The sequence below is a fragment of the Sulfitobacter sp. F26204 genome (assembly GCF_026410305.1).
Lineage (GTDB): Bacteria > Pseudomonadota > Alphaproteobacteria > Rhodobacterales > Rhodobacteraceae > Sulfitobacter.
The window spans coordinates 57,672-115,342 of sequence record NZ_JAPMLQ010000008.1 but is presented as its reverse complement, the minus strand read 5'-3'; the positions used below and the strand labels follow the sequence as shown (position 1 = coordinate 115,342).

General features: G+C 54.4%; 54 protein-coding genes and 2 pseudogenes (1 of these 56 only partly in view). 25 read left to right on the top strand and 31 right to left on the bottom strand.

Annotated elements, in window-relative coordinates; genetic code table 11:
• Positions 1–223: 223 nt before the first annotated feature.
• From OS190_RS17200 to OS190_RS17190, 3 genes are read left to right on the top strand one after another with little or no spacing between them, the layout of a single operon-like run.
• A complete protein-coding gene (locus OS190_RS17200) occupies positions 224–640 on the top strand; it encodes a ribbon-helix-helix domain-containing protein (protein WP_267159960.1) in 417 nt (138 codons plus the stop codon).
• A 29-nt stretch (positions 641–669) separates the two neighbouring features.
• On the top strand, positions 670–1,752 hold the full coding sequence (locus OS190_RS17195) for an extracellular catalytic domain type 1 short-chain-length polyhydroxyalkanoate depolymerase (protein WP_267159959.1): 1,083 nt from the start codon (positions 670–672) through the stop codon (positions 1,750–1,752).
• 1 nt (position 1,753) lies between these two features.
• Positions 1,754–2,899 (top strand): C45 family autoproteolytic acyltransferase/hydrolase, encoded by a 1,146-nt coding sequence (locus OS190_RS17190; protein ID WP_267159958.1) that lies wholly within the window; start codon positions 1,754–1,756, stop codon positions 2,897–2,899.
• Positions 2,900–3,089: 190 nt separating this feature from the next.
• On the opposite strand, the gene OS190_RS17185 is transcribed toward OS190_RS17190, so the two are convergent.
• From OS190_RS17185 to OS190_RS17175, 3 genes are all read right to left on the bottom strand, one after another.
• Positions 3,090–3,650 carry a YaeQ family protein gene (locus OS190_RS17185; RefSeq protein WP_267159957.1) on the bottom strand — a complete coding sequence of 187 codons (561 nt, stop codon included), beginning with the start codon at positions 3,648–3,650 and terminating at the stop codon, positions 3,090–3,092.
• A gap of 248 nt (positions 3,651–3,898) precedes the next feature.
• Complete coding sequence (locus tag OS190_RS17180) at positions 3,899–4,396, bottom strand: cell wall hydrolase (protein ID WP_416237418.1); 498 nt, start codon at positions 4,394–4,396, stop codon at positions 3,899–3,901.
• Positions 4,397–4,454: 58 nt separating this feature from the next.
• A complete protein-coding gene (locus OS190_RS17175; protein WP_267159956.1) occupies positions 4,455–4,604 on the bottom strand; it encodes a hypothetical protein in 150 nt (49 codons plus the stop codon).
• Between the two features lie 56 nt (positions 4,605–4,660).
• Between OS190_RS17175 and OS190_RS17170 the strand changes: the two genes are divergently transcribed.
• From OS190_RS17170 to OS190_RS17160, 3 genes are all read left to right on the top strand, one after another.
• A complete protein-coding gene (locus OS190_RS17170; protein ID WP_267159955.1) occupies positions 4,661–5,251 on the top strand; it encodes a rhodanese-like domain-containing protein in 591 nt (196 codons plus the stop codon).
• A gap of 330 nt (positions 5,252–5,581) precedes the next feature.
• Positions 5,582–7,258 carry a hypothetical protein gene (locus OS190_RS17165; protein WP_267159954.1) on the top strand — a complete coding sequence of 559 codons (1,677 nt, stop codon included), beginning with the start codon at positions 5,582–5,584 and terminating at the stop codon, positions 7,256–7,258.
• Entirely contained in the window at positions 7,255–7,980 is a 726-nt protein-coding gene (locus tag OS190_RS17160; protein ID WP_267159953.1) for a DUF3726 domain-containing protein, read from the top strand. Before OS190_RS17165 ends, OS190_RS17160 begins: the two co-directional genes overlap by 4 nt.
• A gap of 77 nt (positions 7,981–8,057) precedes the next feature.
• Here the strand turns inward: OS190_RS17160 and OS190_RS17155 are convergent, their stop codons facing one another.
• Positions 8,058–9,068 (bottom strand): GDP-mannose 4,6-dehydratase, encoded by a 1,011-nt coding sequence (locus OS190_RS17155; RefSeq protein WP_267159952.1) that lies wholly within the window; start codon positions 9,066–9,068, stop codon positions 8,058–8,060.
• Here OS190_RS17155 and OS190_RS17150 point away from each other — a divergent pair.
• Positions 8,982–9,164, top strand: a complete 183-nt coding sequence (locus OS190_RS17150; RefSeq protein ID WP_267159995.1) for a hypothetical protein — start codon at positions 8,982–8,984, stop codon at positions 9,162–9,164. The genes OS190_RS17155 and OS190_RS17150 overlap by 87 nt on opposite strands.
• Before the next feature lie 302 nt (positions 9,165–9,466).
• Here the strand turns inward: OS190_RS17150 and hemC are convergent, their stop codons facing one another.
• Positions 9,467–10,414 (bottom strand): hydroxymethylbilane synthase, encoded by a 948-nt coding sequence (gene hemC / locus OS190_RS17145; protein WP_267159951.1) that lies wholly within the window; start codon positions 10,412–10,414, stop codon positions 9,467–9,469.
• A gap of 101 nt (positions 10,415–10,515) precedes the next feature.
• Here hemC and hemE point away from each other — a divergent pair, with 101 nt between their 5' ends.
• Positions 10,516–11,550 (top strand): uroporphyrinogen decarboxylase, encoded by a 1,035-nt coding sequence (hemE, locus tag OS190_RS17140; protein ID WP_267159950.1) that lies wholly within the window; start codon positions 10,516–10,518, stop codon positions 11,548–11,550.
• 1,045 nt (positions 11,551–12,595) lie between these two features.
• Here the strand turns inward: hemE and repC are convergent.
• The 9 genes from repC to OS190_RS17095 all read right to left on the bottom strand — a co-directional run bounded on the left by repC (position 12,596) and on the right by OS190_RS17095 (position 23,624).
• Positions 12,596–13,690: a plasmid replication protein RepC gene (gene repC, locus OS190_RS17135; RefSeq protein ID WP_267159949.1), complete on the bottom strand. Its 1,095-nt coding sequence runs from the start codon at positions 13,688–13,690 to the stop codon at positions 12,596–12,598.
• Between the two features lie 226 nt (positions 13,691–13,916).
• The gene (repB, locus tag OS190_RS17130; RefSeq protein WP_267159948.1) at positions 13,917–14,894 is read right to left on the bottom strand and encodes a plasmid partitioning protein RepB; all 978 of its coding nucleotides are present in this window, start codon (positions 14,892–14,894) and stop codon (positions 13,917–13,919) included.
• Positions 14,894–16,096, bottom strand: a complete 1,203-nt coding sequence (gene repA, locus OS190_RS17125; RefSeq protein ID WP_267159947.1) for a plasmid partitioning protein RepA — start codon at positions 16,094–16,096, stop codon at positions 14,894–14,896. The genes repB and repA overlap by 1 nt, the downstream gene beginning before the upstream one ends.
• A 1,459-nt stretch (positions 16,097–17,555) precedes the next feature.
• Positions 17,556–19,181: an ABC transporter substrate-binding protein gene (locus OS190_RS17120; protein WP_267159946.1), complete on the bottom strand. Its 1,626-nt coding sequence runs from the start codon at positions 19,179–19,181 to the stop codon at positions 17,556–17,558.
• Between the two features lie 40 nt (positions 19,182–19,221).
• Positions 19,222–19,680, bottom strand: a complete 459-nt coding sequence (locus OS190_RS17115) for a gamma-glutamylcyclotransferase family protein (RefSeq protein WP_267159945.1) — start codon at positions 19,678–19,680, stop codon at positions 19,222–19,224.
• 60 nt (positions 19,681–19,740) lie between these two features.
• A complete protein-coding gene (locus OS190_RS17110) occupies positions 19,741–20,775 on the bottom strand; it encodes an ABC transporter ATP-binding protein (protein ID WP_267159944.1) in 1,035 nt (344 codons plus the stop codon).
• A 3-nt stretch (positions 20,776–20,778) separates the two neighbouring features.
• Positions 20,779–21,642 (bottom strand): ABC transporter permease, encoded by an 864-nt coding sequence (locus OS190_RS17105; protein ID WP_267159943.1) that lies wholly within the window; start codon positions 21,640–21,642, stop codon positions 20,779–20,781.
• Positions 21,643–21,651: 9 nt separating this feature from the next.
• Positions 21,652–22,623 carry an ABC transporter permease gene (locus OS190_RS17100; RefSeq protein WP_267159942.1) on the bottom strand — a complete coding sequence of 324 codons (972 nt, stop codon included), beginning with the start codon at positions 22,621–22,623 and terminating at the stop codon, positions 21,652–21,654.
• A complete protein-coding gene (locus tag OS190_RS17095) occupies positions 22,620–23,624 on the bottom strand; it encodes an ABC transporter ATP-binding protein (RefSeq protein WP_267159941.1) in 1,005 nt (334 codons plus the stop codon). Before OS190_RS17095 ends, OS190_RS17100 begins: the two co-directional genes overlap by 4 nt.
• A gap of 137 nt (positions 23,625–23,761) precedes the next feature.
• Here OS190_RS17095 and OS190_RS17090 point away from each other — a divergent pair, with 137 nt between their 5' ends.
• Complete coding sequence (locus OS190_RS17090) at positions 23,762–24,679, top strand: LysR substrate-binding domain-containing protein (RefSeq protein WP_267159940.1); 918 nt, start codon at positions 23,762–23,764, stop codon at positions 24,677–24,679.
• A 325-nt stretch (positions 24,680–25,004) separates the two neighbouring features.
• Here the strand turns inward: OS190_RS17090 and OS190_RS17085 are convergent, their stop codons facing one another.
• The 3 genes from OS190_RS17085 to OS190_RS17075 form a co-directional block, all read right to left on the bottom strand.
• Positions 25,005–26,306 carry an NAD(P)/FAD-dependent oxidoreductase gene (locus OS190_RS17085; RefSeq protein ID WP_267159939.1) on the bottom strand — a complete coding sequence of 434 codons (1,302 nt, stop codon included), beginning with the start codon at positions 26,304–26,306 and terminating at the stop codon, positions 25,005–25,007.
• 361 nt (positions 26,307–26,667) lie between these two features.
• A complete protein-coding gene (gene amaB / locus OS190_RS17080) occupies positions 26,668–28,179 on the bottom strand; it encodes an L-piperidine-6-carboxylate dehydrogenase (protein ID WP_267159938.1) in 1,512 nt (503 codons plus the stop codon).
• Between the two features lie 126 nt (positions 28,180–28,305).
• On the bottom strand, positions 28,306–29,247 hold the full coding sequence (locus OS190_RS17075) for a LysR family transcriptional regulator (RefSeq protein WP_267159937.1): 942 nt from the start codon (positions 29,245–29,247) through the stop codon (positions 28,306–28,308).
• A 116-nt stretch (positions 29,248–29,363) separates the two neighbouring features.
• On the opposite strand from OS190_RS17075, the gene OS190_RS17070 reads away from it, so the two are divergent.
• From OS190_RS17070 to OS190_RS17015, 12 genes are all read left to right on the top strand, one after another.
• Complete coding sequence (locus tag OS190_RS17070; RefSeq protein ID WP_267159936.1) at positions 29,364–30,566, top strand: pyridoxal phosphate-dependent aminotransferase; 1,203 nt, start codon at positions 29,364–29,366, stop codon at positions 30,564–30,566.
• Between the two features lie 17 nt (positions 30,567–30,583).
• On the top strand, positions 30,584–32,764 hold the full coding sequence (locus OS190_RS17065) for a thiamine pyrophosphate-dependent enzyme (protein ID WP_267159935.1): 2,181 nt from the start codon (positions 30,584–30,586) through the stop codon (positions 32,762–32,764).
• Entirely contained in the window at positions 32,761–33,795 is a 1,035-nt protein-coding gene (locus OS190_RS17060; RefSeq protein ID WP_267159934.1) for an ACP S-malonyltransferase, read from the top strand. Before OS190_RS17065 ends, OS190_RS17060 begins: the two co-directional genes overlap by 4 nt.
• Positions 33,796–34,005: 210 nt before the next feature.
• Positions 34,006–37,059, top strand: coding sequence for an aminotransferase class III-fold pyridoxal phosphate-dependent enzyme (locus OS190_RS17055; RefSeq protein WP_267159933.1), 3,054 nt, complete (start codon positions 34,006–34,008; stop codon positions 37,057–37,059).
• Between the two features lie 440 nt (positions 37,060–37,499).
• Entirely contained in the window at positions 37,500–39,101 is a 1,602-nt protein-coding gene (locus tag OS190_RS17050; RefSeq protein WP_267159932.1) for an ABC transporter substrate-binding protein, read from the top strand.
• Between the two features lie 141 nt (positions 39,102–39,242).
• On the top strand, positions 39,243–40,172 hold the full coding sequence (locus OS190_RS17045; protein ID WP_267159931.1) for an ABC transporter permease: 930 nt from the start codon (positions 39,243–39,245) through the stop codon (positions 40,170–40,172).
• Complete coding sequence (locus tag OS190_RS17040) at positions 40,169–41,008, top strand: ABC transporter permease (RefSeq protein WP_267159930.1); 840 nt, start codon at positions 40,169–40,171, stop codon at positions 41,006–41,008. Before OS190_RS17045 ends, OS190_RS17040 begins: the two co-directional genes overlap by 4 nt.
• 53 nt (positions 41,009–41,061) lie before the next feature.
• Positions 41,062–42,060 (top strand): ABC transporter ATP-binding protein, encoded by a 999-nt coding sequence (locus OS190_RS17035; protein WP_267159929.1) that lies wholly within the window; start codon positions 41,062–41,064, stop codon positions 42,058–42,060.
• Positions 42,057–43,025 (top strand): ABC transporter ATP-binding protein, encoded by a 969-nt coding sequence (locus OS190_RS17030; protein ID WP_267159928.1) that lies wholly within the window; start codon positions 42,057–42,059, stop codon positions 43,023–43,025. Before OS190_RS17035 ends, OS190_RS17030 begins: the two co-directional genes overlap by 4 nt.
• Positions 43,026–43,125: 100 nt before the next feature.
• Positions 43,126–43,902 carry a pyrroline-5-carboxylate reductase dimerization domain-containing protein gene (locus tag OS190_RS17025; protein WP_267159927.1) on the top strand — a complete coding sequence of 259 codons (777 nt, stop codon included), beginning with the start codon at positions 43,126–43,128 and terminating at the stop codon, positions 43,900–43,902.
• A gap of 37 nt (positions 43,903–43,939) precedes the next feature.
• Positions 43,940–45,727, top strand: a complete 1,788-nt coding sequence (locus tag OS190_RS17020) for a cobalamin-dependent protein (protein WP_267159926.1) — start codon at positions 43,940–43,942, stop codon at positions 45,725–45,727.
• Positions 45,724–46,173 (top strand): gamma-glutamylcyclotransferase family protein, encoded by a 450-nt coding sequence (locus tag OS190_RS17015; RefSeq protein ID WP_267159925.1) that lies wholly within the window; start codon positions 45,724–45,726, stop codon positions 46,171–46,173. Before OS190_RS17020 ends, OS190_RS17015 begins: the two co-directional genes overlap by 4 nt.
• 46 nt (positions 46,174–46,219) lie before the next feature.
• Here OS190_RS17015 and OS190_RS17010 read toward each other — a convergent pair whose 3' ends face one another.
• The 6 genes and pseudogenes from OS190_RS17010 to OS190_RS16985 all read right to left on the bottom strand — a co-directional run bounded on the left by OS190_RS17010 (position 46,220) and on the right by OS190_RS16985 (position 50,410).
• A complete protein-coding gene (locus tag OS190_RS17010) occupies positions 46,220–46,918 on the bottom strand; it encodes a GntR family transcriptional regulator (protein ID WP_267159924.1) in 699 nt (232 codons plus the stop codon).
• A 103-nt stretch (positions 46,919–47,021) separates the two neighbouring features.
• Positions 47,022–47,481, bottom strand: a pseudogene (locus tag OS190_RS17005) (formyltransferase family protein); the annotation flags it as partial.
• Positions 47,482–47,640: 159 nt separating this feature from the next.
• Positions 47,641–48,063: an arsenate reductase (glutaredoxin) gene (gene arsC, locus OS190_RS17000; protein ID WP_267159923.1), complete on the bottom strand. Its 423-nt coding sequence runs from the start codon at positions 48,061–48,063 to the stop codon at positions 47,641–47,643.
• Positions 48,060–49,127, bottom strand: a complete 1,068-nt coding sequence (arsB, locus tag OS190_RS16995; protein ID WP_267159922.1) for an ACR3 family arsenite efflux transporter — start codon at positions 49,125–49,127, stop codon at positions 48,060–48,062. Before arsB ends, arsC begins: the two co-directional genes overlap by 4 nt.
• A 34-nt stretch (positions 49,128–49,161) precedes the next feature.
• Positions 49,162–49,494, bottom strand: coding sequence for an ArsR/SmtB family transcription factor (locus OS190_RS16990; protein WP_267159921.1), 333 nt, complete (start codon positions 49,492–49,494; stop codon positions 49,162–49,164).
• Between the two features lie 292 nt (positions 49,495–49,786).
• Positions 49,787–50,410, bottom strand: coding sequence for a TetR/AcrR family transcriptional regulator (locus OS190_RS16985; RefSeq protein ID WP_267159920.1), 624 nt, complete (start codon positions 50,408–50,410; stop codon positions 49,787–49,789).
• 48 nt (positions 50,411–50,458) lie between these two features.
• Between OS190_RS16985 and OS190_RS16980 the strand changes: the two genes are divergently transcribed.
• Positions 50,459–50,905: a VOC family protein gene (locus tag OS190_RS16980; RefSeq protein ID WP_267159919.1), complete on the top strand. Its 447-nt coding sequence runs from the start codon at positions 50,459–50,461 to the stop codon at positions 50,903–50,905.
• 442 nt (positions 50,906–51,347) lie between these two features.
• On the opposite strand, the gene OS190_RS16975 is transcribed toward OS190_RS16980, so the two are convergent.
• From OS190_RS16975 to OS190_RS16960, 4 genes are all read right to left on the bottom strand, one after another.
• A complete protein-coding gene (locus tag OS190_RS16975; RefSeq protein ID WP_267159918.1) occupies positions 51,348–51,728 on the bottom strand; it encodes a DUF1801 domain-containing protein in 381 nt (126 codons plus the stop codon).
• Positions 51,729–51,779: 51 nt separating this feature from the next.
• Positions 51,780–52,190: an SRPBCC family protein gene (locus OS190_RS16970; RefSeq protein ID WP_267159917.1), complete on the bottom strand. Its 411-nt coding sequence runs from the start codon at positions 52,188–52,190 to the stop codon at positions 51,780–51,782.
• Positions 52,187–52,510 carry an ArsR/SmtB family transcription factor gene (locus tag OS190_RS16965; protein ID WP_267159916.1) on the bottom strand — a complete coding sequence of 108 codons (324 nt, stop codon included), beginning with the start codon at positions 52,508–52,510 and terminating at the stop codon, positions 52,187–52,189. The genes OS190_RS16970 and OS190_RS16965 overlap by 4 nt, the downstream gene beginning before the upstream one ends.
• A 196-nt stretch (positions 52,511–52,706) precedes the next feature.
• A complete protein-coding gene (locus OS190_RS16960) occupies positions 52,707–52,982 on the bottom strand; it encodes a TetR/AcrR family transcriptional regulator C-terminal domain-containing protein (protein ID WP_267159915.1) in 276 nt (91 codons plus the stop codon).
• Between the two features lie 954 nt (positions 52,983–53,936).
• Between OS190_RS16960 and OS190_RS16955 the strand changes: the two genes are divergently transcribed.
• The 3 genes and pseudogenes from OS190_RS16955 to OS190_RS16950 all read left to right on the top strand — a co-directional run.
• Entirely contained in the window at positions 53,937–54,179 is a 243-nt protein-coding gene (locus tag OS190_RS16955; protein WP_267159914.1) for an AbrB/MazE/SpoVT family DNA-binding domain-containing protein, read from the top strand.
• 1 nt (position 54,180) lies between these two features.
• Positions 54,181–54,507 carry an endoribonuclease MazF gene (mazF, locus tag OS190_RS20595; protein WP_416237417.1) on the top strand — a complete coding sequence of 109 codons (327 nt, stop codon included), beginning with the start codon at positions 54,181–54,183 and terminating at the stop codon, positions 54,505–54,507.
• Between the two features lie 75 nt (positions 54,508–54,582).
• Positions 54,583–55,126, top strand: a pseudogene (locus OS190_RS16950) (DDE-type integrase/transposase/recombinase); the annotation flags it as partial.
• A 140-nt stretch (positions 55,127–55,266) separates the two neighbouring features.
• Here the strand turns inward: OS190_RS16950 and OS190_RS20590 are convergent.
• The 4 genes from OS190_RS20590 to OS190_RS16935 form a co-directional block, all read right to left on the bottom strand.
• Positions 55,267–55,419 carry an RSP_7527 family protein gene (locus OS190_RS20590; protein WP_416237420.1) on the bottom strand — a complete coding sequence of 51 codons (153 nt, stop codon included), beginning with the start codon at positions 55,417–55,419 and terminating at the stop codon, positions 55,267–55,269.
• 170 nt (positions 55,420–55,589) lie between these two features.
• Positions 55,590–56,096 (bottom strand): VOC family protein, encoded by a 507-nt coding sequence (locus OS190_RS16945; protein ID WP_267159913.1) that lies wholly within the window; start codon positions 56,094–56,096, stop codon positions 55,590–55,592.
• Positions 56,097–56,155: 59 nt separating this feature from the next.
• Positions 56,156–57,010, bottom strand: coding sequence for a carbon-nitrogen hydrolase family protein (locus OS190_RS16940; protein WP_267159912.1), 855 nt, complete (start codon positions 57,008–57,010; stop codon positions 56,156–56,158).
• Between the two features lie 65 nt (positions 57,011–57,075).
• On the bottom strand, positions 57,076–57,671 hold the 3' portion of the coding sequence (locus tag OS190_RS16935) for a C45 family autoproteolytic acyltransferase/hydrolase (RefSeq protein ID WP_267159911.1). The gene runs 487 nt beyond the window's last position; 596 of the gene's 1,083 nt are visible here — the last part of the coding sequence; its start codon lies off the right edge, out of view; the stop codon is at positions 57,076–57,078.

Genomic DNA, 57,671 nt, shown 5'->3' with positions numbered 1-57,671 from the left:
GAGCATGCACATGGCGCGCGTCTGTTGAGTGTTGCAGCCTGCCCCAATCCAAAAAGGTCTATTGCCAGAACACGCTTTTTACAAGTTGGCTGATCTTGTCATTTAGCAGCTACAGAATTGGTTCAGGCGGCCAAGAATTCGCCAACCCTGGTCAAATTTCATTTTAGGGCCTTGCAGTCCCGTGTCTATCATCCATATACCATCCATACAGATGGAGTTTACAATGACGAACGTAAGACAGCTTCGCGACAAGCAACCTGAGAATGAGAAGATAACGATCAATCTTGGCTTTGTTGATCTGGGCCGTATCGACCTGCTGGTGCAAGAAGGGTTCTACTCAAACCGAAGCGATCTGATCCGAACTGCAATCCGCAACCAGCTTGACACTCACGGAGACATCGTCAGCAAATCGCTGGAACGCTATACAATGGAACTGGGGCTTCGCGATTTTTCTGTCGCTGATCTTGAGGCAGCGCGCGACGCGGGCGAGGCCTTGCACATCAAAGTTGTCGGACTTGCCCGGTTTGATCCCGACATCACACCTGAACTGGCGCTTCAAACCATCGCCTCCATCACTGTGCTGGGGGCTTTGCAAGCCAGCGCAGACCTTAAAAAGGCACTTGCCGACCGCATCAAATAGAATGCGTGCAATTTAAATAGGAAAACCAGATGAAACCTTTCAATGTCGGCGCAATGCGCCCGGCGATCGATGGCGCACGGCTATCGGCTGCCAACGATCTTGTTCACCGCACACTTGCCCAGCACGGGCTCGTTCCACAATCTGGGCCGGCCGGCGCACAGAAAATACCCGTTCCGCCATCACTCAACGGCATGCTGGGTAAGTTGACCGATCCTATCGGAACAGCCAGTGCATTTGACATGGCGATACCAAAGGGTGCGCAATTCAAGCAGGACAGCTTTACCTGCCCTGCGGGTGGCCGCGCGTATCGAACCTACATCCCCGCCTCAGCCTCCAAAGGTATAACGGGCGTCGTCATGATGCTGCATGGTTGCACACAAACGCCCGAAGATTTTGCAACAGGCACCGGAATGAATTTACTGGCCGAAAAGCATCGGTTCCTCGTGGTCTACCCGGCGCAATCACGGGGCAACAATGCCCAATCCTGCTGGAATTGGTTCAGCAAGGGCGATCAGCGCCGCGGCAAAGGTGAACCCGCAATCCTTGCTGGAATCGCATCGAAGGTTACCAATGCGCACGGTATTGGGCGGGACCAAACATTCGTTGCAGGCCTATCCGCAGGTGCCGCGATGGCCGTCATTCTGGGTGAAACTTACGACGATGTCTTTGCAGCAGTCGGCGCACATTCCGGATTGCCCAGAGGCGCAGCAAAAGATGTGCCATCTGCATTTGCCGCCATGGCGGGCAACTCTTTAGATCCAGACACTCAGCCTGGAACGTCGGGTACACCCCGTACAATCGTCTTTCACGGAACGGCGGATACCACGGTGCATCCCTCAAACGGGGCGGCGATTGCCCGGCGGGCGATGGATTCAAATGCGCGCCAAAGCATCGAGACAATGACCAATGGTGACAGTGCAGGTCGCCGATTTACACGCATTGTTTTCAGTGACCTTCAAGGCAAACCCATCGTTGAAAACTGGGTGATTGAAGGGCAAGGCCATGCCTGGTCTGGCGGGCAAGCAGCCGGCACCTACACAGATACCCAAGGACCCGACGCCAGCGCAGAAATGATCCGCTTTTTCTTTGACACAACCGACAAGGACCTTTGAAATGACACCGATGAAATTGACGTTTGACGCCATATCCGAACCGACTCCCGGCCCCAAATGGGCTGCGCGCTGGAACAGATCATGGCCTGATTATGAAGCGTGGTTTATCGCACGCGGCGGGGACCATGGACCTTCTCAAAGCGCTTGCAGGGAAGCATTGGACCGCTACATGCCAGAGTTGATCGCGACTTATGATCGCTTGGTCACCCTCGCCGGCGGATCTCCCCGCGCGGCACGGTTCCTGTCAACATGGTGCCCTCCCCTTTATCTGGGTGGCTGTTCTATCGCTGCTGTCGCCAACAAGAAAGACGTCCGGCTTGTGCGCAACTATGATCTGTCGCCAGAATTGAACGAAGGGCTTCTTTTACGCACCGAATGGTGCGGCCGTGCTGTCATGGGAATGGTCGAGTTTTTGTGGGGGTTGTCCGATGGCATTAATGATGCGGGTCTCAGTGTCGCACTGGCATACGGTGGCCGGTCAGAAGTCGGGCAAGGATTTGGCGTGACAACGATTGTACGATACGTACTGGAAACCTGTGATACCGTGGATGAGGCTTTGTCAGCTTTAAAACGCGTACCGTCACACATGGCTTACAATCTGGTTCTTGCGGATGCTTCTGGCCATACGGCAAGCGTAGAAATATCACCGGGTGGTGGCATAACCGTCATGCCCACAGCCGTGGCAACCAATCATCAAGGCGGCAAGACCGTCGCGGACCGTCCCGCCTTTACGCGGACGTTCGAGCGTCGCGCGCATCTGGAGCAATTGCAGATCAAACCACGCAAGCTGAACCGCCAGTTTCTCAAGCCCCCTTTGTTGCAGGACAGATATTCTCAGGGTTTTGGAACATTGTTTACAGCCGAATACGATCCCCGTGCACTGACGCTCGGCTTGACCTTGATGGGTGAACGCTGGGACCAGAGGCTTCATGATTTTACCGAAGGACAGCGTGTCGTCGATTATTCACTGGATGTTAAACCAGGCGCAACCAACCAGACCGATCATGCTTATTATGGAGGCATTGATTGGTCACAGGCCGCGTCGATCGATTGGAATGAGGTGGCGCAAGACTACGCCAAAGGAAGGGGGCGCGAGATCAGCACTTATTTTTCGTCAAAGGCACCCGGTGGACAAAAAGCAGCTTGAAAAAGTGTATTCTGTAGCCGTCCGGCAAAAGTTGGACGGCTATCGTTGAAAAGGTGACATGAGCAACCCTAGCCTTTCCAGGAATTGCCGGAGAAAGGTGGAAAGATAGGGGCTTACTGAGCCGAAGCCTGCTGATCAGCGACCTAACGGCGTCAAATCCTGCCGATGTTGACGCCAAATAACGTCGCGCTCACATGTCTACGAATTTCGCAGCACTTCTCCATTGATCCGGGGAAACGTAAACGATGCTATCATCAACATTGACCATCACGTCACTGTCTTGAATATTGACCTGCAGCTTCATCGAGCGATCAACCAGTTTGCCCAGTTCACTGGTGGTCTTCTCTGAAAGGTTGACAACCTGAAGGTTATCAAAGCGGGTTGTGCTGTTTTTGATCTTCTCCCACCACACCTCGGCTGGCCTACCACCGTAACAATAAACAATCACCTTGCGGGCTTTGCCACAGGATTGACGCACAACCTTTTCACTCGGAAGCCCTAAAGTCACCCACAACTCCAGCTCGTCACTCAGGCTTTTCTGCCAGATGTCTGGCTCGTCATCCGTAGAAAGTCCCTTGGTCATCTGCAATTGCTCATCAGCATTCAGCGCGTAAGCGAGAAGTCGTATCATTAACCGCTCATCTGTCTCGGACGGATGTTTGGCAACGGTCAGTTTATGGGTCTCATAATAGTGACGATCCATGTCCGACACTGACAGTTCAACTTTGTAGATGGTGGCCTTTTGCGCCATGATTTTTCCTAAAGGTGCGAAGATAGCATTGCCTAGAGCATCTGCTGCGATTGTGAAAGCCGATTAAACAAGCGTCGCTAAATTGACTGCCCATGGGTAAGCTTAACCGCGCAGGGACAGTGGAACTACGTAAACGGCATTGCTCTGCCTTTCCTGACGGATACATTTGCGGTGAAGTGTTGGGGTAACGGTCGATGTTGTACTATCACCGGCAACCTCGTTACCTTTTTCGCAGGTTCCTGACGCCGCTAGCCCGTGATCCCCTCAACCGGTGGAAGCGGAACCGGCGAAGTCACCTTTTCAGGTCGCCGTTTTTCATAAAAGGCATTTCCACCCGCCGTCAGGACATAGTGAATATTGTTAAAATTGGCGTTATACCAAGCGGCGTGAAAAAATCTTGCGCGTCCTACATTCCCATGTCTTTCTCCAGCCAGCACGGCAGTTGCTGAGGCCTCAGCCAATGCTTGAGCCTGCCCGCTCATCGACTTGGTCATCACACCTGGCGCGAATTGGTTCTTCTGGCTGACAACCGCGCATACGGTATTGGGGAATTCCTCAGATTGAACACGATTCATCACGACGCTGCCCACCGCGATCATGCCATCGCGGCTGGAGCGGTTCGATTCAAAATACATCGCCCGCGCCATGCAATTGATATCAGAAGCGGAAGCTGACGTTCTGTCTGATTGCAATTGGCGCGTGCACGCGGCAAGACCGCAAGCTGTCACCAACACAAATGTCAGCATTTTTCCTGATCCAAAGTTCGGCAACCGGTATTCCCCCTGATTATTTGTAACGTTCTGCCTAAGCAGGCTCAAGCAGACAGGCAAAGAGCAAATCGACACCCCACGGCCGCTGCCGTCTGCTGGCACCGGAGATATAGCTCAGGACAACCCAAATCTTGTCCATGACCGTCTTGCCGACCAAAAGCGGGAAATTGTCGTGACGCAGCACCCCTTAAGGCCTAAGCTTTGCTACATAACAACGGTTGAAACCTGGTGGACCATCTTATGAAAACCCTAACGCTGACAATCGTCCTGACCCTGCTCGCAAACGCGGCGATCGCGGAAAACAAAGTTGGCATCACCAAGGACATGCCGTCGGTCACCATTAAATCAAATCAAAAGATGGTGGAAATCAGCAGGATACAGAATACCAAAAATCAATTGGAAGGCGAATGGGCGCTGACATCACGTCCCTGCCCCGACTTTTGCATTCAACCGCACAGCCCTGCGGACGGCGTGACCACGATCGGCGAATTGGAACTTATCGAGATGCTACAGAACGCAGAGGCCCTGGTATTGGACAGCCGTACGCGTGACTGGTTCGAGGGTGGCACGATACCTGGCTCAATTAACATTCCCTACACTTATGTCCTGGACGAACTTGGACAGCTAGGATGTGAGCCGGATTTCGATGGATGGGACTGCGCAGATGCAAAGCCCGTAGCATTATTCTGTAACGGCATTTGGTGTGGCCAATCGCCAACAGCAATCCGAAACATGATCAAGGCCGGTTACCCCGCAAACCGCATTTTTTACTATCGCGGCGGTATGCAAAGCTGGAGAATGCTTGGCCTAACCGTGATTGGCGGCGAATAACACCCCGAACCTCATCCCCTAACGAACAGGCTGTCAACCATCACGACCAGAGAACGATCAACAGCCTTGTCTGTGTTCGGGAACTGGCAATCGGTATGATGGGTTTGATCCTGATCTCGACTAGGAGCAGAGGGTATGGGTGAATTCCTGTGCAGTATCGTGGGCACCACGGGTCTGTATCGCAAATCCCGGTCGCATCGTCTTGGAAGGCATTTTGGACTATGTTGATGCTAGGTCGCGCAACAAAAGTGGTTCTCACCTACAATAAATCGTGTGAAGCAATGAGCACACCACGCCGCTTGTAGAATTGCACTTTCAGAAGGGATTACAATGCCTGTTTCCAAACTGAACAAGACCGCAGAAGTGCGCCGCTTTATGCGCCCGGCATCAGAAGTCATGCGACTTGAGCGAATGGGCAGTAGCCACCCCACCCGACTGTCATTCCTGCGAATCCTATTAAGACGGCTAAAATCGTCAGATTGGCAGATTGACCGCCCGGTTTGGAATGTAGATGCCAAGGGTGTCGGCCACGGTGTATACCGCGTCAGAAGTGATGAACGGATTTACAGCCTTGTCGCTTTTGCCCATGATCTTCCTGATGAAATGCGGTCAGATCGTGTCATTGCAACCGCTTGGGACGCGACATTCACATTGTTCGATGGCGAACCGACGCCTGATGACATTGCACGTCTCGCAAAAAATGTTCCCTTCCAAGAGGCGGGACGGATCAGCCCCAAAGAATTGACTTTGGCCCGCGCCAACCGATCAGTCCGCTTGTTCAAACATGTGGTGGATGCCCTGTCAGAAGGTCGACAACCGGACGCGAGCGAAATGAATGCCGTCGGATATTTGATGCGCACGACAGCCGTTTACGGCTCTGGCAAGTTCGGTGCATCCGACAGAGAAGACATCGCACAGCGGCCCGAACTCTCAGCCCCGTTTCAGGTTGAAATGCTCACGGTCTGGCTGATCCGCGCATTTACGGTTGATATTGTCGAACATATGGCCGCCGCAAAAGGAGGCGCAGGTGCAGTAAAGCTTGACCGTGACACCCGTCGTAGCCTTGGGGTTGGGAATTCCACCGGACTTGGTATGGCACCTTTCATCGTCCGCCATCCCGTCTTGCTGAACAACTGGATGCTGGCGCGCGAAGAAGCTTTGGCACGTGTGCGCGCTCAGACCGTCGCAGAACCCGATGCGGTCTTGGCTTTGAACGATGTGCATGCGTCTGCGATGCAAAATGCAGTCGCTTGGCGTTCAGAACATCCGGTTCAGGTCAAGAAATTGCAGGACTTACGCCGCGATCTGGATTTGATCGCCGACCAGCTTGAGACCTTTGACTGGGCTGTAACACGTCCTTGGAATGAATTGTGGTCATGGGGCGAAAGCACCCTGACCTTTGAAGGGCAGGAAGCGCTCTTGGCATTGATGCTGGAACCACATGGCCCATTGATCGATGATCTCGCCGATCACATGGGCGCTGATGAAGCGGCTTGTTTCCGGATCGACGGTGCAATGTCTGTGGCCGATCTGCGCAGCGTCCTTGAACAAAGCTACGGTTGGGCGCTTGAGATTGATTTTACCACGCCAGAGAATACCGCACGGTTCTGGTATGTCTCAGAGGAAAAACTGGAACCCCGTCTAGGCGAGCGCGCGACCGAGGAGGGTGCCTCGCTTGAACAACCCATGTGTATCGCCCGTCTTGTCGCAGAGCTATATGCCACTGTGCAAGATTATGACCACACCAAACCCGTGGCAGCTTTGCTGCTGGCGCATCCTGAACATCGCTATGCAGTGCGTCGGGTTCAAATCACGAAAAATCACTCCTATGCCGAGGTCCACGATAACTTGATCGCGGCGGATATGCTGCCGATTGATTTGCTACGCTGCAAGCTGGCCTACTTTGGTGCCAGCCAGTTTGACCCAAGGTCGGATCGTTGGGTCCGCATCAATCTATTCGCTGGCGCGCCTTTCCCCGGCGACATCAATGCGGAGAGCACGTTATGAACACGAACCCGGAAGATCAAACACGTGGCGATTCAACGCCGTTCTTTCATGGTGACGAACCCGCACCATTGTCTTGCAACGAAACGGCTTCGCTTTGCATGAAGGCTGCGCGTGGTGCCGGAATGAGTTGGGGCATGGCCGAAGAAGCAGGCTTTGCAAGCGCTTGGCTTGTTGCGCATTGCATTGATGGACCTTCCTGTTTGTACGCCCATCTGGAACGTGCAGATGGCAAGGTTTGGGGCGACCTGTGCCCCACAATAACGCCAACAAGCTGGCGCAACACGGCGGATCACGCCATTTGCCCGATCATTCTGGGTGCCACCATATGCGATTACGCCGATCTGCCGGAAGGGCCCAGACCGGATACGACAATCCAGCTAGGGCGCGTCAGCATGCCCATTCTGCTCGTACCATTCCTGGCGGTATTGGCGCGGAAAAACGCTTTGGGAATTACGTTGAAATGGGCCGACAGTTCAATCTGCATCAATCATGACGAGACCTGGCTGGAGGCTGCCGCACGCCACCTGACAGTTCAACAACTGGATCTCACATTATCGGTCAAAGCTGGGCAGGTCCAAAAAGCCAACAACCAGACGGCACTTAAATCACGCACAACTGCTGGGACGATAGCAGCGCTGAATACACTCGCCATGCGCACGACCGTTCCCGCATCAGATGCCTCGCGCTCAAGCGCCGGATCAACCCTCAGCGACAATGACTAACAAAGCATCATCATGACGGCCCCCGCCCCCGTATGAACCAGGCGGTCATTACCGGAATTTGCACCTTTTCGACAAACCTACTTGGCGTAATAGTCGCGGAACCAGGCTACAAACTGCCGAATACCATCCTTGATATCTGTCTGTGGCTTATACCCCGTGAGGGTCTTTAGCAGTTCCGCATTCGCCCAGGTCGCAGGCACATCGCCCATTTGCATCGGCATGTAGTTGCGGATGGCCTTTTGACCCAGTTCTTCCTCGATCGCTTCCACGAAATCAAGCAGGCGCACTTTGTCAGAATTGCCTATGTTCACGATGCGGTAGGGGGCCACCGGGGAGAGGCTGTCGCCTTCTGGCACCTCGCGGTTGTCAGGGCGAACAGGGGGCGTATCGATCAACAGGCGGATGCCGCGCACCAGATCAGTCACATAGGTAAAATCTCGGTACATGTCGCCGTGGTTGTAGATGTCAATCGGCCGCCCATCGAGGATCGCGTCAACGAATTTGAAAAGTGCCAAATCCGGGCGCCCGTAAGGCCCGTAGACTGTGAAGAAGCGGAACATCGTTGTCGGCAGATCCCACAGATGCGCATAGGAATGCGCCATGGATTCATTCGCCTTCTTCGTCGCGGCATAGAAAGTGAGGGCAGTATCGGCCTTGTCTGTTTCTGCAAACGGCATGTCTTCGTTTGCACCATAAACCGAAGATGTCGACGCCATCAGCAGATGCTCAACCTTCAAGCGTCGCGCGGCTTCCATCACATTGAAAGTGCCTACAAGGTTACTATCAAGATATGCGCGCGGATTCTCCAGTGAATAGCGTACACCTGCCTGCCCGGCGAGGTGGACAATTACATCAGGTTCAAAATCATCAGTGACCTGCGTGATCAGCCTGTCATCCTCAAGCATCCCTTCGGTCATTGAAAAATGCGGGTTCTGCAACAACATCTGATGCCGGCGCTGTTTCAGTTTGACATCGTAGTAGTCCGTCATGCCGTCAAAGCCATGAACCCGGAAGCCGTCGACGAGCAGGAGTTGTGCGAGGTGGAAACCGATGAAGCCAGCGGTACCGGTGATGAAGACTTTTCTCACGATGGGGTCCAGTTCATTCAAATTGATTTTGCTACAAGCGCAAGACAGGCGATGTTTGATGGCGAACTCAATGCGCTGTTCATGCTACCCAAATAGACATTGTATTCGTTTTACTAAATAGTTTTGTCCACAGTTCCAATGCCTGCGCGTTGTTGGGGCCTTGATCACAGAGGGTTTTACGGGCTCTTTGCCTGCCTCCTCTTTAGCCCAAGCGCGGATTCAATCTTCAGGACACCTTTGGTGCAGCCAGTCCAGACAAACTTCAAAACATCGTTTTTTGCGACATTTTCGAGACATGCACCACAATGTCCGTCATCGGGTTTGTATGAACTGGACTTGTACACGCGCTACCTTCTTTCAATGACAGCAGGCGCCCTGCCCCGCATTCCTGATCGACATTATTGTCGCCAGTCAAAAAATCCGTCACCTGCCCGAGCCAACATCTTTTCGGCCATCTCGCGACCTGCTTTTGCGCCATCTTCAATCGTGCAACGCAGCGAGTCGTCAATCGCTTCCGACCCATCAGGACGCAACACTTCGCCGCGTAACAAGATGTCACCACCCTCCAGCACGGCCAGTGCGGCAATCGGCGTTTCGCAAGACCCGTCAAGCGCCGCAAGAAAGGACCGTTCTGCAGCAAGCCTGTGCCCCGTGGACACATCGTGAATCGCCTCCAGCATCTGCGCAGTGGAAATATCCGAACCCCTCCGTTCGATCCCGATTGCGCCCTGTGCCACCGCCGGCAGCATCGTTTCAACCTCGATCGGGGACTTGGGCACATGATCCATTTTCAACCGGTTCAGCCCCGCCATAGCGAGAAACGTGGCCTCGGCCACGCCGTCTTCAAGTTTCTGCAAACGTGTTTGCAGGTTTCCGCGGAATTCGACCACTTCGAGATCGGGACGGCGCAATTTCAACTGCGCCTTACGCCGCAGGCTGGAGGTGCCTACAACAGTTCCCGCTGCCAGATCCGCCAGGCTGTTGGCGCGCGGAGAGACAAAGGCATCCCTCACATCCTCGCGGGGCAGATAGGTCTCTAACACAAGGCCTTCGGGCTGCAGCGTCGGCATATCCTTCATTGAATGGACAGCAATATCGATCTTGCCAGTTAGCAAGTCATCCTCGATCTCGCGGGTGAACAAACCTTTTCCGCCAATCTCTTTCAACGGACGGTCCACAATCCTGTCGCCGGTGGTCTTGATGACAACGATCTCAAAAGCGCCGATTGGCAGCTCGAAGGCCTGCATCAGTCGGTCGCGGGTTTCATGGGCCTGGGCGAGCGCCAGTAAAGAGCCTCGGGTGCCGATGCGAAGGGGTTTTTGCGGGGTGGGTAATTTCTGGATCATATATTTCGGTACAGCTGTACACTTTGCCTAACTATTCTTGTATCGCCTCCTGTTAAAAAGCATGATGCGCCGAAAGACCAGTAGCCTTGAAAGTTCCCTCCATGACCAAAAACAAAACCATCCTGCGTGCCCTTGCAGGAGAGACCCTGCCGACGCCCCCAATCTGGATGATGCGGCAGGCAGGGCGGTATCTGCCGGAATACAAAGCGACACGAGCCCAGGCAGGTGATTTCCTGTCACTTTGCTATAACCCTGAATTGGCAGCCGAGGTTACGTTCCAACCCATCCGTCGGTTTGGTTTCGATGCTGCGATCCTTTTTGCCGATATATTGCTCGTTCCCCAGGCGCTTGGCGCGGAGGTCTGGTTTGTCACCGGCGAAGGGCCGCGCCTGTCCACGATCACTACGCAGGCCGGGATAGATGCCTTAAAGCCAGTGGAAGCGATACATGAAACACTCAGCCCGGTCTATGAAACGGTCAAAATTCTGTCGAATGGTCTGCCTGCGGAAACTACACTCATCGGTTTTGCCGGCGCGCCCTGGACTGTCGCGACCTATATGATTGCAGGGCGAGGAACCCCTGATCAGGGACCGGCTCATGCGCTCAAGGCTGGCAACAGACCCGTATTTGACGCCCTGATGGAACGGATCACCGATGCCACTGTCCTATACCTGTCGGAACAGATCAAGGCCGGAGCCGAAGTTGTCAAACTATTCGACAGCTGGGCTGGATCGTTGCAAGGTGCTGATTTCGAAGACTACTCATTGAAACCCATGCAGCGCATCACCGCCGCGATCAAGGCGTTGCATCCCGGTGTTCCCGTCATTGCCTTTCCACGTGGGGCTGGCGAACACTATCGCGGGACCCATGACACAATCGGGGCGGAGTGTATTGCTGTTGATGACGGCGTGAGCGCCGAATGGGTCGCGGCCAATGTGCAGACAAATGGCTGCGTTCAAGGCAATCTAAAATCATCGCATATGGTGACGGGCGGGGATGCGCTGGTTTCTGAAACACGCAGGATCGTAGATGCCTTGTCCAAAGGTCCGCATATCTTCAATCTTGGCCATGGGATCACACCTGATGGCGAACCTGAAAATGTGCAGTTGATGATAGATACGGTGCGGGGCGGATAATTTACGATTTCGATGGCGCTTACCTCATCGTCAACGGTTCGACAGGCCCGCAAAATACACTTCTGTCAAATGGGTCCGGATATTGGTGGCATGAAATCTGCTTGGCGCCTTTATCGTCTGGCGTCCCCCTGCCCTGCCCGCTCGTTGCAAGGCTTGTAACCAGACACCAAAACATCCCTGACCCTCCAACAAACAGCGCATGCGACCTCGTAGGCGCACTGCAGTGGGGTCAAGGGTAACGCGGTCCCACATCATTCTGACAAATAAGCGAAACATGTCCGCTTCTCCGAAAACCCTTTCTCAGAACAGGCCTTTGTAAACTCTACATGAAAATAAAGGGTTTAAGAGGCAAAGGGAACGCAATTTCAGGTGTAAGCCACGCCTTGTTCCCCTCGCAAATCTGTAGATGTCCTCGGATTAATGAAGAGATTTTCGATCTACGATAAAGTTCAGTAATTCATATAGATTTAAGCATGTCCAATAGGGATAAATATATATATTTCAGTGACTTGAATGTAAATCCAGATCGAAATACATGCCAGGAAGGCCTTTGATTGATGTACCTCCCCACTTCGACAAGCATATTCCAGCAAAACCCGAAGAAAAGGCCCGCTCCCTTACACGAGAAGCGTGTGTGTATCTCCTGATTTAACCCGCCATTGATTACGAGGCACCCTGCCCCAACTTGCATCTCTGGGCTTCCTGTCTCGGGTCCATAGAACCTTCAGCGTAGAAAGACCCGGCGAATTTTGAGTATTCGAACATTCGGACGACGGGTATGAGCCGATCTCACCCGCGTCGATCGTCACAGTAATTTGCCCGAGACTGAATTGTAGTCCTATCACTGATGGTCGTTGAAGTTGACGCTCGACCAGGTTTTCCGGAAAACTGGTTGACCTCGGAGGTTTTGGCAGGCTCTTCCGTAGGTTCGTTACAAAAACCATCCAGAATAATCGTGCCTCTGATTTGGACTTCGCCATCCTTTGGCGAAACGTAACCATGCAACCTGTGCGCCCTGGAAAATTGTCCGCGGACAATTGTGAAATCAAGTTGCATGTCTTTGCCTCATGGCCAGCCGCTGAATTAATTTCTCTGGGCTAAACCCGTCGCTCTTTGATCCGGTAGTTATTGATCGGAAATATGCGCCTACTGTTTTTATCTTGTCATGGAACTGCATGATTGCCCAAACGGTTGCCGCTGCTCTTAGCGGACCAAGGCGTTTATGTGCTGCTTCATAGTTTTGGGTAGTGATCCCAATCATCGGGGCGAGTGTTCGTGCGTGAGCAACTACATCACGAACAGTATTTATCTTTTTCAGCGAAAACTCGGCTGCTTCGGGACAGGCTGTTAGCAATTTTGGTATTGTGATTGGTGCTTCTGGCGTTTCAGGACAGTCTTGTACTGTTATGGCGGTACGCTTTTTATCAATATGTTCTTTATTTGACCTTTGATGATGCCGGTCAATTTGTCCGTCACTGGCGGTCAAAGTTGTCGTCAAATTAGAAGTTTGATCATCTGGTGCCTCTGCTTCAACTTCTTTGATTGGCAGGGCTGAGAGAATTTCCTCACAGTCTTGAAGGGCTAATTTTCGACGGAGGACACGAAAGATGTTAAGAGCCATCGTGTCGTTTGGGTTCTTGATCAGGCTTGCATTTGCCGCTGCGCGGATTTTGGACCGTAGATAGTCAATCTGCTCTCGTTCTTTCATGACCTCAGCGGCCAGCGAAGCAATCTCATGCAACCGATCGAAAAGTGGTGAGAGGTCAAAGCCAAAGCGAAGAGCCTTGCCTTCGTGGCTGTTGTTCTTTGTGAACCGTTTCCGGTTTGGGCTGTCACGGCGCACGAGCAAGCCAATCTCTTGAAGCTTCGCGGCGTGGCGCCTGATTGTTCTATCTGAGATGCCATTGCGCCGAAATGTGAGCGTTGCGTTGGAAGCAAACACGGTGTGGTGGTTGCGTTTAGGCGCGAGGCACGAAAGCATCGCGTCTAAGGTCGAAATTACCGATGCGCTGAGGCCAAGGCGAGGGGCAGCGTTTCGAAGCGTTGCAACGACGATGTGGCGTTCTGGAATGGAATTGTCCGCGGACAATATTTTACTGGTCCGCAGCCCAGTGGCTGCAGTTGCTTGTGTAAATGCCATGTTTTTTCACGACAACCTGATGTGAAAGGCACCAATATCCCTGAAAATCAGAAAAAAGGCCGCAAATCTTCGGCAACCGAATCGGTTGTTGTTGACTGGCGCGGAGAAGCTGATAAATCTGAAAGTGCAAAGAACAGATTGGGCTCTCCTTGGGAAACCTTGGGGGGCTCTTTCTTTTTGGGTTGTTGGTCGTGCTCCTTTTTAAGATTTACTGCTCGGTCGACAATCAGCCAGGCTGTTGCTCTGACTGCCACGCCTCATAAAGGCGCGTAAGCTCGGTTTCTGCGTTGTTACGCATCCACCGGGCAAATTCCGGTGCATCAGCCTTCGACAGCTTGAAGGTCAAAGCACGGGCCGTTTCTTTCACTTCGGCCAAGGCCGTCCCATCACCAAGTTTGATAGAGAGGGTAGGGGAGGGTTCAGATTTGCCCGCTGCCTTGGGTTTCAGCGCTTGAGTGACAGCGCCACTGATCATGCTAAAGCGGTCATCGGAGTTTTTGGTGGCATCGAGCGGAAGCATCGCAGTGATCTTTTCAAGATCGATGCTATCGTTGCGCGATTGGTTCGCGAGCTCTTCCCAACGTCTTCGTCCAATGCCATGGGCCGATCCGATTTGTTCTATGACTGCTTTTGGAATGGACCGCGCGACTTTGGTCATGCGAGATAGCATTGGTTTGTCCACTGCAAGGGCATCAAGAATGACGGGCTGTTCGTAGCCGCCTGTGGTTAGCTCAGCTGCGAAAAGCGCTTTTTCAATGAAGCTGGGATCCAAACGCTGGGTGTTCTCTTGCCCCTGGGCAAGAATAGCCTCCTCGTCAGAAAGGGACCTGACTAGCGCTTTCGCGGGGATGCCGAGCGATCGCAAGGCCCGCAATCTGCGGCGACCATAAACGATCTTGTAGTGTCCGGGCTTGTCCGCGATAGGGCGCACCATAATCGGCACTTGTTGGCCGTGGGCCTTGATACTCTTGGCAAGCGCCAGAACATCTGCATCGGTGAAAGAGAGGCGGTCTTTAGGGCCGTTCTCTTCAATGACATCAACGGAGATTTCCCTCACCGCGTTACTCGCGACATCCTTCAGCGTGGACTTTACGCCGCTCATGGCGCCCGTGTTTGGGAAACGTGCCTTTTGGTCTCCGGTGGGTGCCGCAGTACTGGCCGCATCGGGAGGGGGAGGGGGCTGGAACAGGTTTCTACGGGCCATTAGTCAATTTCCCTTCCCCAAGCTTGCTGGATTGTCTTCTCGAACTCGTCCGCGACGCCATTAACAGACTCTAATATGCGTGTTAGTGTCTTCTTCACGACTTGCGAGGGATCCAGCTCATAGATGGTTTGCTGCGTCATCCCAGCGTCTGAAATCGCTGTGGATTTGAGCATCGGGGTGGTCAAGACTTGATCCAGGAGAATAGACCTCAAGAAACCAGCCATTTGTGACTGTGGTACGTCAGTTGGTTCATATCGAGCGATCAAGAATTTAAGGAAGTTCCAGTCGATAGGTCCTGCCGCCTCTTCAAGAGTTTGGACAGTTTCTCCAGCCATTTCAAGGAATTGCGCCATTGATGCAACATCCAACATGCTGGGAACAACCGTGATTAGAAGGCCGGTAGACGCCAACAAAGCGGTCATCGTTGTGAAGCCAAGTTGAGGCGGGCAATCGATGATGACGAGATCGTAATCTGCTTCTATCTCGTCGAGAGCGATCGCAAGGCGCTGTGTGAATGGTGGGTCGATCTTGTGCTGAAGCGCATAGGCCGTTTCAGTCTCGTATTCGGATAGCAAGAGACCCGCCGGAGCGAGGTCAAGGTTGTGAAAATACGTCTTTCGGATGACTTGGCTTAGCGGCACTGGGTCTTCGTATCTTAGCGCGTCATACACCGTACCGCTTTCGGCGAATTCAATCTCGGGACGGTACCCGAACATCGTGGTCAGGCTGGCCTGTGGGTCCATGTCGACCGCAAGTACCCGATAGCCTCGCAACGCATAGCGTTGTGCCAAATGGATGGCGCTGGTTGTCTTGCTGGAACCACCTTTGAAGTTGACGATGGAAATAACCTGCAGGGCATCGTTCTTGCGCCGTCCGGGAAGGTAGGTTTCGCCATTCCGACCGGTCTTTGCCATCACATGGCGGATTTGGTCGATCTCTTGGGCGGTATAGAGCCTTCGACCTCTGGAATCAGTCTCTACATCGGGGAAGTCACCTTCCTGATGCCGCGTTCGAAGGTTCGACATACTGATGCCGGTGAGCTCTGATACTTCCGCAGGATGAAACTTTCGTAGCGCTTTTCTACTGTCGGGCTGGAAGCTATTGCGCATATGGTTGTTTAGCGCCTCTGACAGGCGGGCAGCGTTCGACGCAATAGATGCAGCAATAGAGCTGGTTTGCGCGATATTTGCGTTTGAATTCATGCTGCCCTCACGACCTCTTAATGGGTCATCTGTGTTTCGTCGCTAAAAGGCGTGATTTACGTCAGCTTGCGACAACTGAACTCATGACACGCAACTTATCCCCAGGCAACATTTTTTTGGTCTTTTCTGTAGCGAAGACCTTTCTTTTCAGTCGAGAATGCTGAAAGTACCCGGTCAACTTATTGTAAAGAAACATTTTATCAAGATACCTGTGGACTACCGCAATATGTTGTAGAACTTAGGCCCATGATCGCAACCGATAGCAGCAACGCTTAAGCCTCGAATCGGCTGGTTTGCAGGATTGTTGATCCCTGCGAGAAGAGCTCTCTATAGGTTACAAGCGTTGTTTCTGAACAAAACCGTGAGATGGGGCAGGGTCGTCCGCCGGTTGGCGTCCCACCTGAAATTGACGAACGGCTTTCGCCGTGGTTCGTGAGAATGGCGTCTTTCAGTTGGGAGAGGGCGTTGAATGCGGCAAGAACCGGGCCAGCCTGCGAGATTAAGCAAACGATGACATTCCGTGATATGGTGCCTGCTGCACGCATGATACATGCGCGGAAGAACCCGCATCACTGCATACTGTGGCAAACTCAAAACCTGCGCCTTCGCGGGCTTCTCGGTTTTGGATGCTTTGGCACGGGAGTAGGGCAGGGGGCTTTGGGTCCAGATGAAAAGCTCCTATTTTTGACGGCCCGGCTTTGGCGCGCTTAATGCGACGAGCAAGAGCGTCAGATCGCGGTGAAGGCCAGACGACACAACGGGTCTCATTAATACCGTTACAGAACCTCCTGAACCCCGGTTGGATTTTCAGGAAAGCGCTTGAGTCTCATGAATTCCAGTCATGCGGCAAATTTTGGTTTTTTGGGATTGTCGCTGAGCAAATACTGCTAGGCCCATAAGACTAATTTATTGGAAATAGAAAAGTACCGCATGGTGGGGCGGTTGTTATGCTATTTATCGGAAGTAAGCGCCGCAGTAATGTGGGTTCGGGGCATGTCATTGGCTTGATCGGATCGCATCAGCGACGTCGACACACTACCTCACATGCCCGCCTCGGTCATCTCCGCGCGTGCTGAAACCACTGAAGATGTTGCGTTTTTGTCAGGTGGCATCCTCAGCCACCTACATTTGTGTTAAACTTCGATGATGTTTCCCAGATCTTGCTCTGCGGCCCTTTGCTGTTGCGTTCTGCGGAGGCGTGAGCGGCACATCAGGGACGTCCCGAAGCCTTTGTCGCAAACATTCTCGATTCACACCTGGGCTCCGTCCGTTTCAGCAGTTCGCCATATCGGCGGAGAATACAGCAAAATAATTCTACCGATGTTGTGTCATCCCAAAAGTTCGCGACAGAACCCGTGGTTAATCACTTCCTGGCCCCGGTTAGAATTAGAGTGTCGCGCCTTTCGCGCAGATAGGGAAAAGCCCCTTAGGGCTTTTCTTTCTTTCGTATAAACGTGGTTTACTCGGGGAAGTGTAAACGACCCTCGGAATCCCATGTGAAACCGGCTTCGCGCAGAATGTTACGTGCTTTATCCAGGTCGAATTCCGGCACTTTCAGATCGGAATTGGTCCAGAATGCGTTCGAGGGCACGATTGAGGACGGGGTTGGCCCCGCATCTCCCCCCAAGACTTCTTCGATAATCGCCTCAAAGGGAATTGCATGGGAAAGCGCTTGCCGCATGGCCTTGTGCGAGAACACATCGGAGTTGATGTTGTAGCGTGCTGACATGTAGCCGTTTGATTGCGCCTGAACCAGTTCCAGCTGATCGAACTCGCGGAACTCTTCGATTACTGTGGGAACCAGCGGCTGCAGCGAGATGTCGATATCGCCTTTAGCCAGTGCCGATGACAGGATCTCTGCCGAACCGAATTGCACCATCAGCAGATCCGCTTTTGGTTTCATGAAGTGGCTTTCGTTACGCTCCAGGAAAATTTCCCGACCCTCTTTCCAGTATTTCAGACTATAGGGACCGCTGCCAACGATCTGAGTGTTGCGGAAATCTTGCGGTTTTTCCAATCCGGTTTCTTCAAGGATATTCGACCAGACATGTTCGGGAAGAATTGGAACCTGTCCCAGTGCTGCCGATACAAACGGTGCCGATGGTGTTGTCAGCTTGAAGCGGATCTTGCGCCCGTCAACACTCACCTCTTGAAGGTTTTCCAGATATTGCTGGAAATAGATCGCCTGATTTTCCTTCAGATATTCAAAGGTGAATTTCACGTCCTCGGGTCTGACCGGTTTGCCATCGTTGAACATCAAACCATCACGCAATGTGACCTCGAATGTGGTGTTGTCGATTGCCTCAAAGCTTTCGGCGGCCCACATTTCCGGTTTACCTGACGGGCCGACGACCAGCAGTCGGTCATACACCAGCCCCAACCGGTCCAGATCCTCAAGCGTCTTGAATGTCAGTGGATTCCAGCTGTCCTGATCAATGGTCCAGCCTAGCAGGATGCGGTTGTCGCCGTCCAGAGATTCCATCTTGAGCAGGTTCCAGACCGAACGCAGGCCTTCGGGCGTGCTTTCATAATTATCGACCTTCACATTATTCTTGTTGAAGGCGGTGGTATTGATGACATAGGCGATAAGGCCTTCTGGTTGTTCCTCATGCAATACTGCCTGCAACTCGTTGATGACCTCGCGCCGGGCATCTACATCATAGATTTCCCGTTGCTTGGCGGTGAGCGCGTCAACCTGTGGCGAGGAGAATGATCCGACATTCATTCCGCCAGGGAGGGAGTTTTCGGTGACAAATTGATTGCTGGAGAAAAAATCAGGTTCAAAGCGTGCCGTCGAACCGGAGAGAACGGACATAACCACGTCAAACTTATGATCCGTAAACCACATGCCCAGCATTGGAGCCGGAAACGGCTGTGCGTTCAGATTGACGTCCAGTCCCAGTTCACGCCAGGTCTCTGCCAGATAGGAACTGGTTTCGTAATAGTGTTGATATTTTGTCGATGGCCATGTCAGGAAATCGACCGTCGGCACCATTGCTCCTTCGGCAAGCGCCGACAAGGGTGCCATAGTAAATGCGACGGCGCAGGCGGCGGCAATTCCAATGCGTTTCGTTGCGGTTTTCATGTTCTTCTCCTCCGTTGGTTTTTTGATGGGCAGCGGTGTTTTAGGAAGCGGACGCCTGTGCTTTTGCGATCATCGCGCGCAGATCATGTTTGTATTGTTCGGGAAAGGGACATTGCGTCAGACCCAGCAGGATCGGCGCAACATACTCATCGGTCGGCACCCATGGCTTGTACGCGCCGGGGATTGTGTAGGTGGTGGATTGCACCTTCTTGCCGTTTTCATCTTCAAGTGTGACGGGAAGATGTACCCATTGTTCTTCTGCCACATGCGCGGCGGCGTCGAGTGCAGCCATGGCTTCGTCAGACAGTTCGTATTGGATACCATGTGTCACGGCACCCTTTTGGGGTAACAACATACAGCCGGCAGTGTTCGGGTTGCTGCAATTGCCAAAACCCATAACGTAGTCGTCCAGCCTCATGTAGCCAACATTACGGGCACCGGGCGCGACCTTGCGCATCGATTCCTCAACCAGCAGGGTTCCATAAGCAAAATAGTGCATTCTTCTCTCCAATCGTCAGGTTGTAGTCCGCGCACGAAGTTCGCATCGCGGGGGTCAGTGTTAAGTGGTTTCGGATTGCACAGCGGTCCCCCAGACGTTCGGGTCGCTTGCGCGGCGGGCGAATTCGTCCGCCTGTTCCCAGTGGTGGCAGCGCACTGAATGACCGTTGTCCAGCGGTGTTGCAGGCGGGACTTGACCGTGGCAGAGCGCACTGGCCAGCGGGCAGCGGGGCGCAAAACGGCACCCCTCTAGTTTATCGAACAGATTCGGGGGGCTGCCTGGAATGGCAATCGGTTCTTTCGTTGAACCAAGCACCGAGACCGCGTTGAGCAAGCCAATGGTGTAAGGATGGCGGGGTCGACGCACGATATCATGGGTCTCGCCAGTTTCGACGATCATGCCGGCATACATCACGCAGATGCGCCCACAGTTTTCAACCACAAGTGCAATATCATGCGTTACCAAAATCATCGAAAACCCGCGTTCGATCTGTAGCGCGCGCAATCGGGTAAAAATCTGGTCTTGCACGATCACGTCCAATGCGGTTGTCGGCTCATCCGCAATAATCACCTTCGGTTCCAGCGCCAGCGCCATGGCGATCACCGCGCGTTGCCGCATTCCTCCGGAAAACTGATGTGGATAATCATGGGCCCGTTCAGGTGACACCCCGACCATCTCGAAAAGTTTGGCGACCAGCGCCTTCCCATCGGCCTTGGAAATTTCGCGGTGCGCACGGACGGCCTCAATGATCTGTGCATCAATCCGCTTTACCGGATTGAGCGCGTTCAACGCGCTTTGGGTAATCATCGAGATTTCCGCCCAACGTGTCTTGCGCCGTGCGTCCTCGCTCAATTTCAAAAGGTCGGTAGAGCCCAGATGTATAGCCCCGCACGTGACTTCGCCATTGGGGGGAAGGACCCCCATGATGGTTTTCAGCAAGGTGCTCTTGCCGCAACCGGATTCCCCGACCAGTCCGATACGCTCACCCGCACTGATTGTCATGTCGATGTTGAAAAGCGCCTTTGCTGGGCCATTCGCAGTATGATAGACAACGTCCAGATTTCGCACGTCAATTACTGATGTCGTGTCGCTCATGGATCACATCCTCTCCTGAAGGCGGGGGTTGATGACTTCTTCATAGGCACGGCCCATGAAATAGACGGATGTGACCAAAACCATGATCGCAACGCCGGGGGGCACGACCCACCAAGGGGCCCGATACATCATCTGCGATGCGTAGGCGTCATAGATGATCGACCCCCAGCTAAAGACGTTCGGATCGCCAAAACCTAGAAAACCGATGCTGGCCTCGGTGATGATCGCCCAAGCGAGAGCGAAGGTGATTGATGTCACCGCCAGCGGCATGACGTTTGGCGCTATTTCACGGTACAGAATGTCAACGTCGCTGGCTCCGGTGGTGCGCGCCGAGGCAACAAACTGACGTTGGCGCAGCGACATAACCTCGGCTCTGACGATCCGTGCGGTGGACCGCCACATCACAAAGGTCATTGCCAGAATAATCGTCCAGATGTTCCGGTCAGTCAGTGACAATAGCACAATGATGAACGGCAGGAATGGCAGACCCAGCAGGATGTCAGTGATCCGCATCAAGATCGCGTCGATCCGCCCGCCGAAGTAACCTGCGATAAGGCCGAAGTTCAATCCGATCACAACTGTGCCAAGCGCAGTTAGCAACCCGACAAGCATCGCAGTCCGAGCGCCCCACAGCATTTGGCTGAACACATCGCGTCCCAACACGGTGGTTCCCAAAAGGTTGTCCCACGTCGGCGGCGACAGACGTAGCAGTTTGCCTGCGTCATCGTACAACCTGTCGCTCGGACTATAAGGTGCAATCCAAGGGCCGATCACCGCCAGCACGAGACATGCACCGAAAATACTTAGGCTGATACGGCCACTGGTTGATTTCCAGGTAATCCGTAGGAACGTCATAAGTGTGTTCATTGTACTGCCTTATTCATTGACGATACGAGGATCGAGAAGGGTGTAGAGCAGGTCTGCAATTAGAGTTCCCGCGACCGTCAAGACGGCGATTAGCAAGAATGCCGCCTGTACCACGGGATAATCCGAGCGCCCCACCGCCTCCACCATCAGCAAGCCAAGGCCTGGCCATGAAAATACCGTTTCAATGACAACCGACCCTGCGACAGCCCAGCCCAACGTCATCGGTAAAGTTGTCGCCAGCGGGAGTAGAGAATTGCGCATCGCGTGGTGATACAGAACCCGTCGATCGGTCAGGCCCTTCATCTTGGCCAACTCGATATAGTCCTCGCCCACTGTGGCCAGAATAGATGACCGCATCAGCAGGAAGGGAAAACAGAACTGGTACAGCGTGTTAACCATGAACGGGAGGGCCAGATGGTGCAGGAAATCGGCAGAAAAATACATGCGCCAGTTTTCTTCGGGGAACATGCCCGGTGATACGATATGACCGATTGGAAACAGGTCCAGCCGGATTGAAAAAAACAGGATTGCAAGCATCGACAGCCAGAATACTGGTGCGCTTTGTAGCGATGTGGACAAAAACACCAAAACCGTTTCGATCTTGGAGCCGCGACGCCAGCCGACAATAGCGCCGACCAGTGCACCAAGCCCGTAAGCTGCGATCATTGATGGAAAGACCAGTAGAATTGTGTTGAGCAAGCGGCCACTGATCTCGTCTGCGACGGGACGTCCGGTATGGAACGACAGGCCGAAATCAAATACCGCGAGATTTTTAAGATATACAAAATACTGTTCCCACAAAGGCTTATCCAAGCCGAACTGGATGCGTAGCGTTTCCTGAGCCTTGGGGTAGAGCGCCGGACTGATAACCGTTGCCATCGGATCACCGGGTAGCATACGGAACATGAAGAACATCAGCGTCAGCATGGTGAGGAGCGTTAAAACAGTTTGCCACAGCCGACGAAACCAGAATGCGCTCATGTCAAATCCTCTTGTTTTGCTTCAAGATCAAACGCGAAATGACAGGCTGCGCCGTGTTCGCGTTGTGTCGCGTCTTGGGGGGCCACGCGGGCACAGACGGGCTGCGCGATGGGACAGCGAGGATGGAAACGGCAGCCGCCCGACAGGTTAACGGCATCGGGAATTGCCCCTTTGATTTGTGCGGTTTTACGGCGGAATTCAGGATCGATGGACGGCGTCGAAGCCAGTAACGCCTTGGTGTAGGGATGCTGCGGGTTGCGGATCACCTCTTGCGTCGGACCGTGCTCGACGATCCGTCCCAGATACATTACCGCCAGCGTGTCACAGATCGATCCCGCCGAAGACAGATCATGGGTAATATAGATCATCGCCAGTCCACGCTCGCGTACCAGCCGTTTCAATAGTTGGATGATGCCCCATTTGATTGAAACATCGAGCATCGAAATCGGCTCGTCTGCGATCAGCAACTCAGGCTCCAATACTATGGCGCGCGCGATGCAGACCCTCTGGCGTTGGCCGCCGCTAAGCTGATGCGGAAATTTCTCCAGATAATCATCGGCGGGTGAAAGGCCCGCTTCCTCCAAGGCCGTAATGGCCAGTTTGCGTTTTTCCTGTGGGCTTGCCGCGTTGCGCTGGTAGATGAGTGGACGCGTCACGATCTCACCTATCCTCTGCTGTGGATTCAGTGAGCCGTAGGGATCTTGAAATACCATCTGCACGCGCCGGTGAAACGCGCGTCTGTCTTGTTTCTTGAGGGCAAGCGCGTTGGATTCTCCGAAATAGACGTTACCCTGCGTCGGCGTTTCCAACCCGACCAACAGACGTGCCAGTGTTGATTTGCCACAGCCACTTTCACCGACAAGACCCATCACCTTGCCCGGTTCAACGGCAAAGCTGACACCATCAACGGCGCGCAGGCGCGGTGCCTTCTGCCGCCGTATCGCCGCAGTGAAAGATTGAGGCAGGACAAAATGTTTTGAAAGATCTTCAACATTTATCATCGTAACAAGCTCCTGCTGCTGCGGGACCCGCAAACGCAGAATCCATTGATGTGGCGACGCTAGGACATACCGGAATGTTTTGGAAATTCTCATTCTTGTGCCATACATTCCGAAACGGAATGATTGATGAGGATTCCATGCGCCGTACACTGCCGTCCACAATATCGCTTGCTTGCTTTGAGGCGACGTTCAGACATCGCAACGTGACTCGCGCTGCAGAAGAGTTGAACATGACCCAAAGCGCAGTGAGCCGTCGTTTGATGGAGCTTGAGAGCAGGCTTGGTAAGTCATTGTTTCGGCGTGTGAAAAAGAAACTTGTGCCAGAGGCGAGCGCGATTCAATACGCTAAGGACCTAGGCAGGATTCTGGGTGAATTAGAGGCCGCGACGACGCAGTTTATTGCGCAGGGGAAGGAAAGTGGGTTGCTGACCGTAGCGGTGCCGCCGACACTTGCGTCGCGTTGGCTGATACCTCGACTGAATGATTTCATTGTGCGTCACCATCTGATTGACCTCAATCTGGTGTCCAAGATCAAACGGTTCGATTTCGATTCCGAAGACATTGATGTGGCGGTGCATCTGGGTGATGGCAAGTGGCCCGGCGTTCATATGCAACCTTTGATGGATGATTACGTCGTGCCGGTGTGTGCACCTGATTTATTAGAAGGCAGGCAGCTCAATAGTGCTGCGGATTTATTACAGTATTCCCTGATTCAGCATGCAACACGGCCGCTTTTATGGACCAATTGGTTTGCCAGCCAAGGTGTGGAAAACGCGAAAGCGGTCGCAGGTCCGAAGTTTGAATTTTATTCACATGCTATTCAGGCTGCGACCAGTGGAATTGGGATTGCTCTTATGTCGGATCTTGTCGTGAGCAAGGAGATTGAAGAAGGCAGCCTGATCGTGCCATTCGGCACGCCGAAAAAATTTGAGGATGGCTACTACTTTGCTTATCCTCATAGCATGGTAAACAACGTTAATGCGCAGACATTTGGATTTTGGCTGCAACAGCAATGCGCAAACTATGTGGCCAGCAATCGGGCTGACTGTGGATGATTTGCAGGAAGTCGTTCTTGCCTTCGTCCAGGTGCCAGTTTTTGATTGCTCTGATCGTCTTTATGCCGTGCAAAGTTGCCTTTGTAGTTCGCAAAGATCGAAAACTTTGCCAGTAGTGCCACGTGCCACCTACCCGGATTTAGGGACTTTAATTGAGTGGCTGAACAGCTGCTTGCATGGCCTAAAGAAAACCCTTCACGACAAGAATCGCAAAATGCGGCCCGTGATACATCAGTCCCAAGCAGACAAGGCTGCGGCCAGGCTATTCTTTAGGGTGACAAGACCCGCGAAACATGGCCAGTAAAAAGGACAATGGGACAGGGGCTCACGAAAGTCGCAAACGATCGCGCGCCTGTAGGACCGGAAAGGCATACTCCCCCAGAAAGGTCTTGATCGCCTGAAAGGGCACTGGATGGGCGGGACCAATCGGCAGCGGAAGCTCAGCCTCGGGTTTCTTGCCGGCGAGAAAATGCGCCATTTCGCGCCCCAGGGTATTGGTCAGGACCAGCCCTCGGCTGGAAAACCCGAGGACAGCAAATACATTGTCATCCAATCGCTCGATTGCTGGCACAGAGGATTCGGTCAGGGCGCAATACCCCTCCCAATATTGCGTCGTTTCGATGCCTTTGAGGCTTGGAAAGATCTCTTCGATAAAACGGTTCGAGTGCCGAACGCCATAGCTCCGCTTTCCGGGGATGTTAAAGACCGCGCCGCCGGTCAGAATGCGGTTGTCCACATCCAGACGGATAAACCCGCCGCCTTTGCGCAAATCCGTGAAGGTCTGGCGCATGGGCATTACCGCCGCCTGTTCTTCTGGGGTTAGCGGGCGTGTGAAGGTTTGGAACAGTCGGATGGGAATCACAGATTGCTTCATATGGGGGAACAATCCGGGCGTGTAACCGTTGGTGGCAAAGACAACCTGTTTCGCGCGAAAGCTGCCAGCGGGGGTTTCGACAATCTGGACGCCGCCATCCTTGTGCATTTTGGTCACTGGCGTCTGTTCCATCAGCACCACCCCTTGGGCCAGCGCAACCCGTGCAAGCCCCTGGCCGAGGGCATAGGGATTGACGGCACCTCCGGTGCGGCCATACCAGCCGCCGATATACCCCTTGGCGCCGGTGCGTTCGCTGATTTCGTCCCCGGCCAGCCATTGCACTTCAACGCCATTGGCCTTCCAGCTTTCATAGACCCGTTCGATCCGGCGCAGTGATTTCTGGGAATGGGCTGGCTGAATCCAGCCGTTTTGCTCGGCGTCACAAAGGATCTGATGTTCGCGGATTTCCTCAAACAGCCATTCGGTTCCTCCGGCCACGAGATCGGTAAACTTGCGGGAGCGTGGCTTGCCGATCTGGGCGTCCACATCTTCAACGGTCATGCCGCCGGGAAAATGAGGCACAGCGATACCTGCATTGCGCCCCGAGGCACCACATCCGACTTTGCCCGCTTCGAGCAGAAGAACGGACAGGTTTTCGCGCGCGGCGAAACGGGCAATTGAGAGTCCGCAGAAACCGCCCCCCACAACGACGAGATCAAAATCGCCAGCACCGGAATAGGGTGTATTCTGGAACGATTCTTTGCTGGTCTGGACCCACTGCACGCCGTGCATGGAGGCGTCAATTCGTTTCATCTAGTCTACTTTCTGTATCCGGCGTGAATGGATCGCACCTGCATCGGGCGCTATCGAATAATCCCTTTTCCTTGGGGTATGTGGCAGAAGAGGAGCCGTGCAAGGCGCGGGGAGGTAAGGACCATTGAGCGGCTGTTGAAACCTTATTGGCCGTTAAGTACCCTGTCAATAATTTCAAATAGAATTTCTTTTACAATATTGATCAGGAATTCATTTGCTTTGCATAGGGCAGGTTGCTGCGTGGGTGAGCGCAACCGTCCCGGAGATCAGCCAGGATTTAAACGGTTCTGACAAACCCGTGTCAGACCCTGTAGAACAAATGATGCCCACCCCGCGCCCACGGGCGAAGGTGGGCAGCAGATCAGATATCGAAAGACACCCCTTGTGCCAAAGGCAGTTCGGTGGAGTAGTTGATGGTGTTGGTGGCGCGGCGCATATAACCTTTCCATGCGTCCGAGCCGCTTTCACGTCCGCCGCCGGTTTCTTTCTCGCCGCCAAACGCGCCGCCGATTTCCGCACCGGATGTTGCGATATTGACGTTGGCGATGCCACAGTCCGACCCCGCCGCGTTAATAAAGAACTCGGCTTCGCGCATATCCGTTGTGAAGATGCAGGATGAAAGGCCGGCACCAACAGCGTTATGCTGTGTGATGGCGTTGTCCAGATCCTCGTATTTCATTACATACAGAATGGGTGCAAAGGTTTCTTCACAAACCACGCCGGTCTGTTCGGGCATCTCGACCAAGGCGGGGCGCGCGTAGAATCCGCCTTCCGCGTCCGTGATCGTCACACGTTCCCCGCCTGTCACCTTGCCACCCAACTCGCGGGCCGCATCAAGCGCCCTTTGCATCCCGTCAAAGGCATCCTCGTCGATCAGCGGGCCAACCAAAGCGTTACTGTCCAAGGGATTGCCGACCGAGACACTTTCATAGGCATTGCGAAGCGCGGGAACCAGCCGATCATAAATCGAGCTGTGCACAAATAGACGGCGCAGGGTGGTGCACCGTTGTCCGGCGGTGCCCATAGCGCCAAAGGCCACACCGCGCAGGGTCATATCAAGATCGGCACTTGGTGCGACGATCCCGCCGTTATTACCGCCCAGTTCCAAGATTGATCGGCCGAAACGTTCTGCCACCTTGGGCCCAACAATCCGGCCCATACGGGTTGAACCGGTTGCGGAAATCAGGGCAACCTTGCGATGTTCAACCAAAGCTGCGCCCAGATCACCTTTGCCGTTGATCAGCGTGACAAGCCCTTCGGGGGCATCGCCGAACCTTTCCAGCGCACGTGCGAGAATTGCCATGGAACCCATCGCTGTCAGGGGTGACTTTTCCGAAGGTTTCCAAATGACCGGATTGCCGCATACGAGCGCGAGCGCGGTATTCCATGACCAGACCGCCACCGGAAAGTTGAAGGCAGAGATCACGCCAACTACTCCCAAGGGGTGCCATTGTTCCATCATCCGGTGTCCCGGGCGCTCTGTTGCGATGGTCAAACCGTAAAGCTGGCGCGACAAGCCGACTGCGAAATCACAGATGTCGATCATCTCCTGAACTTCGCCGAGCCCTTCGGAGATGGATTTGCCCGCTTCGATAGACACCAACATCCCCAGATCCTCTTTGGAGCGGCGCAACTCTTCCCCGAGCAGGCGGATCAGCTCACCCCGGCGCGGAGCGGGGACTGCGCGCCAGTGTTCAAAAGCCGTCTGCGCCTTTGCAACGATGCTGTCGACCTGCGCCACTTCAGTCATCGGCACAGACGCAATTGTTTCACCTGTTACCGGAGAGTCCACCTTTAACTCGCCTGTTGTCCAATCCGCCTTGTTTACACCCAGTTTTTCCAAAGTGCTTTTAGTCAGTGCTTTTACATTCATCGCAAACCTCATTTCGTTGCCCAGTGTTCTGGTGCCCCTGAAAGGCCCCTTTCGGTGTAAAATGCCCGAAAGTTAGTGAATAAAAAAACATTCAAAACGAATGATTGCATTCGCAATCCGCATCAATCAATCGGCACTGACACAGCTCTTCATCCATGTGACAAATTTTGTAACATGGGCGCTTTCCGTTTTTGCGGGTGTAACCAGATAGTAATTGTTTCCGGTGGTAATCGTCATGTCGTCCAGCAGCACAAGGCTGCCGTCGGCCCGTTCCTGTTCGATAAGATAGGTGGGCAAAAGCGCGGCCCCGAGGGATGCGACTGCGCCAGCAATTACAAGAGTGAACTGATCGAAATACTGCCCCGCCCCGACGCGCCTGTCCGTCACACCTGCCTTGGCAAAGAACTCTTCCCAGATTGTCGGGCGGGTTTCCAGATGCAGCAATGGCACCTGAGCAAGATCGGCTATAGACTGGAGTCCGTAGCGTGCCTTGAATCCGGGTGAGGCCACGGCGACCATGGTTTCCGAGCACAACCGTTGCATGTCGGTGCCGGGCCAGTCTTCACGACCGAAATGCACCGCTAGATCAAAGCTCTCTCGGCTCATGTCAAAAGGTTCCAGCCGTGTGGCAAAGCTGATCTCGATCCCTTTGTGCAGGGCGGTAAACTCGCTCAGTCGCGGGATCAGCCAGCGGCTGGCAAAGGCAGGCAGCGTTGCAACACGAATGGCCGCCCCCGCTGCCCCTGCAGAAATGGCGCGCAGCACGGTTTGCCGGATGTTTTCCAGATCCACCGAGAGATCATCGGCAAGATTGCGTCCCGCCCGTGTCAGTACAACTCTTCGGCCGACCCTGCGGAACAGGGCCGTGCCAATAATATCCTCAAGCTCTTTGACCTGTCGGCTGACCGCGCTTTGCGTCAGGTGCAATTCTTCTGCGGCGAGCGTGAAACTTTCGTGCCGCGCGGCGCATTCAAAGCTGCGCAAAACCGCGTTTGATGGCAGATAGCGGCGTTGCGCTTTTTGCGCCGCGCTATGCTGGGTGAGGGAATCCATCTGTGTTGCGGCCATTTCCCGGCTCCTATCATTCGTAAAACTCATCGAACAGTGCTTTATGAATGATATTTATAGCCGGATGTTTCCTATAGACCACAGCAAAATCCGTGTCGTCACAAGGGAGTGCGAACATGAAGTATGTCGCCCAGCATCAAACTTTCCAGCGCGCTGATCGAATTGCGTCAATTGCGGTTTCGGAGATCGTACAGATTTCCGAAGCAGCGGCCCAGTTACGCGCTGAAGGCAAGGATGTGCTGAGCCTTGCCACGGGCGAGCCGGATTTCCTGACACCCGCACATATTTGCGAGGCAGCGACAGCGGCGATGGTTGCGGGTCAAACTCGTTACCCGCCCACCGCCGGAACCGCTGCGCTGCGCGATGCGATTGCACTGAAAGCCGGGGTGACGCGGGCCAATGTGATCATTTCAACGGGTGCGAAACAGGTTCTGTCCAACCTGTTTCTTGCCGCCCTGAACGACGGGGACGAAGTAATCTGCCCCGCACCCTATTGGACCAGCTACCGTGACATCGTGGGCTTCGCTGGGGGTTTTGTTGTCGAAGTGGCCTGCAGCGGCGAAAAGGGTTTTAAGCTGACCCCTGAGCAACTGGAGCAGGCAATTACACCCAAGACCCGGTGGCTGTTGTTGAATTCTCCGTCCAATCCTTCCGGCGCGATGTATTCCCACGCGGAACTGGAGGCATTGGGCGCAGTGTTGCGGCGCCATCCCCATGTTTGGCTAGCTTCTGATGAAATCTACCAGCACATTTCTTATAAACCTTTCACTTCGGTCACTGATGCGCTGCCCGATCTGGATGATCGCACGTTAGTGATTAACGGCGTGTCCAAGGCCTATTCCATGACAGGCTGGCGGATCGGCTGGGCAATCGGCCCCCGCGCTGTGATCGAAGCGATGCAAGATGTGCAGGGGCAAAGTACGTCTGGTGCCTGCTCGATTTCCCAAGCAGCCGCCCTTGCCGCGGTGTCGGGGAATCAGGATTTGTTGGTGGAACGCGCCGCTGTTTTCCAGGACCGCCGGGACAGGGTCGTGCGCGCCATCAATGAAGACCCGTTGCTAAGCTGCGCCTGTCCCGACGGGGCCTTTTATGTCTTTGCCTCTTGCGAAAAGGCGCTGGGGAAGCGCAGCCCTGGGGGGACCGTCCTTGAATCGGACAGCGATTTTTGCCGTTTTGTGCTTGAAAGCGAAGGTCTGGCGCTGGTTCCGGGAAGTGCATTTTCCATGCCGGGTCACTTCCGGCTGTCATATGCTTATTCGGATGCCGAGTTGGCCGATGGTATCGCCCGCCTGCGCAGCGCCACGGCCAAACTTGTCTAATAGGGAAGAGCGAACAAATGGATCGCGCACAAATCGTTCATGAAAATTTCCTGTCGCGGGTTGCTGCCAATGATCTACCACCGGGCAAGCCGCCTACGGAAACTCTTTCCCATAGCCACGCGGTGTCACTTTTTCGCACCCAATGCCTCAGCCGCGCCCTCGATCTGACCAGCCGTGCCATGCAAAAGGCCGGTCAGGGTTTTTATACCATCGGTTCATCGGGGCATGAGGGCATGGCGGCCGTGGCCGCGGCGCTGCGTCCCAACGATATGGCTTTCCTGCACTACCGCGATGCGGCTTTCCAGTTGGCCCGTGCGGAACAGGTTCCCGGTCAATCTGCGCTTTGGGATATGTTGCTGTCATTTGCCTGTTCCAGCGAAGACCCGATTTCAGGGGGTCGTCACAAGGTGTTGGGGTCGCGACGATTGATGATTCCGCCTCAAACCTCGACGATTGCCAGCCACTTGCCCAAGGCGGTTGGCGCTGCCTATAGCGTCGGGCTGTCACGGCGCCATCCCACGCCTCACCAGGTGTTGACAGAAGATGCGATCGTGATGTGTTCGTTCGGCGATGCCTCAGCCAATCATTCCACCGCGCAAGGCGCGTTCAATGCGGCGGGTTGGGCCTCATATCAATCCAGCCCGCTGCCGTTGCTTTTTGTCTGCGAGGACAACGGCATAGGCATCTCGACACGCACCCCAAAGGGCTGGATCGCCGCTGGTTTTCAGAATCGTCCGGGGTTGAAGTATTTTGAGGGCGATGCGCTCGACCTTTATGATGCCTATGCTGCTGCGGGCCGTGCTGCGGAATATGTCCGCAAAAGGCGCAAGCCGGCATTCCTGCATCTGCGGACCTTGCGGCTTTATGGTCACGCCGGTGCCGATATGCCAACCACCTATATGTCCCGCCGCGCTATAGAGGCCGAAGAAGCAAACGATCCGCTTTTGCACAGTGTGCGCCTATTGGCAGAGGCGGGTGCACTTACCACTGCGGCAGCCCTTGAAATCTACAAAGCCACCCAAGAGCGGGTGGAACGGGTCGCGGCAGAGGTGGTGAAACGGCCCCATCTGCGCACTGCTTCCGAGGTCATGGCCTCGATCATCCCGCCAAAACGCGCCTATCCCGCCAGTAATGGACCGGACGCGACGACCCGCGCCGCCACTTTCGGCAGCGAAATGGCCGCGATGGAAAAACCGCAACCCATGTCGCGCCTGATCAATTGGGCCTTGACCGATCTGATGCTGGAACACGGTGAAATCATCTGTTGCGGAGAGGACATCGGTCGCAAAGGGGGCGTTTATGGTGTGACCCAACGGCTTCTGCAGCGTTTCGGCGAAGATCGTATGATTGACACGCTTCTTGACGAACAATCCATCCTCGGCCTTGCTATTGGTATGGGACAGAACGGTTTTCTTCCCATTCCCGAAATCCAGTTTCTGGCCTACCTGCATAATGCCGAGGATCAAATCCGGGGTGAAGCGGCGACGTTGCCCTTCTTTTCAAACGGCCAGTTCACCAATCCGATGGTGTTGCGCATTGCGGGGCTTGGTTACCAGAAGGGGTTTGGGGGCCATTTTCACAATGACAATTCCATCGCCGTTTTGCGCGATATTCCCGGCGTTATCATCGCTTGCCCGTCACGGGGAGATGAAGCCGCCATGATGCTGCGCGAATCTGTCCGTCTGGCCCGTGAAGAACAACGGGTCGTGGTGTTTCTGGAGCCAATCGCGCTTTATCCCATGCGGGATCTGGAAAAGGAAGGCGACGGCTCTTGGATGCGTATTTATCCCGCGGCGGACCGGCGGATCTCTCTTTGCGAGATCGACCAGCACGGCGCTGGCAGGGATCTGGCAATTGTTACCTATGGCAACGGTTATTATCTTTCCCGCAAGGCCGAAGCCGCCATACGCGCCAGCGGCATTGATCTGCGCATCATTGATTTGCGCTGGCTCGCGCCCCTCCCCGAGGCCGCGCTTCTGGTCGCAACCAAAGGCTGCAAGAATATCCTGATTGTCGATGAATGTCGGCGTACAGGCGGTCAGGCCGAAGCGCTTATGACATTTTTCAGTGAAGCCGATTACACGCAGATAGCCCGCGTCACGGCCGAAGACAGTTTTATCGCCACTGGGCCGGCCTATGGTGCAACTCTGCCAGATGAAGCGCGGATTATTGACGCCGCATGCAAGCTTGTCCAATGAAGCGCGTTGTCGTCATTTGCCCGGGCCGTGGCACCTATAACAAGCCTGAACTTGGCAGCCTGGCCCGTCTGCATCCCGACAAAGGTGCCCTTTTCGAAGGGTTTGACAAGATACGTCTTGCTGAGGGTCAGGAAAGCCTTGCCGCGCTGGACGGAGCGGCGCGCTACAGTATCGCCAAACACACGCGCGGTGACAATGCAGCGGCGCTGATTTACGCGGCAAGCTATGCGGATTTCCGTTCTCTCGTGGATGTGGAGGTCGTGGCGGTCACGGGCAATTCGATGGGGTGGTATTCTACACTGGCCTGCGCGGGAGCGCTTGATGCGGATCAGGGATTCCGGCTGGTCAACACAATGGGCCAGTTGATGCAGGACAGCCTTGTCGGGGGCCAGTTGGTCTATCCGATCTGCGGGGATGACTGGCGGATTGATGCGGCCCGACGAACCGAAGTCATGGAACTGCTCCACCAGATCAACGCGATGCCCGAACATCAACTGGCCTTGTCTATTGATCTTGGCGGGATGTTGGTTCTTGCGGGAAATGATACGGGTCTTGATGCTTTTGCCGCCAAAGCCAAGCCTTTGGATCGCTTTCCCATGCGTCTTGCAAACCACGCAGCCTTTCATACCGTCTTGCAAGAGCCGGTGTCCCGAATAGCAAAGCGCCGCTTTGATCCTTCCATGTTTGCCCAACCTGATGTGGCAATGATCGACGGGCGCGGCGGGATCTTGTGGCCCCATGCCACAGACCCCGACGCGCTTTTTGACTACACGCTTGGGCGTCAGGTGGTTGAATCCTATGACTTCACCCGCGCCATCAGGGTTGCAGCGCAGGAATTCGCGCCCGACATGTTTGTGGTTCTGGGGCCCGGTACAACATTGGGCGGGGCGGTCGCTCAATCGTTGATCGCTGCCAACTGGGGCGGGATGGACAGCAAGGATAGCTTTCAACGGTTACAGGCCGATGCACCCCTGTTGATCTCCATGGGAAGGGACGACCAACGCGATTGGGTCACCACCGACCCGAGTTAATCGTCAAGCACAAAGACATAGGGTCTGGGGAAAGAGCAGGGAAACGACGGAAAAATATGGCGCGAAGCGGACGCAAAGCAACCGAAACCTTGGCAAGCAGCGGTGTGGCACAGCCCGTGACCGCAGGCGGGCAAATTCGCTTTTCGCGTTTGCGGCTCAATTTGAAAACCCGGTCATCACCTCGGCAAAACAGAATTTTGGAGTTAGTTCATGGCACATCATTGGCAGCAGGTTTTGCAAGAAGAATGGGGCATTGAAGCAACATTAAAGCCGCTTGATGGCGAATATGACCTGAACTTTCTTGCGCTCGGGTCGCGGGATTATGTGCTTAAGGTCATGCGGGTCGGCTGCGACACGGATTTCATTGAAATGCAATGCCGTGCATTGGACCATATCGCGCGTAATGCGCCCGAAGTTTGTGTTCCCAAAGTGATCAAAACCCTGAAGGGGAAGCTGTTCATTACGGTGCCGGACGAAATTGGCGATGCACGGCAGGTCTGGTTGCTTGAAAAGCTGGAGGGCCGAACCTACGCTGATTTCAAACCCCAATCACCCGCGCTGTTGGCGGATGTGGGCCGGTCGGTCGGGGCCATGGACCGGGCTTTGGCGGATTATACCCATCCGGCATTGTCACGCGATTTCAAATGGAATTTGGGGCAGGGGGGCTGGATTTGCGATCAACTGGACGTGATCCGCGACGCCGGGCAACGGGCGATGATCGCAGATATTGCTGCACAATTTGCCAAAATAGAACCTGCATTGAATGCACTGCCCCGCGTTGCGATCCATAATGATGTAAACGATTATAATATCATCGTGGCAGGATTGTTGACGCAGACGCCCCATGTCACCGGGCTTATTGATCTGGGGGATATGTGCGCCAGCCCACGAATCTGTGATCTGGCCATAACCTGCGCCTATATGGTTCTGGGGCAGGAAAATCCCGAACAGGTCTTGGCAGAGGTGGTTGCGGGATACCATGAAAGCTACCCTTTGACCGCCGCCGAGGTGGATCTGATCTGGCCGCTGCTGCGCATGCGTCTGGCGGTGAGTGTGGTGAACTCCAGCCTGATGGCGCTGGAAAATCCGGATGATCCCTATGTGGTGATTTCGCAGAAACCCGCATGGGCCCTTTTGCAAAATGACCGGGTAAATGCCGGATTGATCAACGCACGGCTTCGCGCGGCTTGCGGCTTGCCTGTGACAGATGCAGCTCCACGAATTCTGGATTGGCTGAAGCAACAGCGAGGCAGTTTTTCCCATGTGTTCGGTATGGATCTGAAGGATGCACCCATGGTCTCTCTGTCGGTTGAAAAGGCCGTCTGCCCGCGAAACCCGTTTGAAATCTCGCGGGCAGAAGCGGCATCGCTCGGGCAGGATATGGAGAGTGGTGCAGATGTCTGGCTTGGATATTACAACGAACCTCGGCTGATCTACACCGCTCCTGCCTTTCGGCGCGGCCGCTGGAGGGCGTCCAACCGGCGGACCGTGCATCTGGCGATCGATGTTTTCGCCGCTGCACAAACCGAATTGCATGCGCCCCTGAAGGGTGTGGTGCATATGGTCGAAAACCGCACCGATCATCTGGATTACGGCGGCGTGGTGATCCTGCGCCATGAAACCCCCGCAGGCGATGCCTTTTTTACGCTTTATGGCCATCTGAACCCGGATGTTTGCGAAGAATTGCACGTGGGCCAGACCATTGAGGCAGGACAGGTCTTTGCCCGTCTGGGTGATGTTTCCCAATCCGGCGGCTGGGCACCCCATGTGCATTTACAACTGGCACTTTCGATTGAGGGCATGGGCCAGGATTGGCCCGGCGTGGCCGATCCCGATGAAATGTATCTCTGGCGTGCCCTTTGCCCGAATCCGGCAGCGCTGTTGAACCTGCAAGACACAGGCACCGGTTTTGCGGTCAGCGAGAAAACAGCGGTTCTGGCGGATCGTAACCGGCTTTTCGGTCAAAACCTGAAGCTGAGTTACGATGATCCGGTGATGCTGGTTCGCGGCTGGCGGCATCATATGTTCGACGAATGGGGCCGCCCCTATCTGGACGCCTATAACAACGTGCCCCATGTAGGCCATGCCCATCCCCGCATCCAGGCGGTGGCGGCGGACCAGCTGCGCCGAATGAATTCGAACACCCGCTATCTGCATCCGGCTCAGGTGGTCTTTGCCCAGAAGATTACGTCAAAACTGCCGGAGTCTCTGTCTGTTTGCTTTTTCGTTAACTCGGGGTCCGAAGCAAATGAATTGGCCCTTCGTTTGGCCCGCGCTGCAACGGGCGGCCATGATATGATTACGCCGGATCACGGCTATCATGGCAACACAACGGGTGCGATTGATCTGTCGGCCTATAAATTCAACGCCAAGGGCGGTGTCGGGCCGTCTGAGTGGGTGCACCTGATCGAAGTGGCGGATGATTATCGTGGGCGCCACCGGCGAGACGATGCAGGTCGCGCCGAGAAATACGCCGCGCAGATTGATGATGCGCTGGCACGGATCTCCGCAAGGAATGGTAAGTTGGCCGGGTTTATTGCGGAAACCTTTCCCAGTGTCGGCGGGCAGATCATCCCCCCAGCAGGGTATCTGGCCAAGGTCTACGAACGTATCCGCGCAGCAGGCGGCATCTGTATTGCAGATGAGGTTCAGACCGGTCTTGGCCGTTTGGGTGACTATTATTTTGGCTTTGAACAACAACAGGCCCTACCCGATGTCGTGGTGCTGGGCAAACCGATCGGGAACGGGCACCCGCTGGGAGTCGTGGTGACAACCCCGAAGATTGCAGAGGCTTTTGCCCAGGGGCCGGAATATTTTTCAACCTTTGGCGGGTCGACCCTATCCTGTCGTATCGGGAAAGAGGTTCTGGATATTGTGGATGATGAAGGGCTGATGGAAAATGCGCGCCTGATGGGGACTTCGCTGCGAGAGGGGCTTCTTCAACTTGCCCAAAAACATTCCTTGGTCGGGGATGTCAGGGGCTTTGGATTATTCATCGGAGTCGATTTGGTGCAAGACCGCGAAAGCCGTTTGCCCGCCACCCAAGTAGCCGATTATGTCAAGAACAGAATGCGCGACCTTCGTATCCTTATCGGCTGCGAGGGACCGGCTGACAACATCCTGAAAATCCGTCCGCCTTTGACGGTGGATGAGGAGGGCGTTGAAATGATTTTGGCAGGTCTCGACCAAACACTTCAGGAAGCGGCGTGTTTACTTTCGATGGGGTCTCCAGATCAGTGTTCTGGTGCGAACGGAGCGCGTTAGCAGGGATGTCAGGATCCGCGTGCGTCGCGGTCTTTTCGTGGAAACATTGATGTAAAACACAGACTTGGATGTGAAATAATAGTGCCCGTCGCCCTTGGTTTTCCAGCGCAAGGCCTTGGCTCGACCACCTGAGAACAGATCTGAAATCGCATCGTATCCCATCAGTGGCTTACGCCCGAAACTGATGTCTGTGCCAGGTTCCGCGCGTTGGTGCCGGCTATGAATATTGGTAAATGAAAGCTGTAGAATTAAATAAAATATATAAATATAATTTTATTTATAATTTGACATGCAAGTTTTGAGTTTGTAGCTTTTCCTTAACGCCTCGCCAAAGAAAGGCCGTTCAATTTCAGACAGACAGACTCCGATCATACTCAGGATCTGCTTCGTGTTCCCAAACGCAAAAATTGCGCCGGAAAAGGCGCAACCATGGAGGAAAAATGAAACATTCAATCCGCAAGTCCTTACTTGCCTGCGTCGCCGCTCTTGGCCTTGGCATCCCGCTTCACGCCGCCGAAATGGGAGGGTCGTTCAATTTCGTGGCTCCATACGACGGCAGCATCCTTACTTTGGACCCTCATAGAACCAGCAAGCAGCAGGATCTTTTGGTCGCAAACAATATTTTCCGCAGTCTCTATATGTGGAGCGTGGAAGACCAACGCCCGATGCCCGAGCTTGCAAAGCATGTAGAGGTTTCCGAGGACGGGCTGACCTATACCTATACGCTGAAAGACGGGATGAAATTCCACAACGGTCGCGAGATGGTTGCCAGTGATATTGCCTATTCCTACGAACGTATGCTGACGATGGACCCTGTCAGCCCCAATTCGGGTCATATTCAGGTGATTCAGGGGGGCAGCGAACTTCAGAACGGGGAAGCCGATAGTCTGACCGGAGTTAAGGTGATTGACGACAAAACCTTTTCGATCACTCTGACCGAACGGATTGATCCCGCCTATCAGTTTTTCCGGCCGGGCACCGCAATCGTGCCTAAAGAAGAAGTGGAACGTCTGGGTGATCAATTCGGCCTGACCCCGGTTGGAAGCGGCCCCTTTGTCTTTAAGGAGTGGGTCAAAGGCAGCGAAGTCACGTTAACGCGAAATCCCGACTATTATGAACAAGGCAAACCCTATCTGGATTCGGTCGTTTTCAAGATCATGCAGGAAGGCACTTCTCGTGATATTGCATTCAGGTCCAAAGAGCTGGATGCGATCATCGTCGAAGCACCCCAATATCAAAGTTACAAGAACGATCCGGACTATGCGGACAACCTGATCGAAGTCGCCGAAATGTTCACGCGATTGATCGTCTGGAATCCCGATTACGAGCCACTGGCAAATCGCAAGGTGCGTCAGGCAATCAGCTATGCGATTGACGAGAAAACCATCAATAGCCGTTTCTTGAAAGGCAAAGCCTATGATCCCGTGGGATGGCTGCCCGAATCCTCGGAGGCGTTTGACAAGAACGCAACCGGATTTGGCTATGATCTGGAAAAAGCCAAGGCGCTGATGGCCGAGGCCGGATATGAGGAGGGGTTTGAAATCACCATTTCGGGAACCGCAAACGGGTCATACGGGGTGGCCGTTGCCGAAGTCATTGGTCAATATCTGAGCAAGATCAACATCTCTGTCAAAATCCAGCAGTTGGAAGGTGGCATTCTTTACGACAATATGATTGCCGGAGATTATCAAGGTATCATCTGGTCTTTCGGTGCCGGACCAGAGCCATTGGCCGCGCTCAAACGCTGGCATTCGACCACACAGAACACCTCTGGCAACTATCCTCATTACAACAATCCGGAATATGATGCGCTGCTTGATCAGGCGCTTGAAGAATCCGATCCGGCAGCGCGTGTGGAATTGCTGAAGAAGGCCGATGCGGTTTTCCGCGATGATGCGGCGGTCTGGATTTTCAACTACAACAAGGCAGTTCTTGCCGCGCAGCCGTGGACTCATGGTCTGAAACCCGTTGCCATCGAGATCATGTATCAGGATCTCGCGGATGTCTGGGTGGATTCGACCTCGCCTCGCGCACCAAAATAAGCCCACAGCGATATGGTGGCACATGACATGTGCTACCATAGTCCCGACAGGCGGGTTTTCAGCAGAACAGCTTCTTGAGTTATTCTCTGATTGCTGACCTTTTGATGCTTCTTGCGTTCCCAATAAGACAGGTGCTTTCCCATGCGATCCTTCATTCGTCGCAGACTGCTTCAGTTCGTTCCTACAGTTCTGGGAGTAACCCTGATCATGTTTGTATTATTGCAACTGATCCCAGGAAATGCCGCGCTAAGCTCGGCGGGCCGTCTGGAAATGGATGCAAAGGTGCTGGCCCTGCTGAAGGAAGACCTGCAACTCGATAAACCTGCATATATCCGATATTTCAACTACCTGGCCAATCTGGCGCAAGGGGATATGGGCAAATCCCTGTTGCGGAACTATGACGTTGCCGATGTTGTCTTTGACAGGTTGTGGGCAACCTTGAAACTGGCTTTTTCTGCCATCAGCATCGCATTGCTGCTGGGCGTACCACTGGGGTTTCTGGCTGCTTTTCGACAGGGAACCTGGGTTGATATGCTTTCTGCCGTGGTCTCTGTCGTTGGCGTGTCTGTTCCACAGTTCTGGCTCGGCATCCTGTTGATGTATGTCTTTGCCTTTTCACTCAATCTGTTGCCTACATCGGGATATGGCGGCGGTTCGCTGGCCAATCTTGTGCTTCCGGCGCTGACACTGGGCATCGGCTATACCGCGCTTCTCGCACGGATCACCCGCGCCGCGGTGGTTGAAGTCCTGTCCGCCGATTACATTCGGACCGCCCGCGCCAAAGGCCTTTCCGAGATGGAAATCAGCTATAAGCATGTCTTTCGCAACGCATTTATCCTGATCCTGACAACGGCCGGGCTGTTGTTTGGCTCGCTGATCGGCCAAACTGTCGTGGTGGAACGGGTCTTTGCTTGGCCCGGTATCGGCTCGTTGCTGGTCGAGGCGATTTTTCAGCGGGATATCCCCGTAGCCCAAGGCTGCCTTCTGGTGATCGTGATGGTTTTTCTGATCGTCAACCTGTTGATCGACATCCTTTACAATGTGGTTAATTCACAGATTGATTTCAAATGACACTGACACGGATCTATAAACAGAAGAACCTGTTCTTCGGAGGGATGGTGGTTCTGATCGTCACTCTGATGGCGGTGTTTGCGCCTTTGATCGCCCCCTTTGACCCCATCAATGATGCGGATCTGATGCGGTCCGAATTACCGCCAAGTGCCGAATTCCTGTTTGGAACGGATACCAACGGGCGTGATGCGTTTTCCCGCGTAGTTTATGGCGCGCGAGTGTCGCTAAGTGTCGGGCTGGTCACGCAAATAGTGAACACTATCATCGGCGTATCGTTGGGCTTGGTTGCCGGATATTTCGGCCGGTTTTGGGATGATTTGATCATGGGTGTCACGAATGTGATGCTATCGATCCCCGTGATTGTGTTTGCCCTTGCGATCATGGCGGCGCTTGGACCGGGCCTGTTCAATATCTATCTGGCCCTTGGCCTGACCAACTGGGCCTATACCTGCCGTTTGACCCGTGCACAGGTGCTTTCGATCAAGAAGAACGACTATATCAGTGCAGCAGTGGTGCTGGGCTATAGCCGGAGCAGCATCATTTTCGGACAGATCATGCCCAATGTCCTTGGTCCGGTACTGGTGGTGGCGACCCTCGGCTGTGCCGAGGCGATCCTTCTCGAAGCGGCACTGTCATTTCTCGGGTTGGGCACGCAACCACCGACACCAAGCTGGGGGGGGATGTTGTCCTCGGCCCGGGACATGTTTTTCAGCGCACCTTGGCTTTCGATTTTTCCGGGCCTTGCGATTTTTGTCACCGTATTGGGGCTGAATCTGTTCGGTGACGGGCTGCGTGACATTCTCGACCCAAAGAACGTGCTGCAAAACAAGGAATAGAGACCCACGCGCTGCGCGGGGCATGAAAATTCGAAAGAAAGACGAATTCGCAGATGGCAAAACTCTTGCAAGTGAACAATCTAAGCACCGAATTCAGGACGCCTGCGGGCGTGGTGCCTGCCGTCCGGGATGTGTCCTTTGATCTCGATCCGGGGGAAACGGTTGGCATCGTAGGTGAATCCGGTTCGGGCAAAAGCGTTACGGCGATGTCACTTCTGCGCCTGATCAAGTCACCGCCCGGACAGATTACCCACGGGACGGTCAACTATAAGGGTACGGATCTTCTGGCCCAGAGCGATGCCTATCTGCGTTCGGTTCGGGGCAACCGTATTGCGATGATCTTTCAGGAGCCGATGACCTCGTTAAACCCGCTGATGAAAGTGGGCGAGCAGATCGCAGAGGTCATTCAACTGCACCTCAAGCTCAGCCGTGCCGAGAGCAGGAACCGCGCCATTGAATTGTTGAAGAAGGTCCAGATTCCCTCTCCTGAGAAACGGATCAAGGATTACCCCCATCAGATGTCTGGCGGTATGCGCCAGCGGGTCATGATCGCTATGGCGCTGGCCTGTAATCCTGAAATCCTGATTGCAGACGAACCAACGACGGCGCTCGATGTGACCATTCAAAGCCAGATCATGGATTTGATTTTAGGCCTGAAGGAAGAATTCGGCAGCTCCGTTATCATGATCACCCATGACCTCGGTGTGATCGCGGAAATGGCGCAGCGTGTAATTGTGATGTACGCGGGACAGGTTGTTGAAACCGGCTCTGTGTTCGACATTTTCGACGATCCTCAGCATCCTTACACGCGATCCTTGCTGCGTTCAGTCCCAAGGCTGGGTAGTCGCACGGCACAGGGTCGCCATCGCCTGCAGGAAATTCCGGGCATGGTTCCAAATCTGATCAACATGCCTGAGGGCTGCACCTTTCGCGAACGCTGCCCCATCGCCTCGGCGGAATGCGCGCTCCGGCCCATCCCCTTGCATGCAGTGGCAGAGGGCCGAATGGCGCGATGTATCAAATCGAATTCACCAGTGGAGGTGGCCCCATGACAGAGGCTGTTACCGGTTCGGCACCCTTACTGAAGGTTGATGACCTAAAGGTTCACTATAACTCGACCACTGTTCCCGTTCGTGCGGTGGATGGGGTTTCCTTTACCTTGGCCAAAGGAGAGACCCTAGCCTTGGTCGGGGAAAGCGGATGTGGCAAGACCACAACCGGGATGTCTATCGTAAATCTGCCACCTCCCACCAGCGGAAGCGTAATGTTGGATGGTGTCGATCTGACCCGCCTTTCTAACCTACCCCGGGCCGAGAAACTGGCGTTGCGGCGGCGCATTCAGGTGGTTTTCCAGGATCCTTATTCTTCGTTGAACCCCCGCAAGACCTTGGCCCAGACCTTGGACAAACCGTTGCAAATACATGGGTTTGATCGCGCAGAACGTAAGGACCGGATCGCCTATCTGCTGGAAAAGGTGGGGCTGAACCCCAAACAGGCAACGCGCTACCCCCATGAATTCTCTGGTGGGCAGCGGCAACGGATCGGGATCGCTCGCGCCCTGTCTGTGAATCCCGAAATGATCATCTGCGACGAGGCAGTTTCAGCCCTTGATGTGTCCATTCAGGCGCAAATCATCAACCTGCTGTTGGACCTGCAGGCGGAATGGAATCTGGCTTATATCTTTATTTCTCATGATCTTGCAGTGGTAGAACATATGGCAGACCGTGTTGCGGTCATGTATCTTGGCAAAGTGGTCGAACAGGCCCCTTACAGTGCGTTGTTTGGCAACCCGCAACATCCTTATACGCTGGCATTGCTCTCGGCCATTCCGATCCCGGACCCTAGAAAGAAAGGTTCGCGGATTGTGCTTGAAGGGGATGTGTCCAGCCCGTTGAACGCGCCCAAAGGCTGCCCGTTTCATACCCGCTGCGTGCGCCGGACCGCCATATGCGAGACCATCGCGCCAGCTCAGACAACCGTTTCGCCGGGACATACCGTGTCCTGTCACAACCTTTGAACCACGTAAGCCAGTAGGAAAAAGCACTGGGTCAGGCACATTTGATTGACTTTATAAAATTATATATACAATAATATTTAGAATATCATTTTGAGGCAACATGAAACATACTGTTGGTATTATCGGTATCGGGCATTTCGCAGGCTATTTGATCGGCGGGTTTGCCGCCGTCAAAGATAACGTTGCGCTGCAGTTGTATTCGCGCAACCAGGAAAGGGCTGCGGCCCATGCCGCCCTCCATGAAAAAATCAGCGTGTTTGACACAGCACAACAGGCTGTCGATGGTGCTTCCGTGGTGATCGTCGCCACACGGCCAGGCGATGTTCAACGGGCGCTTTCAGGTGTTGTGTTTCAAGAGCATCAGGTTGTGATTTCAGTGGCGGCGGGGGTTACATTGGCCCAGCTACAGCCCCTGATCGGCCCAGCTACCGCCGTCCGTGCCCTGCCGATTGCCTGTGTCGCCATCAACAAAAGCCCCATCGTCATGCTGCCCGAAAACGCCGCTGCCCGAGAGGTTCTCGGTCCTTTGGGGCAGGTTCATGTCTTGCAGGACGAACAACAGTTTACGGCGGGAACCGCACTTGTGGGCGCATTCTATGCCTTGATGTTTCCGCTGATGAACCATCTGTCGGACTGGACCGCGAAACAGGGGTTGGATGAAACCACAGCGCGGGCGCTGGTGGTTGAAACCATCGCTGGCGCCAGCGGCATGGCGATCCATGATGCGCAGCTTTCGTTTCAGGACATCTGGACCTCTCTCGCTGTGCCCGGTGGTATTTCCGAACGGGGCATGGAGGAGGTCGAACGCAATGACGGGCTGACCATCTGGAGTGATGCGCTTGATGCTGTAGTCGCCAAGCTGGGGGGCACTGCGTGACCATCGATCAGATACAGACAGCGGGCGAGGGCAGGGCATGACACAGGCCGGTTTTGAACAGGCAACCCGTGCGGCACTGGCCGATCAGTTGCCCGAATGGGATGTGATCCTGCGGGATGCGCAGCGTATCGCTGACTCTGTCACGGTCGGGCGCACTGCGGCCTTTGACGCATGGGGCGTCAACTCTGAAGCAGAATTCAAACGCACCTGCATGAAAGAAGACAAGATCAGCTACCATGCTCATATCGGCATGGGAAACTGGGATCTGACCGAAAAGGCCATGGCGCATCTGGCCCATGAAGCAGGTCAGAATAACATTGCAGTCCATCGCGCTGGTCTGTGTCTTGATCGTCGCATGGGTCTGCCCGAGGCGTGGCGCAGCCGCACCGCAGCCGAGACCGGCCCCTTGCTGGAGACTCCGGCACATTGGGGGCAGATCGGTTCGGCCATTCCGATTCAGCCCCATATGGGCGATTTCATGATCGGTTTTCCCGCGTCGACCACCAATACAGTTCACGCCTTGCGTGCTGGCGTTACCACCATTGGCAACCTGTCGCAGTTCTTCTCTCATGAGGCTCCGGGCTGGCGTGACCCGGTCCACACCGCCGTTGAAACTGCCCGTTCCATCGCCATCCTGGGCAGGTTCCGGGATCAGGGTGTGATGCTTCACTCCTATCTGGAAGACGGTTTCGGGGCGCTTTTTCTTGACTGCACCACGGTTGCGGGTTGGGCATATCTGGAAAAATACATTGTCGAAGACTTAATGGGGGCCAAATTATCCCATTGCATTGGCGGGCTGACTTCTGATCCGGTAAAGAGGGCTGGTTGGGTCTTTGCACTTGACCGGATACATGACGGCGATTGCGTTGGCTCCATGTTTTACGGAGATACCATATCCTTCTCACGGAATTTCGACGAGAATCGCGGACTGATCGCCGAATACATGCTTTGGGACATTATGGCCCAATTGGAATGCCCGACGGGTCACGCGGTTTTGCCCTTGCCCGTAACAGAGGCCTTTCGCGCCCCGTCATGGGAAGAAATTCTCGAAGCACAAATACTTGGCAACCGCGTCGAAAAGACCGCTCGGCGGCTTCATGGACGAATGGACTTCACCGATAGCCGACAGTTTGCCGATCAAATGTGCCGCTACGGGCAACAGGTGTTCCGGAATGCCTTGACTGGGCTACAGGCGGCAGGTGTCGACATCAAGAACCCCTTGCAGATGCTTTATGTGCTCAAGAAATTGGGTCCGGCACTTTTTGAAGAACTCTTTGGTGCAGGACAAGCCGACACTGCAGAGGTGCGCGGGCGCAAGGTAATTGTGCCAACAGATATTTTTGCACAATCCATCGCCTGTTACACCGAGCATCTACCCAGATTCCAGATGCCGGAACTGGCCGACAAGATTGCCGGAAAGCGTATTTTGCTGGCCTCTACCGATGTGCACGAACATGCCATCATGGTGTTACATTGGTTGTTGTCCAACACCAATGCCGATGTGGTTTACCTTGGGGCCGAAGCTGATCCTGAGAAAGTAGCCGATTGCGCGGGTCAAGAGGGGCTGGATGCCATACTCATCAGCACCCACAACGGCATGGCGTTGGAATACGGTCGCCAATTGGTCGACGCTTTGGTTGCCAAGGACATTCGCACGCCGGTTCTGTTCGGCGGCGTTCTGAACCAGAAAAAAGGCGAACTCGATCTGCCTGTCGATGTCACACAAGATCTTCGCGGCATTGGAATTCACACAGATTCCGGGCTGGGACAGCAACTAGGAACACTCCTCAGACTCAAAAAACCAACTAAAAAGGAAACAACATGATACATTTCGGCTATGGCTCTAATTTGCAGATGGATTATCTGCTGAAAATGCTGCCAAGCGCAAAATTCATGATGAAAGCTTATATTCCGAATTATGAGATCCGGTTCAATTTCTGGTCGAAAATCCAAGAAGCCGGTATCAGCAATATCATCCATGCTCCGGGCAAGATGGTGCATGGTGCGATGTTCGAAGTGGATGAGGCGGAAATGCGAGAGCTGGACGTGAAACCCGGCTATTACATCGGAGATTACGAACGCAGGACATTTATTGCCTTGGGGGAAGACGGGAAATGGTACGACACCGAGCTTTATCAAGTGATTGATCCGCAAGGCCCGTTCAAACCTGCCAAGAACTACGTGGAAGGCATGTTGGTCGGCGCAAAGGAACTGAATCTTGCGCCCGAAGCGATTGCCGCAATCGAACAATTTTATCAGGATTCACTCTGAGTCTGGTCGGCTCGCTGATCTTTGGCGGGCCGGGCCTTTTGTACCCCTAGACCTGAATTTGGGATTTTTCGGCAATCATCTGTTGCAGATTCAAACAGGCGTGAATGCGGCTGTTCTCGATATGCGCCGCCAGCAGCGACTTGGCCAGATCCCGGTCCCGTGCCAGAATTGCATCCAGAATTTTGCCGTGGTCTTCCTGATTGGATTGCTTGCTGGTCACATAGCCAAGACTGGTTTTGTATTTCAGATGAAGCATGTCAAACAGGTTTTTCAGCGTGGCAAGTCGGATAGACTGGCCTGAGAGCTGAGCGATAGCCAGATGGAAATTGCGATCGGCAATTAGCTTCTGATGGGTCAGATTGCTTTCAAGCGAACGCAGATAGGCGGAATGCACCGCCCGCAACTCTGCCTCACCGGATTTGTCCAGTTTCGTGATTGTAATTTCAACCAGTGTCAGTTCCAGAAGGCTGCGGAATGTGTAAAGTTCTTCCACTTCCTCAAGCTGAAGTGGTTCTATGAAATAGCCCTTGTTCGGCTCGCGTCGCACCAGCCCTTGAAACTCCAGGAACTTCAAAGCGTGCAAGACCGGAGTTACGCTCATCCCCAGTTGAACCGACAAGTCCTTGAACGGGACTTTTTGCCCTGCGACGAGTTCGTTATGGAAAAGCATTTGCCGAATATTGTCAAAGGCCCGCTGGGACAGATCCGTAGGTTCTTTGGTTTGCTTGGGCCGTACGTTTTTCATGGTGACAGTATTGCTTTTTTCAAAGGGAGTTTCAATGCACATGGCAGGGTTTACCGGGTGCCAGATACCTTTTTTGCGGCAGTGTCCATCCCATCTTTTCGGATCAAAAACTTCCCGAGGTTGCGGGGAAGACTGAGTCCTTATCGCTCTTTAGAAATGTCCGGTGATGGGCATGGGCGTGAATGGCGCGGGCCAGGACCTGGGATTCCACATACCGTCCTAATGAAACACAATCCGATGTGGATTGCGCAGGGGCAACGCGTACTATGTCCTGTTAAATGATCCGGCCTTCATCCAGATCGGTGGTTACATAATGGGAGGTGGCGCCGACAAGTGTTACGCTGCGTTGGAACGCCTGTTTGCAAGGGCACTCTTTGTTGTAGCTGGGTAGGATACAATTGTGGATATTGATGGTTCCGCCAGACATTTTCTGGCGCATTTTCACCAGAGGGAACCTGCATGTAACGTGTCAGAATGATCAATTCTCCACCGACACTTTCAACCACGCGCATGATCTCGGCTTCGGCCGTGTTTTCCTTGCTCATTCTGATGCAGTCAAAGGGTTCGCATCTTCGCCCTCAATCGCGGCGGCTACCTAGGTGATCAGTTGACTGAGCGAGCGATCACGCAGCGACCCGTTAAGCAGGGCAATCGTTGCGGGCACGGCTTCCAACAGTCAATCGGTATCGATGGAAAAATGGGTTTCTTCGATGTTCTATGTATCAGCCCAAACGGTGCCCTTCCGCGTCGATCAGCGGCGTGCCATCCTCTTTCAACATCGGGCCCGGTGGCAGGCGGTCAAGAAGATCCAGCACGGTTTCGCTAGGGCGGCACAGCCGTACACCCTTGGGCGAGCAAACAATAGGACGGTTGACCAGAACGGGGTGCTTCAGCATGGCCGCGAGCAGCGTCTCGTCGTCCATTGAGGGATCAAGCAGCCCAAGTTCCTCAGCCGGGGATTTTGTCGTCCGCAGGGCAGTGCGGGGCGTCAAACCGGCAGCTGCGAACAGCGCCAGAAGCTGCGGACGGGTCCAGCCGGTTTGAAGGTATTCGATCACCACAGGCATCTTGCCTGACGCTTTGATGATCGCCAATACGTTGCGCGAGGTGCCGCAGTCTGGGTTATGGTGGATGACGATGCTCATGGGGCATTCCCCTCTTTGGGGAACCAATGCTGCGTCCGGTTGGCAAAGGCAACGAGTGAGAGCATCACCGGCACTTCGACAAGGACTCCGACGACGGTTGCGAGCGCCGCTCCCGATCCCAGCCCGAATAGGCTGATGGCTACAGCGACGGCCAACTCGAAAAAGTTGGACGTGCCGATCATGGCGCAGGGCGCAGCCACATTATACGGGATACCCCATGCCCGTGCAGCGCCATAGGCCAAGAAAAAGATGCCGTAGGACTGGATCAGCAGTGGCACTGCGATCAGTACGATGACCAACGGGTGGTCAAGAATTACCTCGCCCTGAAACCCGAACAGCAGCACTACCGTCACCAGAAGCCCGATGATCGAGAACGGTTGCACGCGGGATTTGAAGGCATCGACCGCTGCCTCGCCTCCATTCTCTACCAAATTCCTACGCGTCAGATACCCGGCCAACAGGGGCAGCATGACATAAAGGCCCACTGACAGCAGCAGCGTATCCCACGGCACGACAATGTCCGTTATGCCGAGTAGGAAAGCGACGATAGGCGCAAAGGCGAAAACCATAATTACATCGTTTACGCTGACCTGCACCAGCGTGTAGGTCGCATCGCCCCGTGTGAGGTTTGACCAGACGAAGACCATCGCGGTGCAGGGCGCAGCCCCCAGCAGGATAACACCCGCGAGGTAAGCCTGCGCATCGTCGGGTGGGATGAGGCCCGCGAAGACATGCTCGAAGAACAACACGCCGAGGGCGGCCATCGTGAAGGGTTTGATCAGCCAGTTGACGACTATGGTTACGACCAGCCCTTTTGGCTTGTCCCCGACTTGGCGTAATGCGCCAAAATCCACTCCGACCATCATCGGGTAGACCATTGCCCAGATAAGCACGGCCACCGGCAGGTTGACCGAGGCTACCTCCAGCGAGGCCAGAAAAGAAAAGAAACCCGGAAAAAGATTACCCAGTAGCAGTCCGCTGCCAATGGCAAGTGCCACCCAGACGGACAACCAGCGTTCAAAGGTTCCCAAACCCGCCGCAGCGGGGAGCGATGTATCGGTCATGTCGGTCAGGTATCCATTCTAACAGTTCAGCGCATTAGCTTGTACAAGCAAGTTCATTGATGACGGGTTGGCAAAGATCAGGACGACCGCCGCAGCAATCTTCCATGAGGAAAGCCAATAGACCGCGCATGCCGTCCATGTCGGCGAAATAGCGGATGCTGCGTCCCTCCCGTTTGTTCCGGATCAGATTAGCGCGGGACAGAATGCTCAGGTTGGCAGACATCGTATTCTGACGCACCCCGAGGGTTTCGCCGATGTCACCTGCCGTCATGCCCGCTTCTCCGGCCTTAATGAGTAGGCGGAATACATCGAGGCGCGTAGACTGGCTGAGAGCGGCGAAAGCGTCGAGAGCGTGTTTGTTATCCATACATCAGGAACTATTGATATGATTGGTGTGGGTCAAGCGGTTTTTCGAAATCAGGGGTATCGAGACGCTCCATTTTGGAACGGGCGCAAGCAGCAGCAGTGTCGCAAACTTTCGGATTGTTGTCGGCTCTGGTATCAACCTGGACCTATTCGCGTGCCCTCGAAAATCAAAATCAGGATTGAGAGGTTGGTCAGCTTCAAAGCCTCACATTACCTCCACGCGCCAGGCAGCAAATGCGACAGCTCACGATAGGTATCACGCGTCGTCATTTCTGGAATTCCCACACTATGCTTCACCAATGGCTGATAGTCCGATCATCGGTGACACATTCCAGAATTCTGAGAACTGCGAACACGAGATGATCTGCGAAGGCCTGATCGAGAGGCCGATGGCCGACCAGCAGACGATAGAACACAGGGCCATAGATGACATCCAGAACGACCTCGATGTCGTCCGGTCGGGTGATGTCACCTCTGTTGATGGCTTGCTCGATCATGCCGCGTCCCGTTTCCCGGCTCGACAGGATCACTTGGTTGCGGAAGGCCTTGGTCATTTCGCTTTCCGGGTCGGCGGCCGCCAGTGTCATGGTGATCTGCCGCCCGCGTGTCGTGGCAAAAGCTTTCACCAGCGTTCGCATCTGTGCAGTCAGGTCTGATTTCAGGGAGCCGCCTCGCTCTGTCGGTTCCTGCGGTTCGGCCATCATCAACGCCGCCATGGCGAGTTCACAGGCATTCCCCCAGTTCCGGTAGATCGTCGGCTTCCCGACTCCAGATTTCGTTGCCACCGCCTCGATTGACAGGGACCCAAACCCCTCTTCCATTAGGATATCATGCGCTGTCGACAGCGCTCGTTTTCGGGCGGCTTTACTCGGCGGCCGGCCACGGGGCCTTGTTTCTTCTGATTGATCTTGAATCATTATTTTACGTTCCGCAACGTAATTGTAAGAGAAACACAAGGGCGGACCATGTCTTCAGTCACAACAGTTATTCCCTATATCGTAACAAAGGACGCCAAGGCGGCCATTGCGTTCTACACCGCTGCCTTCGGTGCAACGGAAGAATTCCGCATGACCGATCCCTCCGATGGCCGGATCGGTCATGCGGAATTGAAATTCGGTGGCAGCATCGTCATGCTTGCCGACGAGTATCCCGATTTCGGTGCGCTCAGCCCCGACACGATCGGAGGTTCGCCGGTGACGCTGCACCTATTGACGGAAGCGGTCGATGACGACCTGGCCCGTGCCGTAGATGCCGGTGCCACAGTCTTGCGTGCCGCGACCGATCAGAGTTTCGGCGAACGCAATGCGATGGTGCTGGATCCCTTCGGCCACAGATGGATGCTGTCGCAAACCATCGAAAAGTTGAACCCGGACGAGATGCAACGCCGCTGGGACGAGGAGCCTGGATCGTGAACGCTGCGCCAATGCCATACGATGGGTGAACCCCATCGTATGGCCCTGTTGGCGGTAGGTGTCAGCCCGAACCACAAGGCGACCGATGCTCTGTCGCCTTCATCGGGCACTTCATAGGCAGCGCCGACTGTCAGGACCGCAATTTCTTTCTGCCATTCGACTGTCGTTGGTGTCACTCGGCAGGTTCACTGCGCTGCCTGCCAAGATAAGGCAACGCAACAGATAGAGGCCGGTGAGCAGCATCAGGAACAAAGGGAACAAGGGCAGGAAATAGACCCATTCCACGGGTTCCTTGCCCAATCCCTGGGCTCCGAAGATGCCAAGCACGATCAGGGTGAAAACGATCGACAGCCAGCGATGGCACTATCTTATCAACTTACTCCAGTTCAATTGTACCTCCATTCAAAATCGGCGGATGCGGAAAGGGTTCTGGCCCGAAGGATCATGAAGCGTTCAGCGCCACCGCGGCGCGGATGAGCGCTAGCAGCGCCTCCTCGTCGATTACGTCGTCCTCGTGGAAATCAATTGCACGCCGGACGTTACCGTCGAGGCTGGAATTGAAAAGACCCGCTGGATCAGGCAGGGACGCGCCCTTGGCGAAGGTCATCTTGACCTTGTCCTTGTAGGTCTCGCCGGTACAGATCATGCCATCGCGATACCATGTCGGGACGCCGCGCCATTTCCATTCTTCAACGATTTGAGGCTCCGCCGCCTTGATCAACGCCCGGATCCGCGAGAGCATGTCGCCCCGCCAATCGCCGAGTTCCGCGATCCTCTCGTCGATCTTCTGCGCCGGAGTTTTCTCTGATTGAACATCGTTCATACCCATGGTCCTCATGTTCTTCTGCGCCGGGTCGCATGACCTCGTCGCGCTTCAAGTCATCTCGGCCAGCACCTGCTCCAGCCTGTCGAAGAAGCGCGGCCAGCCGAGTTTCGCACCGCCGTAATAGTTTGGCTGATCCCTCCGGAAACCGGTTTGCTCCATGCGCAGACGCGTTCCCTTGCCGGTCGGTTTGAGGGTCCAGGTCACCACCGACCTCAGATCCCCGGCATCCCAGCAATATTCCAGTACCTCATGTTTTTCGACCGCCCGAACCTCGCAGGCGACCTCGCCCCAATCCGCGCTAAATCCGAAACGATGCCCCAATTCAGGCACAAAGTCGGTCTTCATCAGCCATTCGCCGATCAAGTGGGATTGGGTGAGGGCACGCCAGATCTTTTCTGGCGGATGCAGCAGGTCCCGCTCGACGACGACAGCACGGGTTTCGATCGATGTTTCAGTCAATTGTCCATCCTTTTCAGCAGGTCTTCGAGGTTGTCGAAGCGGCTTTCCCAGAAGCTCGCCATCCGTACCGTCCAATCCGTGAGTGGCGTCAGGGCGTCAAGTTGCGGGCTGTAATGTGTCTGGCGGCCATCCTGGCGGTCGGTGACGAGCCCAGCCCGTTTGAGCACACCAAGGTGTTTCGAGACCGCCGGCTGGGAAATCCCCGCGTGAGCGGTCAATGCCTTGACCGTCTGGTCGCCCTTGCGGCACAGGCGCTCAAAGATCGCCCGGCGCGTCGGATCCGCGAGCGTTCGGAACAGGACATCGTGGGACTGGGTCATGAGAACTCATAGCTCTTTGGTTATCACTTATTCATAGCCACGGAGTTATGAATTTTCAAGCATAAAACCTGCGTATGCAATTGGCACCCAGTCGGGCCCGGCAATTGTGCATTTTGCCTCTATGTCCACCTTTGCGGTCCGTTGCATAGGCGCATAGGTAAATCCGCACAGCTTCTTTTGGTCGGGTGTACCATCATCACCGTGCGGCATCGCAGCATTGGTTGGCCGCGCTCATGGCGATCCAGTTGAACTGTGTGGTAGCCTGTTGTGTATCGGGCGTGTCAAGCGCACCGGTGCCGATATAGTGCCCCCCCGCGCTTGCGAGCCTGTCCATGGCTCGCTTCGGCCCATTCAGATAAAGGAAATTGCTCAGGCCGGGGAAACGTTCGACATCCCCGATAACCATGCGGCGCGGAGCCAACAGAACCGTCAACTGATCGACGGCCACCTCCAGTAAATACTCCGCCAGCATCTAGCGCAAAAGCGGCGATCCCTCGGTCGCTGTGACCGAGAATCTGGGGACTTCCGAAACCAGCAATGGTCACGGTCATGACTGTTCTGCCGGGGTAACACGTGCCAGCGCTACGCCTCTGCCCATGTTTTCGAATACAATGTTTAAAATACTGCCAGGAGCCATGGTCGCTGTCAGTTCATCGGGATGACGAGCAATCAGCACAATTCATTGTTCTTCGACCAGTGCACATTCTGCCATGGCGGTGGGCAAATCCTGACCTTTGAACGCCTCCACTCTCACAACGGTGCGTCCGGAGCATAATGTTTCAACGAGGTCCTTCGATAAGCAATCGGTGCATCGAGGCGGGATTGGCGCCGACAGTCGGCCACAAGGCGAGCATTTCCAAACCATGATTTGACCCTTGGCAGCCTGATCCCAGAAGGCCTTGGTTTCCCCTGTAGAAACAGGCAACGCATATGTACTTTTTTTTCGCCATCATCACTCAATATAAAATGGCCTGACCGTTTGATACTTAATAGAAATAATGAAATTATCTCAGCGATTGTTCTCGCGCCGAAGCGTTGAAGGTGAGCTTTCAGCTTGGTGAAGACTGTCGAAGCGGTTCAGATCTGGTGACTATGAGGGCAAGCAAGGAACCAGCACCCGTGGTCGTAAAGCACCTGAGCGGCCTCCATGATCCGGAGCGCGGCCAAGTTAAATAGGAAGACGACGGTGCCAGGCGCGGTTTCCCTGACGACAAATTCACGGCCGCGGGAGGTTAATGCTGGAACATCCATCGTTGCCTTGGTGGTCAATGACGCGATCAACGCGTGTTCGGTGAGGCAGCGATCTTACGACACATGGCTACATCGTTCGAAAGATAGCTTTTTAACATAGGGCGCTCAGCGTATCGACAATGTTGACACATACTCTCGCTAAGGATATGTCTTGAGTTCAAGTAGAGGTTGAGACATGCGCGTGATTGTGAAGAAATGGGGTAACAGTGCCTCCGTTCGGATACCTGCAGCCGTTATGCAGGCGGCGAAGCTTTCGCTCGACACACCCGTTGATATACGCGAAGAAAACGGACGTATCATCATCGAACCGGACCAATCGCCAGAATTCTTTTTGGACGATTTGTTGGAATCCATTACCCGCGAAAACTGTCACGACGCGATAGAAACCGGCGGACCATTGGGCCAAGAAGCTCTCTGATATGGTTTACGTCCCAGAAGCGGGTGACATTGTATGGCTTCAATTCAATCCACAAGCGGGTCATGAGCAAGCTGGACATCGTCCAGCACTCGTTTTGAGTCCGGCGAAATACAACAAGATCGGCTTGATGCTTTGTTGTCCTATGACAACCAAGTTGAAGGGATATCCGTTCGAAGTGGTCATAGACGGGCCGCAAACCAGCGCGGCACTTGCTGATCAGATCAAAAGCCTGGATTGGAAAGTGAGAAAAGCAAAGCGGAAAGGCCAAGTTACCTCAGCGGAGCTTGCAGAAGTGCGCGCAAAGTCCGTGGCCTTGATCCAAGGGTGAGGTAGTTTCCTGATAAAACCCAGAGTATTTTAAAATAAATCAGTGTGTGAACAAACGCCGGTAAACTGTCTCATGTTTATGTTTGGGCTGAACCTGTTGGATCACAACTTTACTGCTGACAAACCCAATCAGGAATGGGCGTGCGATAGCAGTTATGTCTGGATGCGTGAGGGATGGTTGTTTCTGACGGTGATCCTCGACCTGCATTCGTGATGCTTCATTGGGGGCTGCCAATAATGGCATGAAGAGCGACCGGGCATTAGGGCGCTGAAGATCGTGATCGCCTTCCAGTAAACGCCGCAAGGTGGCATCCACCACATGGATCGCGAAAGCCCATTTTGTTCTCACAATTATCAGAAGGTTCTGCGCCAGCATGCCTTAAAGAAGTCCATAAGATGCAAGGGTAACTGCAAGGACAATGCGGTTTTGCGACGTTCCTCAAAACCGGCAAGATTGAATTGATCTGGCGGCATCCCTGGGAAGCGCGGCGAAAGGCTGAGATGGCCCTTTTGATTTCTACAATCCGCGGCGCCACCGCTCAACATTGGGCTGGAAACGCACCGTTGCTATTGAAAGGAAAGTGGCCAAAACGAGCACCGGGAGAGGCGGTAAACCGTGACTGGTCGGGCATCTCACGGGGCTCGCGCCTGAGGGGATTCGTTAGTCTGATCGGCGGCGGCGAAACCGCCGCTTTCAGTTCTTCATTTTCTCGGTCGCCTAAATCTGACAATTGGCAACCTCCAGTAAAAAGTGGCGGTCTTACACTTTGGACGTTTTCAGGCGGCGCTTATGCGAAAATAGATTGCGTAAGTGGGCGACGCCGGATTTCCCTAGTGTGGACAAATATTCGGCGCGCAGTCGGTGCGCGCGCGCGATGTACTTCGCGACATCGATCTGTGCCGAAGTCGACATGGGTATATGCGAACTCATGGTATTTACTCTCACTCTGAACGGCAACACCGCCGCTCTGTACAGATGTAGTCGCACCCAGGAGACTACAAGCAATACCCGGTATGCCCGCCGCACATGGCTGGTGTTCTCAGACCAAGGCGGCAACCCACACAAATTAGCAAGTCGGTGGCCTACTTTTCTGCTTCGGTATGGGATGATTCCAACTTGCCTTGACGAAGTTTGCGTGCGGCTTCCAACGCTTCTTGCGCCTTGCCTCGTTGTTCCTTGGCGCTCAGCTTCGCAACCCGCTGGCCGATACTCCACTGAACCCCAAGCGGATCGGACAACAACCCTGTCAGATCGCCCCAATACCGCTCTTTCAAAGGATTGGTGACGGTGAAACCGGCCTTGATCGCATTTTCCCACGTCGATTTTGCATCTTCCACGTACAGATGCAGGCTTACCGAGCCCACCCCGTAAGATTGTCCTTGCCCGATCGTCAGCAGCGAATTCCCGATCTTGATCTTGGCGAAAATGATCGTTTCCGTGTCTGGGACCGTCTGGGAAGACATGAGCTTGGCATCAAGCGCGGTTTTATACATTGCAACGGCGTCCTCGACGCTCGCGGCAATGATGTGCGGAGTAACGGAGCGAAAACCACGCGGGACAGGTGCAACTTTATCTTTCTTTTCAACCATTTCATTTCCTTTCTCTTGGCGGGATGACGCGGTTTTGACCTGAGCACTGTGGCCAGGCCTTACGTTACAGGGCGTCCCGCCTTGACCAAGGGACCGAGGCTGTCCAGGTAGCTGCGGTCGAAATCGGGTTCATAGACCGGGAACCTCACATGGTTGTCACGGAAGCTTTTGTGAGGTTGGCCCATGCGCAAGATGCCCTCGCGGCGCGAACGGCGGACAAGCTCAAAATCCACCTCAAGCGGGATCATTTCTTCTTGCACATTGCCGCGGTGCAGAATTTGACCTGCGGGGTCGATCACCATCGAATATCCGTTACCCCCCGCCAGCAAGCCGTTGATGTGGAAAATATAGCTTTGGAACATCGCTGCTGATCCCTGCGCGATGGCCAGATCTGCAGGGCGGTCCACAAAGCTGGCAAGCACGGGGTTGATGATCACTTCTGCACCCATTGACGTCAGCGTGCGCGTCACTTCGGGGAACCACAGATCATAGCAAATAGACACACCGAAACGGCCAGCGCCCGGCACGTCAAATACACAGAATTCTTCGCCTTTTGTCACTCCCTCTTCGTATGGCGTGAAGGGGAACATCTTGCGGTAGCGCGTGACGATCTCACCGGCGGGATTGAAAACAGGCGTGGTGTTGTGGATCTTGTCGCCGTCTTTTTCGAAATAGCTGCCGGGAATCAGCCAGCAGTCGAAACGACGGGCAAGCTCCGCCAGATCTTGTTCGATCTTGCCACCAATCGGTTCGGCGGCGTTCTTGTTCGGGCCATGTGGCGCAAGTTCGCTGAAGACAACCATTTGCACCCATGGGTAGAGGCTGAACAGAATTTCCATACGCTTGCGCATTTCGGAGATGTTGTTGTGCATTGTGATGTGCATCTGGATGCCGGCGATAGAGAAACGTGACATAAGTGCTCCTGTGTCTTTGGTGTCGCCACTGTACGGCGCTTGTGAGTATCGTCCGCAGTGCGGCGTTAAGCTGTTTTGGGAAAGCCGGGGCCTTCAGCAAGAGCGGCGTTCCGGTGTGAATAGTGTTCTGCGCACTGCTTGCGCGGTTGGGGTGAGGCAGCCTGTGATCCGGTCGGCGTATAATGGACCAACCGTTCGCGTGGCATGATATTTTCCAATGCATGATCTTCACGTGCGCCATCCATCCAGTGCAGCGACATCTGCCGTGCCTCGGGGCGATAGGCGGCGGTGTAAATCGTGCCAAACCCCTTGTCATAGCCGGTGCTGGCAAGCGGGGCGGTGAGGAATTCGTGGATCAACTGACCAGCCGTCAGATGGGCGTTTTCAAATAGCTGTTCCAGATGATCAGCACGTCCCTCAGTGTTGGAAAACCGTCCATGACGCGGCCATTCAACGCCCAACTGGTGATTGGTCGTGAAGGGGGAGCGTGTGACAATAGCGGGACGGTCAGGCGCCAACATGACCGTTGCCCATTCGCCCGCCGCATCCGCAACCGTGACGTTATAGGACATATGGCATGGCACGGCCCGCAATGCTTCGACGGCCTGCTGCACATCTGCGCACATCTCAAGAACGTAGCGAATGATCAGCGGGATTCCAA

Bases quoted from the DNA above. Each gene is read 5' to 3' on its own strand.
- OS190_RS17200 (WP_267159960.1), top strand. From the start codon at position 224: ATGACGAACGTAAGACAGCTTCGCGACAAGCAACCTGAGAATGAGAAG.
- OS190_RS17195 (WP_267159959.1), top strand. From the start codon at position 670: ATGAAACCTTTCAATGTCGGCGCAATGCGCCCGGCGATCGATGGCGCA.
- OS190_RS17190 (WP_267159958.1), top strand. From the start codon at position 1,754: ATGACACCGATGAAATTGACGTTTGACGCCATATCCGAACCGACTCCC.
- OS190_RS17185 (WP_267159957.1), bottom strand. From the start codon at position 3,650: ATGGCGCAAAAGGCCACCATCTACAAAGTTGAACTGTCAGTGTCGGAC.
- OS190_RS17180 (WP_416237418.1), bottom strand. From the start codon at position 4,396: ATGCTGACATTTGTGTTGGTGACAGCTTGCGGTCTTGCCGCGTGCACG.
- OS190_RS17170 (WP_267159955.1), top strand. From the start codon at position 4,661: ATGAAAACCCTAACGCTGACAATCGTCCTGACCCTGCTCGCAAACGCG.
- OS190_RS17165 (WP_267159954.1), top strand. From the start codon at position 5,582: ATGCCTGTTTCCAAACTGAACAAGACCGCAGAAGTGCGCCGCTTTATG.
- OS190_RS17160 (WP_267159953.1), top strand. From the start codon at position 7,255: ATGAACACGAACCCGGAAGATCAAACACGTGGCGATTCAACGCCGTTC.
- OS190_RS17150 (WP_267159995.1), top strand. From the start codon at position 8,982: ATGAACCCGGAAGCCGTCGACGAGCAGGAGTTGTGCGAGGTGGAAACC.
- hemC (WP_267159951.1), bottom strand. From the start codon at position 10,414: ATGATCCAGAAATTACCCACCCCGCAAAAACCCCTTCGCATCGGCACC.
- hemE (WP_267159950.1), top strand. From the start codon at position 10,516: ATGACCAAAAACAAAACCATCCTGCGTGCCCTTGCAGGAGAGACCCTG.
- repC (WP_267159949.1), bottom strand. From the start codon at position 13,690: ATGGCATTTACACAAGCAACTGCAGCCACTGGGCTGCGGACCAGTAAA.
- repB (WP_267159948.1), bottom strand. From the start codon at position 14,894: ATGGCCCGTAGAAACCTGTTCCAGCCCCCTCCCCCTCCCGATGCGGCC.
- repA (WP_267159947.1), bottom strand. From the start codon at position 16,096: ATGAATTCAAACGCAAATATCGCGCAAACCAGCTCTATTGCTGCATCT.
- OS190_RS17120 (WP_267159946.1), bottom strand. From the start codon at position 19,181: ATGAAAACCGCAACGAAACGCATTGGAATTGCCGCCGCCTGCGCCGTC.
- OS190_RS17115 (WP_267159945.1), bottom strand. From the start codon at position 19,680: ATGCACTATTTTGCTTATGGAACCCTGCTGGTTGAGGAATCGATGCGC.
- OS190_RS17110 (WP_267159944.1), bottom strand. From the start codon at position 20,775: ATGAGCGACACGACATCAGTAATTGACGTGCGAAATCTGGACGTTGTC.
- OS190_RS17105 (WP_267159943.1), bottom strand. From the start codon at position 21,642: ATGAACACACTTATGACGTTCCTACGGATTACCTGGAAATCAACCAGT.
- OS190_RS17100 (WP_267159942.1), bottom strand. From the start codon at position 22,623: ATGAGCGCATTCTGGTTTCGTCGGCTGTGGCAAACTGTTTTAACGCTC.
- OS190_RS17095 (WP_267159941.1), bottom strand. From the start codon at position 23,624: ATGATAAATGTTGAAGATCTTTCAAAACATTTTGTCCTGCCTCAATCT.
- OS190_RS17090 (WP_267159940.1), top strand. From the start codon at position 23,762: ATGCGCCGTACACTGCCGTCCACAATATCGCTTGCTTGCTTTGAGGCG.
- OS190_RS17085 (WP_267159939.1), bottom strand. From the start codon at position 26,306: ATGAAACGAATTGACGCCTCCATGCACGGCGTGCAGTGGGTCCAGACC.
- amaB (WP_267159938.1), bottom strand. From the start codon at position 28,179: ATGAATGTAAAAGCACTGACTAAAAGCACTTTGGAAAAACTGGGTGTA.
- OS190_RS17075 (WP_267159937.1), bottom strand. From the start codon at position 29,247: ATGGCCGCAACACAGATGGATTCCCTCACCCAGCATAGCGCGGCGCAA.
- OS190_RS17070 (WP_267159936.1), top strand. From the start codon at position 29,364: ATGAAGTATGTCGCCCAGCATCAAACTTTCCAGCGCGCTGATCGAATT.
- OS190_RS17065 (WP_267159935.1), top strand. From the start codon at position 30,584: ATGGATCGCGCACAAATCGTTCATGAAAATTTCCTGTCGCGGGTTGCT.
- OS190_RS17060 (WP_267159934.1), top strand. From the start codon at position 32,761: ATGAAGCGCGTTGTCGTCATTTGCCCGGGCCGTGGCACCTATAACAAG.
- OS190_RS17055 (WP_267159933.1), top strand. From the start codon at position 34,006: ATGGCACATCATTGGCAGCAGGTTTTGCAAGAAGAATGGGGCATTGAA.
- OS190_RS17050 (WP_267159932.1), top strand. From the start codon at position 37,500: ATGAAACATTCAATCCGCAAGTCCTTACTTGCCTGCGTCGCCGCTCTT.
- OS190_RS17045 (WP_267159931.1), top strand. From the start codon at position 39,243: ATGCGATCCTTCATTCGTCGCAGACTGCTTCAGTTCGTTCCTACAGTT.
- OS190_RS17040 (WP_267159930.1), top strand. From the start codon at position 40,169: ATGACACTGACACGGATCTATAAACAGAAGAACCTGTTCTTCGGAGGG.
- OS190_RS17035 (WP_267159929.1), top strand. From the start codon at position 41,062: ATGGCAAAACTCTTGCAAGTGAACAATCTAAGCACCGAATTCAGGACG.
- OS190_RS17030 (WP_267159928.1), top strand. From the start codon at position 42,057: ATGACAGAGGCTGTTACCGGTTCGGCACCCTTACTGAAGGTTGATGAC.
- OS190_RS17025 (WP_267159927.1), top strand. From the start codon at position 43,126: ATGAAACATACTGTTGGTATTATCGGTATCGGGCATTTCGCAGGCTAT.
- OS190_RS17020 (WP_267159926.1), top strand. From the start codon at position 43,940: ATGACACAGGCCGGTTTTGAACAGGCAACCCGTGCGGCACTGGCCGAT.
- OS190_RS17015 (WP_267159925.1), top strand. From the start codon at position 45,724: ATGATACATTTCGGCTATGGCTCTAATTTGCAGATGGATTATCTGCTG.
- OS190_RS17010 (WP_267159924.1), bottom strand. From the start codon at position 46,918: ATGAAAAACGTACGGCCCAAGCAAACCAAAGAACCTACGGATCTGTCC.
- arsC (WP_267159923.1), bottom strand. From the start codon at position 48,063: ATGAGCATCGTCATCCACCATAACCCAGACTGCGGCACCTCGCGCAAC.
- arsB (WP_267159922.1), bottom strand. From the start codon at position 49,127: ATGACCGATACATCGCTCCCCGCTGCGGCGGGTTTGGGAACCTTTGAA.
- OS190_RS16990 (WP_267159921.1), bottom strand. From the start codon at position 49,494: ATGGATAACAAACACGCTCTCGACGCTTTCGCCGCTCTCAGCCAGTCT.
- OS190_RS16985 (WP_267159920.1), bottom strand. From the start codon at position 50,410: ATGATTCAAGATCAATCAGAAGAAACAAGGCCCCGTGGCCGGCCGCCG.
- OS190_RS16980 (WP_267159919.1), top strand. From the start codon at position 50,459: ATGTCTTCAGTCACAACAGTTATTCCCTATATCGTAACAAAGGACGCC.
- OS190_RS16975 (WP_267159918.1), bottom strand. From the start codon at position 51,728: ATGAACGATGTTCAATCAGAGAAAACTCCGGCGCAGAAGATCGACGAG.
- OS190_RS16965 (WP_267159916.1), bottom strand. From the start codon at position 52,510: ATGACCCAGTCCCACGATGTCCTGTTCCGAACGCTCGCGGATCCGACG.
- OS190_RS16960 (WP_267159915.1), bottom strand. From the start codon at position 52,982: ATGCTGGCGGAGTATTTACTGGAGGTGGCCGTCGATCAGTTGACGGTT.
- OS190_RS16955 (WP_267159914.1), top strand. From the start codon at position 53,937: ATGCGCGTGATTGTGAAGAAATGGGGTAACAGTGCCTCCGTTCGGATA.
- mazF (WP_416237417.1), top strand. From the start codon at position 54,181: ATGGTTTACGTCCCAGAAGCGGGTGACATTGTATGGCTTCAATTCAAT.
- OS190_RS20590 (WP_416237420.1), bottom strand. From the start codon at position 55,419: ATGTCGACTTCGGCACAGATCGATGTCGCGAAGTACATCGCGCGCGCG.
- OS190_RS16945 (WP_267159913.1), bottom strand. From the start codon at position 56,096: ATGGTTGAAAAGAAAGATAAAGTTGCACCTGTCCCGCGTGGTTTTCGC.
- OS190_RS16940 (WP_267159912.1), bottom strand. From the start codon at position 57,010: ATGTCACGTTTCTCTATCGCCGGCATCCAGATGCACATCACAATGCAC.